This is a genomic window from Exiguobacterium sp. s101 (assembly GCF_018617835.1).
Classification (GTDB): Bacteria; Bacillota; Bacilli; order Exiguobacteriales; family Exiguobacteriaceae; genus Exiguobacterium; species Exiguobacterium marinum.
On the sequence record NZ_JACSKX010000006.1, the window covers coordinates 1 to 57,269 of the forward strand.

Consider the following 57,269-nt stretch of genomic DNA (forward strand, 5'->3'; position numbering starts at 1 on the left):
CCCAAGTCGCGATGCGGCTCCGGGATTGCCTGCGGAAAGCGTGGGCGCCGGAAAGGCGAGCGATATGATTCATGTTAGTCAACAGCCTGCCGGTCATGATTTCATGACCGGTTTAATATGCGAGCGTTCCCGTTTTGACGGACGTATAGCGATGTAACTCTTTCGGATTCGTAATACTTGTCTTTTGCATCATATCACGCATGAGTAGGGCGCATACGCGAGCATCTTCCGCGGCATCATGGTGAAGAAATGGTACATTCAAATACTCGGCCATCGTGTTCAACTTATGGTTTGGTAACCCGGGATATAGTTTGCGTGACAGTTTGACGGTGCAGCCGTACTCGATTGTAGGGAAATCGAATAAATCATATTTCACAATCGCCTTTCTCAAGGCACCCATATCAAATGAGGCGTTATGTGCGATGACGAGGTCCACTTCCCGTAAAATCGGGTAAAGAGAGGAAAGTACTTCCGGTAATGCCGGCGCATCCCAGACGTCACTCGGACGAATACCATGAACGCGGACGTTGCGCATATCGAATTCTTCTTCCGGGTTGACGAGTCGTTGATCGGTTTCGACGACTTCTCCATTCTCAAGAATGCTCCATCCGACAGAACAGATGCTGCGACTGTCGCGGTTCGCGGTTTCGACATCGAGAGCGAAAATTGAATATTGCATGGTCCACCTTCTTTCTAAGCAATAAAAAAAGTCTAACAGAAAGTTAGACGAATGTCGTGTTTAGGCAGCGACGAGTGTACGGCAAGCTTCCGAACAACGCTCACACGCTTTCGCACAAGCCTGACAATGGTCATGCAGGTGGCGGCCACATTCGACGGCACATGTGTCGCATATTTGGGCACATAGAGAGAGAATTGGTTTAGAAAATGCGGAGTCTGATTCTAAGGCGTTTAAAGCTAGCGTACAAATGTCAGAACATTCCCTAGTTAGTCGGATGCATTCGGTGAACATGTGTAAATCCTCTTCTTGTAAACTTTTTGAGAAACAGTGGTTGCAAGCCCGTAAGCATTCGATCACGCTCGTCAATGTTTCTTCTACAGATGTGCGTTCCATCGGAAGTCCCCCTTGTATGAAAAGTCTATCTACCATTACCCGTTCACTAAGTGGTTGAATCGCACCAGGTCAATAAAAAAGTCACACCTCATCCGAGATGTGACAAATTAATGGAGCATAGGGGGCTCGAACCCCTGACCTCTACGCTGCCAGCGTAGCGCTCTCCCAGCTGAGCTAATGCCCCGTTCGAAATCATTATATCATCCTAGTATTCGCTATGGCAATTCTCTTTTTCATTTTAGGTTTATAAAATTAAAAGCCTGGGAATTTCATGTTAGACGTTATATTAAGAAAGCAGGTGTGCTCTATGGAAATGATTCTCTTGGCACTCTTACCCGCACTCATGTGGGGAAGTATTCCGCTCATCGTGTCGAAAGTGGGAGGCAAACCAATTCAGCAATTGATCGGAACGACCATCGGGGCGATGATCATGGCGGCAGTGATTGCCCTCGTCTTCCGACCGGAGTTCACGACACTCGCCATCGTGACCGGGTTTATCTCAGGGGCGTTTTGGGCGCTCGGTCAATACTTACAGTTTCAATCATTCCAAATCTTAAGTGTCTCGAAGGCGATGCCAATCAGTACGGGCATGCAGCTCGTCGGGACGTCTCTCTTTGGAGTCATCGTTCTCGGAGACTGGCAGACGACGACGGAGCTATGGTTAGGGTTTTCAGCGCTCGTCTTGATCATCATCGGGGCGACGATGACTTCGTATCAACAGAAAAAAGACAAAGATAGTGCCGGCGCCTTGAAAAAGGGACTACTCGTCCTCTTCGTTTCAAGTATCGGTTACGTCACGTATGCCGTTTTGACGAACTACTTTGAAGTAGAGGGAATCACGGCAATCCTTCCACAATCCGTCGGGATGTTCATCACAGCACTTTTCTTCAGTCTTCGTGAGAAAGACGTCAAGAAACTGGATCCGCGTACGTTCAAAAACATCTTGGCGGGTCTTGCCTGGGGGATCGGGAACTTCGGACTTTTCGTTTCAAGCGGAGAAGTCGGGATCGCGACCTCGTTCGCCTTGTCCCAATTGAACGTCGTCGTGGCGACACTCGGTGGTATTTATTTATTGAAAGAAGAGAAGACGACAAAAGAACGCGTCTATGTATTTATGGGAATCGGTTTGATTGTCGTCGCTGGATTTATGCTTGGGATTGCCAAGAGTTAAATCGGGTTTGAAGGAACAAGTTAGTCAGAGGAATTGAAAATCTTCCGTTCCATCCGAGATTGAACAAAAATAAGGACGATTCGACCGACGTTTTCGGGACAATCGTCCTTTTTCCTTCGCTCGTCGTCTTAAATCTAGGAGATCAGGTGAGAGAACTACCGATAGGGATTGCTGAAGGTACATATGTAGCGAAAACGGCAAGTGCGATTGTTAGAAAGGAGAGAGGACACGTTGGAACAATATGAAGCGATTGTAATAGGGGGCGGAGCTGCTGGCTTAAGTTCAGCCCTTGTGTTTGGACGATCAAAGCGGAAGGTTCTCGTATTGGATGCTAATACCGCACGGAACCGTGTGACGCATGCATCGCACGGGTATTTGACACGGGACGGTGTGAAGCCCGAACTATTCAAGTCGATCGGTTTAGTCGAAATCAAGGCATATCCGACAGTAACCTATGTTGAAACCAAGGTTACGGTACTGGAAAAAAGAGATGGCATTTTTACCGTTCAGACCGATAATGGGGATAGCTTTGCCAGCCCGCGTGTCATTGTAGCAGCGGGGATAAAAGAAAAACTGCCGGCAATCAAAGGACTACAGAACGTATACGGCTCAACGGTTTTTCCGTGTCCTTATTGTGATGGTTGGGAGCGAAAAGATGAACCTTTGACGATTTTTGGGAACGAGCCTTGGCTTATTCACTACGTTAAATTGATTTATAACTGGAGTCAGGATCTAATCGTGTTTACAAACGGTGCTGCAACGCTTTCGGAAGAAGATCGGAAAGATTTACTAGGGCACGGTGTGGAGCTTGTAGAAGAGGTGATTGATAAACTTATTTCAACCGAGGGTCAGCTACAAAAGGTCGTTATGACGTCAGGGGAGACGTACCATCGAACTGTTGGGTTTATCATGGATACAGGCGAATATCAGGCGTTTTCTCTAGACCACTTTGGCATCGATTATACAGACATGGGGGGAGTCAAAACTGAAGAAGGAGCGAAAACGACCGTGAGGGGACTATATGTGATCGGAGACACAAAGAATGTGTTCCCTGGATTGCTAAAGGCTTCGAGTGATGGGTATGAAGTCGCAGCTGAAATTAACCATGAACTGGCGATGGAAGATTGGGAACGAGGTGAGGTAACATGACGGAACGAATCTACGATACACATTATCAAGAACAACATTATTTCGGGAATCCATACCCTGAACTCATGGCGTTCTTTAAGGCGTATGAACCGAAAGGGCATGTCTTAGATTTAGGATGCGGACAAGGAAGAGACTCTTTATTTTTAGGAAGGTTAAGGTACACGGTGACAGGCGTCGATATCTCCACTGTCGGGCTCGAACAAATGAATCAAGTCGCCCGTGACGAGCAGTTGAGAGTGACCGGAAAAATAGGAGATGTTTACACTTATCCGATAGATGAGGAATACGATATTGTCCTGTTAGATTCAATGCTACATTTTTATAAAAGGGAGATTGAGGACGAAACAAAACTGCTCCAACGTATTGCTGCGGAGCTGAAGAACGGTGAGGTGTTGGCCATTTTTATGCAACAGTGCCAAAAAAGGGAAACATACTTGAAGCGCGTGCTCGATGAGTTGGAAATCGATTGGGAAATACTTGCTGATAGCTATACAGACTATCCGGAATTCAATGCGCGCTACCATATGTATATCTTGAAAAAGAGCAGTTGAGGGAGTAGGTAAACTATTATTTGAACGCCCCCCGCCTAAGCTTTGCTTTAAGGTGGGGGATCCCCGTATGATCCGACCTATTGATTGAAATCTCGTCAGGCTACCCCGTCTTCTCAACGGTTGAACAAGCAGTGATTCGTTCAGCCTTATACTAAGTTCCGCACTTTACCATATCGATTACTTTTTTCATTTGTATTGTTTGATCCGCCACATCATCGACGACATAAATGCCGCCCATCCACCGAGTACAAGGATATAAATTGCCAAGAAAAACACAAATGCTCCATAGTCTTCGAGCTCTTCGAATGGATTCTGAATAATCATCGGTTCGGATAGTATGCCGACCACCATCAATGGAATGAAAAATAGAAAGAAACGTTTCCAAAAGTAGTGTTTGTATAGTTGTGGCAATGTCTGCTCCATGATCGACCCTCCTCATTGAAATTACACTTATTTACATATATGATAGCATATACACAATTGATGTTGGATGATTGGTCTTTATTTTTTAGCCGATTTCAAATGAAAAGAGGGTGGCCGATTCATTCAGCCGCCCTGCAGTCAATTCATTCATTTGCTATAGTCAGTTCTCCCGTCCCGAACGTCGCGCTGAACGCACGGCACCAGATGACAACTGTGTTGTACTCCTCTAGATTCACATCCGCAGGGACCAAATAGTTTTGATTCCCGATATTCCCTTTTAGCGCCCCTAAACTGACGCCTTCGGTCGTCTCTTGCCCTGGTTTTGTCAAATAGACGAATAAGTCTGGACCGTTCGTCGTCTCGAACTCTTCAAATCGGAGATATGTCCCGTCTTCTGCCTCGACCGAGCGAATCGTCCCGGTCGTCTCATAATTTTTTTCCCCGTCCATGAACACACCCGCTACTTCGGTTGGACTCGGTTGTGCTTCCGGTGACTCGGACGTCTCTTTTCCCGATTCATGAGCTTATAAAAAGACGCGAATCATTCAATTCGCGTCCGTTGAATATCATACTGTCTCGGTCCACTTCTCCTCGATGAACTCGTCGCGTCCCGAGATGGCCCGGTCCTCCTTATAATGCTTCGGATTTTTTTTATGATAGTCCTGATGGTAGTCTTCTGCAGCAAAGAACGTCGTCGCTGGAATTATTTTCGTGACGATCGGGGCCGTGAAGCGCCCGCTCGCCGCCAACACATCGCGACTCATCTCAGCAGCGACTCGTTGTTCTTCCGTATGGTAGAAGATGGCTGGGGCATACTGAGGTCCCCGGTCTTGGAATTGACCACCGTCATCGGTCGGATCGGTCTGAATCCAATACAGTTCAAGGAGACGTTCATACGAGAATAATGCTGTATCATATGTGATTTGAACGACTTCTAAATGACCAGTCGTTCCTGTTTTGACTTGTTCATATGTCGGATTGTCGACTTGTCCACCCATATAGCCGGATACGATGCCTTCAATCCCTGGTAATTCCTCAAATGGTGTCACCATGCACCAAAAACAGCCGCCTGCGAATGTTGCTTTTTTCATTCTGTCGTTCCCTCCAAATCGTCATTCAACAAAAAAGCGCTCACGTCGGATGACATGAGCGCTTTCGTCATATCGTTCAAGGTTTCCCTTGCTGGTCGTAGCACCTTGCCTAAGGCAGGTTGCTGTGAAGTCGCGGAGCCAGATCTCTCGTTCACTCTTGATATCGATATGTAGTTGGTGAGAGCATCATATCATCCTCAAAATACATTCGTCAATGATTCGGTTTTCGTTTCAACTGAAAAACAGTCAAGACGATGATGAATCCAATTAAAGCGATGGAAATGGGTGTACCATAAGGCACATTTTCACCGTATAGTTGTAAGAAAAATAGACCGAACACAGCTAGCAACACGAATATGTAGGATCGTGTCATAGGAACCTCCTGTTTTTTCTTAAGTGTAACAAGAACACATCGACTTGGCGATACGAAAAGGAAATCAGACATAGAGCACGAATAAAAGGGGAGAGATAAAGGAGGAATGTATGATGGAACAAATCCAATTACATGAACTGACGATTGAACGTGCGCATCGTGGGTATAAAGAAGGACAATTCACGGCGAGAGACGTGACCGCCTATTATTTAGGACGGATTGCGACATATAATGAACGGCTTCACGCCGTCATTCAAGTCAATCCAGACGCCCTGTTCGAGGCAGAGGCGGCAGACCGAGCCTACCGAAAAGGGGTACGCAAACCGCTACTCGGCATTCCCCTCTTAATCAAAGACAATATCGAGACGAACGGTCTGATGCGAACGACTGCAGGTGCTGCCGCAATGCGACATCATTTCGCCGGTCGAGATGCCGAGCTCGTCAAACGCTTGCGGGCTGACGGGGCCATCATCCTCGGGAAGGCGAACCTGTCCGAGTGGGCGAACTTTTTAACGGAAGATATGCCGAACGGTTGGAGTGCCGTCGGTGGACAGACGATGAACCCATATGGCGACGGGTTGGATGTCGGGGGATCAAGCTCAGGGTCGGCTTCTGCTGTCGCGGCAAACCTCACGCTTCTAGCAGTCGGATCTGAGACGAGCGGTTCAATCGTCCATCCGAGTGTCCATAACAGCATCGTCGGGATCAAGCCGACCGTCGGATTGATCAGCCGCTCCGGAATCATTCCGATCTCACGTTCTCAAGATACGGCAGGACCGATGGCGCGTACGCTTCGTGATGCGGTCATCGCCTTACAATCGATGTGTGGTGAGGATGAATCGGATCCGGCGACTCTTGAGACACCGGTCGGCCCCCCTTACGTGACATGTCTCGACGTGAGGCAGGCGGTCGGGATGCGCGTCGGGTTCGTCAAACCAGACATTTCAGACGAAGAAGTCGGATTATATGAACAGGCAATCCGATTGTTACGGCAAGCAGAAATCGAACTCGTCGAGGTCACACTGCCGAAGCATACGGCGCTAGAGCAGGCGGACATCCTGTTCGACGAATTCAAGCTCGGGGTCGAGGCGTATCTCGCGAACACGACAGTGCCATTTAAGACGCTTTCTGATTTAATCGAGTGGAACGCGGAACATCCTGAATCGATTCCGCACGGTCAGAGCCTCTTTGAAGAGGCGAACGCCCGATCTGGAAAACTGATTGAATCGAGCTATCTCGACCGTCGCATCGAGGACGTCCGTCTTTCGAAAACAGAAGGGATTGACGCATTGCTTCAAACTCATAAACTGGATGCAATCGTCCTCCCACATGACATGAACTACGACATGGCTGCGAAAGCAGGGCATCCGACGATTACAATCCCTTATCAACTGAAAGAGAGCGGTGCCCCATTCGGCCTCTCGTTCACGGGGACGAGCTATGCGGAGCGTGATTTGATTCGGGTCGCTTATGCGTTCGAACAGTTCATCACACGACCGACACCTCCAGATTATTCGTAAGTTGCACCCGTCTCTCACGTCCGCTACAATGATACGTATGCGGATTAGAGAAAGGACAGATTACAATGAAATCATCTATATACGGGTTGACGTTCGATCAACTCACAAATGAGTGTACGGAAGCGGGATACGGTGCCTTCCACGCACGTCAAGTTTGGGATTCGCTCTACATCGATCGGGTCAAATCGATGGACGACCTCAACGTACGAGACGAGGTGCGCGAGTACTTAACAGAGAAATACGTCATCTCGACTCAAGACCTGTTCGTCAAACAGGAAGCGGGCGACGGAACGGTCAAATTCTTACTTAAATTACATGATGGGCATTACATTGAGACGGTGCTCATGCGTCACAAATACGGACGTTCGGTCTGTGTGACGACTCAGGTAGGTTGCAACATCGGCTGTAGCTTCTGCGCGAGCGGATTGTTGAAGAAGACACGGGACTTGACGGCTGGTGAGGTCGTCGAGCAAATCATGACCGTCCAACACTTCCTCGATGAAGAAGGAGATGGTGATCGCGTCAGCCATATCGTCGTCATGGGAATCGGCGAACCGTTCGATAACTTCGACAACTTGGTCGACTTCTTGCGTGTCGTCAAAGATGAGCGTGGTCTTGCGATCGCTCCGCGTAAGATCAACGTGTCGACGAGTGGGCTTGCGGACAAGATCTACAAGTTCGCAGACCTTGACTTACGCATCAACTTGGCGCTCTCGCTTCATGCGCCGAATGATGAGCTTCGGACACGCATCATGAAAATCAACCGGGCGTTCCCGCTTGATCAACTCATGCCATCGATTCGTTACTACGTCGAGAAGACGAACAAACGAATCACTTTCGAGTATATCCTACTCTCGAAAGTGAACGATTTACCGGAACATGCGGAAGAACTCGCCGATTTGATTGAAGACATCAAAGACAAGTCATACATCAACTTGATTCCATACAACCCGGTCAATGAGCACATCCAATATGAGCGAAGCACGCCTGAGGACATCATGGCGTTCTACGACATCTTGAAAAAACGTGGCGTCAACACAGGTGTCCGTCTCGAGCACGGGACAGACATCGATGCGGCATGTGGACAACTCCGCAGTAAGCATATGAACGTCGAAGGCGCGAAATGAAAAATGGCCTCTCCGAACCTCGGGGAGGCCATTTGCTTATCGTTTTTGTCCGATATATTGAATCACAGCGGATTCACCGTGATGGAGCGTGCCTTCTTCTCGCCATACGACGTTCTCGTTTAAAACGAGAGGGATGAAATCGTCTTCGAGTTGGTGAAACATCTCTTCGGTGTACAGAAGTGAGGCGTCTTTTGGTCCGCCTGTCCCGTAAGCGAGTTGGGTTGTAGAGTAAACTTCTGTTATGAATAGGCCACCAGGTCGAAGCATTTGTCGAATACCGGCGAACACTTTTTCTCTGACATGCGGAGGAAAGTGGCCGAAGATACAGACGACTACGTCATACGCATCTTGCGACCAGTCCGCTTCATTCAAATCGATCTGTTTCGTCTGAAGGGAGACGTTTCGCGAAGCCGCTAATCGCTTCGCTTTCTCGAGCCCTACTTTCGAAGCGTCCCACATCTCGACGTCGAGTCCGAGTGTGGCGAGCCATACTGCGTTTCGACCTTCTCCTTCAGCGATGGCTAACACATGTTTTCCTTCAAGCCGATGTGTTGTGATGAAGTCGAGTAAAAATTGATTTGGTTCCGTTCCGTACACATATTCATCGGTATTATAACGTTCGTTCCATTTAGACAAATGATCCACTCCTCTCACCTTTCCATAAATATATCAAAATGATGTGACTAGGGTGGAAATCCTCTACGATTTTTCGAATTCATGCATAGTCCAGATGGGAGAAGGGAATAGATTTCTGAACTAATGGATAGAGTGGAGGCTAAGTAATGGAAAGAATAGATGCGTCGTTGTGGATTCGGGTACGAAATACGCTTGGTGAAGGTCCTTGTTGGGATGCTGAGTTGAAGCGTTTCTATTGGGTGGATATCGAAGGTCATACGTTATGGTGGTATGACGAGCGAGAAGACGAGATTTCTTCTTTCGAAGTCGGAAAACAGGTCGGTTTCGTCATTCCAAAAGTGACGGATGGTGTCGTCCTTGGTCTTAAAGACGGGATTTATGAATGGGATGAAATCAACCGGGAGTTAATTAAAATTGTCGAATTGGATGACCCTGAAGGTCGATTACGTTTTAATGATGGGAAAGCCGATCCGTACGGTCGTATTTTTGCCGGGACGCTCCACTTGGACGATAAAGAGAATCAGGCATCTCTCTATCGGGTGGACCGCGATGGAACGACGACAACACTTATGGATGAGTTGACACTTTCAAACGGGTTGACGTGGTCTCCTGACCATTCCGTTTTTTATCATATTGATACACCGACCGAAAAAATTCGACAATATGATTTTGACATGAAGACCGGCACATTGTCGAACGGAAAGGTCGTCATCGACTTTTCGGAAGAGGACGGCTTCCCGGATGGCATGACATCGGATACGGAAGGTTTTTTATGGATCGCACATTATGCAGGAAGTAAAGTATCTCGCTGGGATCCATCGACCGGTGAAAAAGTGTTAGAAGTTCACGTCCCTGCCCCGAATGTCACATCATGCGCCTTCATCGGGGATGGTCTCAATCGATTAGCCATCACAACAGCACGTGAAGGGATGGACGAGGAGGCGTTAACCGAACATCCGGACGCTGGATCGGTATTTATTATCGAGACAGATGTGAAAGGGATGCCGCTTTATCGCTTTGGGCGTTGAGGAGGACATACGATGGTGAAACGACTGTTAGTGCGAGCAGGTATTGGATTGGCAGTTGCGGCAGCGGTCAAGGTGGGAATTCAAAAATTACAAGAAAGTCGAGCGCGGGAAGAGGATCATTCTTATCTCGATCCGAAGTGGGACGAGGTCCCGAGTGTCGATTCGGACAAGGACGAGGATGAAGTCGGATTGACGCAGCTCGACTCCATTTATCGAGCCGAGTGGCAAGCAAACGCCTATCCGCGTTCAGAAGCAGAACGGAAAGCGTTGGAAGAATAATTGAATGTTCATGAAAATACGTCGATGAGGCGTGTTTTTTTATTGACAAAAGGGTGGAACCGTTACATTATACAAAGAGTAATGATTACTATTTAACGGAGGTCCATCATGAAACGAATTCCAATTACGGTACTCTCAGGTTATCTTGGTAGCGGGAAGACGACACTGCTCAACCACATTTTACATAACCGTGATCACAAAAAATATGCGGTCATCGTAAACGATATGAGTGAGTTGAACATCGATGAGAAGTTGATTGAACAGGGCGGATTCTCCCGTACCGATGAAAAGTTAGTCGAGCTCTCGAACGGGTGCATTTGCTGTACGTTACGTGAAGATTTGCTCACGGCTGTCGATGAGCTGACAAAGGATCGTGACCTCGATGGGATTATCATCGAGTCATCAGGGATTTCCGAGCCAATTCCCGTCGCACAGACGTTCACGTATGCCGACGACGCCCTTGGGATCGATTTGACGAGCCGTGTCTATATCGATGCGATGGTCACTGTCGTCGATGCGTACCGTTTCTTCAAAGATTTCAATTCTGGTGAATCGCTCATGGAACGTCAACAAGCCGTCGATACAAGAGATGTCCGTGAAGTTGTGGACCTACTTGTCGACCAAGTCGAGTTTGCGGATATCATCGTCTTGAACAAGATGGACCGGGTGTCTGAAGCGGAACTGCAGGAGATGGAAGGTCTGCTCAAGACGCTCAACCCGAGCGCACGATTGTTGACTTCGACCTACTCGGACGTGGCGTTAGACGATCTACTTGACGTCCGGTTGTTCGATTTCGATCAGGCGATGTATGCGGCGGGATGGATTCAAGAGCTCGAGGCAGAAGAACATACGCCGGCAACGGAAGAGTATGGGATTAGTTCGTTCGTTTACCGTCGTCGTCGACCGTTCCATCCTGAGCGTTTGATGAATTGGATGGAGCATTATCCAGAAGAAATCGTTCGCGCCAAAGGGTTCTTATGGATTGCGTCACGGAACGACCTAGCCTGTCTCTTCTCTCAAGCCGGATACGCGTCAACGCTCTAACACGCGGGCCGTTGGCTAGCGACACTTCCGGAGAATGAACGAGAGGCGATGTTTGCCTCAGAACCTGAACTACGCGAGGACTACATCGAGCCGTACGGAGATCGACAAAACGAATTGGTCCTCATCGGTCAACGGATGGACCGGGAGACGGTCGAGCGGTCACTTGATACTTGCTTGTTGATGGATGAGGAGATAGTGGAGCCGTGGAATGCCTTCCATGACCCACTTCCTGGTAATGGCCAACTCGTCACTTATTCAGATTGACCGTTTACAAAGTGACGAAACATCGCTATACTGTGACTGCATAAGTAACCGCATATCAATGACTGCACTAGGGGTGCTTCGGCTGAGATGTGAGCATGGCTCCAATCCCTTATAACTCGATCCAGGTAATACTGGCGTGAGGAAGTGCGGCACTTTCTCTATGCAAGTTTGTATAGATTTTGTTGCTGCATTCTCATGAATGCGGCTTTTTCTATGCAAACACATATAGAGGGGGAAACAAGATGAATGAATCATGTGGCACGAGTCCGATTGTCGGATTTCGCTTCACGCTTAGCCCGATGACAGATGACTTTGTCGGGACGATTAAAGGGGCATTGAAAAGAACAAATATGACAGGTGTGTGGCGACATACGGATGACGTATCGACCGTGATCCGAGGGCGCGTCGAGCACGTGTTCGACGTCGCACGGACAGTCTTGAGTCTGGCTTCTGAAGAAGGACGCCATGTCTCGATGAGCGGAACCTTCTCCGTCGGATGTCCGGGAGATTCGGCTGAGGATGAGGCGCTCGATGCACCGCCACAACCATTGAATGGAATGTCAAGAGAACAGTATGTCTCTTCACAGTTCGCGCTTTATCCGATGGGTGCAGATAACTATATGGATCTCATCTATGATGAAATCGAACAAGCGAAACAGGCTGGTGTGTATAATGACTCCATGCATTATGCGTCAGGCATCCATGGGAATTTGGATGATGTGTTCTCATATTATGAGGCGACGTTCAACCGGACGCGCGACAAGAATCGACATGTCGTCATGACGGTGACGTTCAGCGTGAACAGTCCGTCACATGGAGGTCAACATGCTTAAGTCGTGGAAATTGAAAGAGGTCGTCCTCGTCTCCGTATTGTCTGTCGTCTTTGCCGTCGTCTATTTATTGTTCGTCCATATCGGGAACTTGTGGGCAGGATTGATTGGACCAATCGCCTATGAGTGGATCTTCGGTATCTGGTTCATCGTGTCAATCATCTCGGCGTATATCATTCGAAAACCGGGTGCTGCCTTCATCTCGGAAGTGATGGCTGCGACGATTGAAATGTTGATTGGGAATGCGATCGGACCGCGCATCATCCTGGTCGGCATCGTTCAAGGTCTTGGTGCTGAAGCCGTCTTTGCAATGACGGGTTATCGTCGATATGAGCTATGGGTTCTCATGCTTGCTGGATTTGGCTCGGCCGTCACGAGTTTCGTGTACACCTACTTCATGAGCGGATTTGCGATGCTTGAACCGGGATATGTAGCGACGATGTTCGGGCTCCGTGCGGTCAGTGGCATGGTCATCGCAGGAATCGGTGGGAAGTTGCTCAGTGATTTGTTATTGAAGACAGGGTCACTTCGCGGCTATGCAATCGCTCGGAGTGGGAACGTCCATGGTTGAGACAGAATCGCTTTCATTCCGGTTTCCAGAAAGTCAGGACACCATTTTAAAAGAGGTGACACTTTCCATACGACCTGGACGTACCGTATTGAGCGGAGCGAGCGGAAGTGGGAAATCGACGCTTCTTGCGCTATTCAACCGTCTCTATCCAGAGAATTGTGATGGGATCCTTGAAGGCAGGCTCGAACTGTTCGGACGATCATACGACGACTATGCACCGGGCGAGATCAATCAGCGGGTCGGGACCGTGTTCCAAGACCCGGACACACAGTTCGTGATGGAACGGGTGGAAGAGGAACTCATCTTCACACTCGAAAATTTGGAGACACAAGTCGAGGTAATCGATCAGCGCGTGACAGAGATTCTCGAGTCACTCCAACTGACCGATTATCGAAATCGACTCATCGATTCCTTGTCAGGCGGGGAGAAACAGCGGATTGCCGTCGCCTGCGCCATGGTTGGACAACCGGAATGGTTGCTTCTCGATGAGCCGTTGACGCACCTTGACCCGGTGACCGCGTATCGATTCGTCGAATGGCTCGATCAAATGGATGACGTGAACGTCATCGTTGTCGAACATCGGACGCATATGTGGGGAGACTTTTTTGATTGGCAGATCGAACTTGAAGAAGGACGGATTGTACGTAACGAACCGTTTCGATCGGTCGATGATTTTACATTCACACCGTCGTCAACACCACAACAAGAAGTCGAGCACTATGAGGTCGACGAGGTGGTGCGTGACACATTCCAATTAAAAAGTGTGACACTTCAAGCTCGCATTGGGGAAGTGATCGCCATATTGGGTCCGAATGGGAGCGGAAAATCGACGTTTTTACGAAGTTTGACGGAATGTAATCGCCGTGTCGGACTCGTCCCTCAATCTCCGGAACACTTATTTTTCATGAATTCGGTCGAGCAAGAACTGCAGTTTGGCCATGAGGAATCGATTGATATCGTGTTGGAGGATCTATCACTCGAGAATAAACGATCTCTCCATCCACTTTCGCTCAGTCATGGGCAGAAGCGACGACTCGCCGTCGGGATCCAGTTACTCTCAAACAAACAGTTGCTTGCCTTTGATGAACCGACGGCAGGACAGGACGAGCCGTCACTCCATGCACTCGAGATATTAATGAAGCGACATGCGAAAAAGGGACAGACGATCCTGTTCGTGACTCATGACTTGTCGTTCGCCAACATCGCCAATACGTTCTATCTGATGAAGGATGGGGTACTCTCAGGACCGTTCGGAGATGAACTTTGGCAGGACACGGAGAGACTTCATCATTATCGGTTAGTGGGAGGGAGGCAACGATGTCACTCCATGATATGAATCCGACGTTCAAGTTTATGACGTTCACGATTATGATGTTCGGACTGGCCTTGTTTTATAACCCGTGGACCCCACTCGTCATCATCGTCGGTACGTTAATGATCCAAACCTTGGCGACGGACGTGTCATGGAAAAGGTGGGGCCTGTTCTTGATCCCGTTTCTCATCACGGCGCTCGGAACATTTTGGACGACGCTCGTGTTTGGGAAAGAGCTCGGGGGAGAAACGTGGGTGACCCTTCTCGGTCAGGACATTTCGAAAGAAGAGACGCGCGTCGCCATCTCTCTTAGTCTACGTGTTTTGGCGTTCACCGTGTTGTCGCTTCTCTTTATGTTGACGACCGATTCGAAACGATTCGTCATGAGTCTGATGCAACAGGCGAAGCTGTCGCCGACGATTGCCTATAGTGCACTCGTTGGATTCCGTTTCCTACCGTTAATGCAACAGGAAATGTATCAGCTTCAATACGCACATCGTCTTCGTGGCGTTCCTCTTGATACAAAATGGGAACGCGTTCGGCATGTGCCGAAACTACTTCTCCCGCTATTAGCAGGCTCGATCCGACGGGCGGAACGTGTCGCCTTCTCGATGGAGGCGAGAGGATTCACGAGTGGGAAACGGACCGTCTATGAGCGGATTGACGTCAAACCGTCCGATTACATGTGGTCAGGTGTGTTCTTCACACTGTTCGGTCTTTCAATTTGGATAGGGATATAAAAAGACGACTCACTCGGAGTCGTCTTTCTTCGTTTCTTTCACGATACGGAACTTCGGTTTTACTGATTCATTGTTGAACGCCTCGAGGACCGTATTCTCATTTGCCATTCGGATTTGTTGTGGTTCGCCTTTTGCTGTCGTACCGATGCAATACATATTCGCCTCATAATCGGCAAACAGTGATTTATAAGATGTCGCGTGGTGCATCAATCGACCCGGCGATCCCCAGCCGACGATGATCATCCCGCTGCTCGCATCTACCTCTTGTAACGTCTCTTCGACGTAATGGTAGTTCGTCTCATCAAGTTGAGATTCCACGTAAGGGAGGTTGTCATTGATGGCGAGTGTCGGGACGAGACTGATGACACGCATTTCTCGAATCGGTTGTGACAAATGATTTTGCATCAACATATAAGCACGCTGTGTCGTCGTGCCGGACAAAAAGGCATCGCTCATCCGCGGCGAGTAAATGATGACGGCACAGATGACGCCATCCTCCACATCGGTGAACTCATACGTTCGCATATAGCGTTTCGTTTTATCTTCGTTGAAGATTGATTTTACGCGGATGGTAACTTCTTCTACATGCGTGTTCATTTCCATTCCTCACTTTTTCATGTAAGCATCAGCCGAGCGCTTTGAACCACTCGACATATCGAATCGTGTAATAAGCGACTTGTTGACTGAACGTATCACGCTCATCAGGCATGAACGTCACGCTTGACTCATAGTTTTCAAAATACGTCATGACATCGTTGACATACTGCTCACTTCGATTATATTCGAAGATGGCGTTTCGGACGGATGCCACCGAATCTGTCTTTTTTCCACCGTGTTCACTTAAATAATACGCCGCCGTGTGCGCAGAATCAACTAGACTGTGTGGGTCTGCTTTTCCATCACCGTTCCCGTCACGACCGAGACCCCCATACTGTTCAATCAAGGCAAGGTTCGTCAAGTCCACTTCGTCTTCCGGAACATCGCCTTTTTGGTCATCGGTGTCATATTCCCAACCGAGCCATGTGCGAGGCATGAATTGAAACGGTCCAATCGCGCCGACAGACGAGCGCATCGAAGAACTGTGGGAGAAGATCGTCTCTACACGGTGAACGGCGGCAAGTAGACGCCAGTCCACGTCATACGTTTCGGCTGCGTCTTGATACACAGCGAGATGCGTGTTCGGGACGCCGTTCTCTCCATAATAGGTTCGATACAATCCATTGTTCACTTTATCATGTTGACCGAGCCAGCCGACTGCCCCGAGCAAAAGCACGAGCACAATGATGAAACCGGTCAGTCGCAGCATCATACGTTTCAAGATACCGCCTCCTAGCTTTTAGACAATACCCGAATAGTGTAGCATATAGCTAACAGGAAGGACAGGAGTGGATATGAATGCTCGAACGTTTGATTTTTACAGCAATCATCGGCTACATGCTGATTGTTCAAATCTTCAATGCCAAATTGATTCGTCCGTTGATTGAAACGAGAGGACGGGCATGGGTGTACGAACAGACCGTGAAATCGGCATGGGGATTGACCTTGTTGATTGTCGCTCTCGTATTTTTATTTCAAGTACCGCTATCTGAAATTGGTTTAAGATTTATTCCAGAACCGGGAGATGAAGAAGCGTGGCAAATCTTTTTAATATCATGTGTCCTTGTTACTTTGATATTCGTCTTCTATTTGTTTGTAAAAATTTCATCTCGACTCAGGAATGCTTTACGTCCTTACTATGAACTGGATTTAGAGAAATTACTTCTACCACGTACGAAGACTGAAGAACAGGCATGGAGCGCCGTTTCGATCACTGCGGGAGTGACAGAGGAGTTCATCTTCAGAGGAGTCCTCCTGTACACGATTTCCCTCTATATAGAGGTACCGAATATGACACTCGCCTTAATTGGTGGTGCCTTATTCGGCATCGCTCATGGTTATCAGGGGGTAAAAGGTGTCCTTACGACAGGAACCGTCGGCTTCGGACTTGGCATCTTATACTTAGGGATGGGCGTCCTGTGGCCGGTCATGGTTTTGCATATACTGCTTGATTTGATTGCTGGTCCAATTCATGTCGATGCAAAAAGCGATTGACTGCCTCTTCATAGGCGGGGGCATCCTTGATTATACAATTCGTATGTTCTGCCCCGTCGATCAATGTCAGGTCATTGTGACGATTGAGGGCATTCATCTCGACCGACATCCAGGTCGGGACAAAATCATCTTTTGAGCCGTGCACAAATAAAATCGGGGTCGTCGTTTCGGTGACGGCCTTTTTAGGTTGAACTTGTTTCATCGTGAAGCCGGCACGGGACCACAGAAAATAATCGATTCCAGGAAGAATGAACTCTGCCGGGATACGATGCAATTCCTTTAACTGATACCGCATCAACTGCCTCATGTCATCAAACGGACATTCTGCGATGACGAAATCGACGTCAGTGAGCGGTGTCGTCTGTAAGACGGTCGCTGCTCCCATCGAGACACCGTGAAGACCGACTTGCTCGACTTGTTCATTTGTTTTCAACCAGTCGACCCAGTCAATCATATCGTATTTTTCATGATAGCCGTATGAGGCATATATTCCTTCGGATTCACCATGTGATCGTAAGTCAACGGCGAGCAGGTTGTAACCGAGACGATGGAACATGGCGAGGTGAGGAGCCATGAAACTATGTGAAGCGGTGTATCCATGCACAAAGACAATCCATTTCGTCGAGGAATCGTTCCGATAGATTCGTCCATAGAGTCGATAATCGTCTTTGGACTGAATCGAGACGTGTTCAAATGGAACGTCGTGATAAAATGCGCGGTCCTCTTCCGTATATGGAGCGAGTAACATCTCTGGTGTCTTGCGCTTGCCTCTCGTCATCCGTTTGAAGGCATAGTAGCTGACCGCATAGTATCCTGTGAATAGTGAGGCTAATCCAATTTTCCATTTTCGTTGCATTAATACCGACTCCTTTCAACGTTATTGTACCCGAAACGAATCGATACGGTCCTGTTTTCTTACATAAGGAGAGGGCATACAGAACATAATCGTGTGAATAACAGGAATCAAGGCACATGGAAAGACATGATCTTGAACGATAAGATGGAGTGACAACAGCAGGAGGGTGGGGACATCTATATGGAGAGGTCAGAGATCTATCGAATGATACAAATGGTGTTGAGCGATAGAGAGGGGATGCTTGAACGGGGAGTAACGTTCTCGTGGGCGATTGAAGGAGATGAACGAATCATCGGACTCGTATTTGATGTTATTCTCGACCGTTATTTTCTATATAACCAAACAAGCCTCCTCACCGAGGTACAAGAGATTGCGCGTCTAGTCGAATGTCGACCAGAGGAAATCGTTCGCGCACTCTCCTGTCTTTCGGGGATTCGACTCGAATCGAATCATATCATCGAACGATTGATGAACATCGAAGAGGCGACCATTTCGGAGAACGGATCAATCTTTGTTGCCATTCGCCTTGGAGGATGGCTCACTCATCAATTGCATCAAATTGGTCGTGATGCCCTTCTTCCTTGTTGAGCTCGGTCAAGGTACCATCAATCACGCGAAGGACGCGATCACACACATCGAGCATGCGTTCATCATGTGTGATGACGACGACACGTCTCCCTTCTTCATGCGCTTGTTTGGCCAATAACTCCATAACACGGCGTCCATTCTCATAATCAAGACTCGCCGTCGGTTCATCTGCTAAAATGAGTTGCGGGGAGTTAATCAAGGCACGTGCGACGGCGACACGTTGCTTTTCACCTCCCGACAATGTCGACGGGAGATGATGCAGGCGGTGTCCTAAGCCGAGGTCGGTCAATAATTGTTTCGCATCTATCTGTCTCTTCTCCTGAATCAGCTCAAGTTGCTCGAGCACCGTCAAGTAGGGTATCAGGTGGGCCTGCTGAAACACGAAACCGACTTCATGTAGGCGTAACTGACGACGTTGTTCCTCATCTAATTCGAATACGTCGCGTTCGTTCATCAAAAATGTTCCTTGATCTGGTTTTCGCAATAGACCGAGGATGTATAACAATGTACTCTTCCCGCTACCACTCGGACCGACGATGGCAACGCATTCCCCTGGCGATACATGTAACTCGATGTCATTCAATACGAGCTGACCGTCAAACTGATGTGATACATGGCTTAACCTCATGATGCTTTTCCTCCTATGATTTCAATTGCGTCGACTTGACGTAGTTTCCATAACGGTAACAACGCGCCAAGAACAGATAAGAAAATGAACATGGACCCGAATAGCGCGACATGACCGAAGTCGACGAGAAATGGTAACGATGATGGAATCAACGCATCGACGACGTACATGAACCCGATCGATGTGGCCACTGCGGCAGATACGATGACGATGACCTGAAAGAGCAGTGCCCGTCCGATGATTCGAGGAGAGAGACCGATTGCCTTCAGAATTCCGAGTTCAGGTAACTTTTGAAGCGTGAACAAATAAAAGAATGCGGTCAAAATAAACGTTCCGATCACGAGCAGAAAAGCACGCATCATCGTGAATGTGCTTTGCTCGGCACTATATCCAGGAACCGACTCAATCAAATCTTGTTGACTCATGACGAGCGGATTGGACATCGTGGATTCCGTTCCAATCTCAGCCGATACATATGGACGTTGTTCGGAGTAATCCAAATAATCGAACCACGTCTCGTTCGTCGTGTAAATCACCGGTCCATGACTGTAGCGCCCAGGGGCCTCACCGGCGATCGTAAAACGATATTCGGACGCAAAGTCGTTCAACGTGTCACCTGTTCCAAGCTGTTCAGAAAGACTTGGGTCAAACAAGACTTCACCTGTTTCTAGATAAGTACCTGGGCCAATATTACTTCCACTCGGAAGGGCGAACAGCGTGACCTCTTCTTTTTTTCCATCAATCGTGACCGTGAGCTGTCGGACGCTCATCGTTTCGTTTGAAGTATCCGCTGTGACGTCTATAAACGATCGTGTCAATTGACCTTCTGAGTCCGGATCAAGCTGGTACGTTGAAGCATTCAATTCGTGCAAGGCAGAACCGTTATCATATGCGAGACCGTCTGCTAGCCCTGTAATGAGTGTCGTCAACATGACAATCAATAATGTGATCACAAATAGCATCGAGAATTTTCTTTTTTGTCTCCACATCTCTTTCCAACCTAACTGCATAAAAAAACCTCCTTCAAGTGCTGATGAAGGAAGTGTACTTCAGTAATATGAACAGAATATGAACAGAATCAGAAATGTAGATGAATCGTGGTGCCAATTCCTTCACTCGATTCAAGTGTGATCTGACCGCCATGTAAGTCAAGGATATCTGAGGTGATGGCGAGACCGAGACCGGTTCCTCTGCTTGTCCGAGCCGTGTCGCCACGATAAAAACGGTCGAAGAGATGTTGTTTCGTTTCCTCGTTCATGCCAATCCCTTCATCAGTGAAGGATATAGTGACATGTGGTTCTAAAGTACATATGATTTGAATCGTACCCCCTTCGTGAGAAGCATGTATGGCGTTCACCAATACGTTATTCCATATTTGAGCGAGAAGGACCGGGTCGCTCGTCAATTCGACATCATTCGGAATATCTATGATGACAGCAATCCCTTTTTGATCGAGCAAGAAGGCGTTTATTTGAATGACTTCAGATACCGATTGGAGCACATTGACTTTCGTCTCAAGGATTGGTGGATTTTCATCCAGACGTGACAAAAGAAGGAGCTGTTTCGTCAATTGGGATAGGCGTCTCGTCTCCTGTTCGATGACACGCGCATATTCGTTTGATACACCGTCCGTTCCGTCAACTAATTTTTCAGCATAGCCGACAAGGGATGTCAGTGGGGACTGGAACTCATGAGAAACGTTCGATACAAAACGCCGTTGTCTCGCTTCGGTCTGATTGATTGTGTTGGACATGTCTTGAAACTGTCGTGCTAGCGTCCCAATCTCATCTTGTCGTTCTATAGGTAGATCTTCAGGCTCTTTACGCATAGCGACAGAAGTGGTCGCTTTTGTGAGTGTCTTTAACGGACGAACGAGTGAGCGTGTCGAAATAGCAATCAAGCCGAACGCTAGGAGCGTGACGAGGGCGAAAAACATTCCGACGAAAAGATGTAACTCCCGGATTTGGGCACTTAAGTCCGGGCGGATAAAGATAATGTCTCCGTTATCGAGTGCAAATCCATACGTGTTAGTCAATTCGTTATCAAATAAACCTAACAAGAAGAGGTGAAACGGAAAGTCTCGCATTCCTTGATAAGGAGTACCTTCTCGTACTGCTTCGATTACATTGTCAGAAATAGTTTCGTCACGAAACGCACCACCATAGCGCCGGAGTCCATCTGTCGAATCAATGACGACCAATTGATAACCTGCCGCTGCTAAAAACATATAAAATGCATCAGCATCCTCATCAGTGTGTTGTTCAAAATAGATTGACGCTCCATTAGCAACCGCTTCAGTCTTCTCGCTATAGGAGGGTTGCCACCATCTATAATAGGCTACGTTACTAAATAATAGTGAAACGGCTCCTGATAGGAGTAAAATCAAAAACATGGTGAGGATGATTCGTGTATAGAGTGTCTTCATGCGTTCACCTCGAGTGAATATCCAACGCCTCGAATCGTACGAATAAACAGTTCAGGATGGTTGAATCGGTGACGAAGTCGTTTAATATGAACATCAACGGTCCTCTTATCCCCCTCGAAATCGAATCCCCAAACAAGGTCAATCAACTCCTCGCGACGATATACCCTCCCAGGGAAGGAGGCTAGTTGAAATAATAGTTCGAATTCTTTTTTAGGAAGGTAAAACAATTGGTCGTCAAGTTTCACCTCATATTCTCTTATATCCAAATGCAGTGGTCCTGTTTGAATCTTTGACGCGGACGAACGTTGATATCTCCGCGAAACGGCCTGTAAGCGGAATAGTAATTCCTCGGGGATGAACGGTTTTGTCACATAATCATCTGCCCCATGCTCGAAACCTTGGCGTTTATCTTCCCATTCATCGAGAGCCGTCAATAGGATAACTGGAATATCGAGTGTCCCCTTTAAGCGCTGACAAAGCTCTCGACCGTCCAATCCAGGAAGCATGACGTCTAGAATTGCTGCATCAATCGGACGGGTCGTGAATAGATGCTCACCTATTGTGCCATTTGTTGCGATTAAAACCTCGTGCCCTGCATTTTCAAACGTCTCCTTCACAAGTCGTAAAATAGCGGGATCGTCTTCGACGATGAGTATACGCATGTCAATCGTTCCTTTCAAAAAGTTACTACAGGAAACGGGGTGACCTTTTTGGGGTCACTTCGAGTCGGATCAGCTCAACTGTTTCGTCATTTCTTGATGCAAGGAACGAAGCGCCCGGATGAATGCATCTTTGAAGTATTTGTCTTCTTGTGTCTCTAATGTTTGGATTGCTTTTTGGTCACCATTACTCGCCTTGACGAGTAGATTGACGACAGTTCCCCAACGTTTCACATGTTCTGGGCGGGGATGATTCAATGCGGTCGTAAGTGTGAACCAATACGGCTGATCACGTCTTTGAAGTGTGGCAATCATCCGTTTTGCGAGGAGCGTATCTTCTTCAGAAGGAATTGTTGCTGTAGCGAACCAACCGAGCATCGAGGCGCTCATGGATTCGAATTCCTGTTTCATAGATGGTTCGATTGCTAAACGACCGAAGTCTGTCACGTTGACGAACACCAATCGGTCTTTGAGATCGACATGTGTGACCCAACCGGATATAGATTTCAGCTTCTCTCGCTCTTTTGACTGTGCTTTACACGTATAGCCCTGCTGTTTCCCGATGTAGATTCGGAATTGCCCCCGATCGATATGCTTGTCTACCTTGAATTCAATATCTTGTCCCACTTGAAACGGTTGATTTCGTTTATTCAATGTTTGTCCCTTTTTCAATTCTGGTCGTTTTGAGATATGCCGTAGCGCTTCTTGCTCAGTCCGGTCATCCAACGTCCATAGGTTGTGAGGGGTCACATTTTTAAACCGATGTCGTCGTACATAAATGTACTGGTCGAGCGCTTCAATCGCATCTGCAGAAGTGAGCTTTCCAGTCAAATAGTCATCAGCGATGTCACGTAAGGTGAGTGATTCGAGACGATCGATATGTCCGGCATATGAGACGGTTCCAACAACGAATAACGCGGTCGCGACCAACTCACTTTCACGAGGGGTCAACGGTCGTTTGGCCATGGTGCACTTCCTCTCTAGATTCATATGATTAGTATAACAAAAACACATTAGCCGTTGCGAATTCAACTATGATTTGGGAAAAAATGAGGAATGGAAAGGATTCCACTTACTTATCTCGAATAGTGACTTGTAAAGAATCAGACGAAGGATTGAAAGAGTGAGGTGAGACGATGAAGCTCTCTATCGAGCCAGGGGATTACGTTGTGTTGATTGAAATCAATAAAGAAGTATTGAAGTGTTCCTCCTTTGAGGAAGTCGATCAGGCGGATCGCATTAGATATGAACTTGTTAGTCGGATGAGTGAACGTTTACCAGCTGAGGTCATCGTCCCATCCATCATCGATTATATTCGCTTTGGTAGCGGATACATTGGAGACTACATCATCTGGGATGCTGAAACAGAGTCTTTTTTTTGTCAGCAGTTTGAAACCATTGATGGTTCTCCACTTGGAGAGGACTTAGAAGGATTTCGTCCTGACCCGAGTCGGGTTGAATTGGCGCGATATTATACGTACTTGACGATTGGACGAATTATTGAATTCGACATGCTACATCCGGATGAATCAAATTATTGGTAAGTTTTTCGGCAACTTTTTATTCAAAAAAAGGGAAATCTAATCCAAAGTTTGAGATAATGAAATCACTTTATCAGTTTGGAATGGAGCGGAAGGAATGAAGAAGATTGCCCTTTTGACAGCAGTTGCGCTTTTACTGCCTACGACGGTAGGTGCAGCCAAACCTGTCATCCTTGAGAAGCATGGTTATGTCGTCTCAGAACCTCGTATATCGAGTCAGTATTATGTTCATCAAATCGGAACCGATTTGGCCTGGAGTAAAACGAGAGGAGCCTCCGACATCGTCGTGGCACTGATCGACTCATCTGCCGACCGGAATCATATGGATTTGAAAAATGTTCCTCGTGTCGTCAACTCAATGAAAGGACCCTACAGCGCTGACATTCACGGGACGCACACTGCAGGTATTTTGGCCGGTAAACATAATCAGTTCGGTATTGCCGGACTCGCACCGAACGTACGATATCACTTTTACAATGTGTTCTACGGAAAGAATTCAAAGTACACTGATTCATGGACTGTCGCTAAAGCTGTGGATACGGCAGTCGCGAAAGGTGCAAATCTAATCAACCTGTCTCTTGGGGGGGATGATTTTGATAGCCGATTGGCCACATCAATCAAGCGGGCAAGGGCGAAGGGTGTGATCATTGTCGCATCTTCTGGAAATGATGGGCAACGCAAATCGACCTTTCCAGCAAATATGAAAGAAGTGATTGCGGTCGGTGCGATCGATTCCCGGCATCGTATCGCCGACTTTAGTAATATGGATGCAAACGTCAAAATCGTTGCGCCAGGCGTCAACGTCTTGTCTTTAGGGGTCAACAATCGTTTTGTCTATATGGATGGAACGTCCATGGCAGCACCGATGGTCACTGCTAGCCTAGCTCTTGTCAAATCAATCAATCCTTATTTAACTCCGGGAGAGATCGAAGCTTTGATTGCAAAAATGCCTCGAGTGTCCGGAACAACACATACCGAACTAAATACGATGAAATTGCTTGAAGCGACAAGCCGTCCGATTCATATTTCTACACCTTCTGTTTGGAAAAGTCGATACGTCAAAGACGTGAAATTGAGTGTCATGAATCACTCGAATCTCAAATCATCTTTCACACTCTATCAAGGAAGTAAAAAAATTAAAAAGTTTTCACCGAATCGTACGTTCACAATGTATTCGAGCGGAGACTGGTTACCGAGTGGACAATATCGGATTGTCGGACAAGTGACAGATGGGAAATATAAGCGCTACACGAGTCGAACAATTGACTATGTCAACACGTTAAAAACATCTGTTTCGGTCGAAGCGACAGATGAAAAGACCTTTACGTTACGGACGTCACGAAAAGGGATGGTCACGGTTCTTGATTTAGATGGGAATGTACTATATGAAGCCCTTCATATTGCCGGAACGTTCCCAGTACGAGGGGATACGACACGAGGCTTGACTGTCATCCTGAAACCGACCGATGTACGAGAAAAAGTTGTGACAACCACTTACGATGCTCCTGAGATTGAGGAGGAGCAGCCCGTCGTCGAAACACTGTAAAATTAAAAGCCGCCTACTCCTGAAGAGAGGCGGCTAATCTTATTTAGTCAATGGTGATGGCTTCTCCACACCAACGGATACTCGCTTCTAAGACATTTCCCTGGTCGTCGATATGCTCAAAACTAAGTTTACCATCTCGGATGATCTCACATAAACCGACTCGAACACGGTCACTCCATGTACGACGCGTTTCATGCGTTTCATCGAACACTGGGATCGCGTCCGGAAAACGCTCTTCCAAGTGTGTTAAATTGTGATGGTCAAAATGATATGATCGTTTCGAGAGTTCGTTCGGTGCTTTAATGTCGAACGGTTCAAACCCTCGAACGAGACGATTATTCCGGTAGAAGGCGAACACGCCGTTGTTCGGGTGGAGCACTTTAATGTCATCGATTTCTATTACATAGGTTAGACGTTGAATCCAACCGTTTTTTGCATCCTGATGCATCAAAATCCCTCCTTATTCAATGAACACGCCTTATTTTATCGCTGACTGTTCGTAAAATCAAGTTTCGAATTTCAGTTGTCAAGCATTGAAATATCCGCTACAATAGTTGAAGTGACTATGAAGTCTAGACAATCGCGGGACGCAAGTCTTGAGGAAAGTCCATGCTCGCACAGCCTGTGATGGCTGTAGTGATCGTGCTACACGAAAAGATAAGTGTAGGCAACGCAAGTTGACGGCAGAAGAAACACCTAAGTCCTAGGATACGGTGTACGCTTCTTGAAAGTGCCACAGTGACGGAGTCTGATCGGAAACGTTCAGAGTGGAACGAGGTAAACCCCACGAGCGAGAAACCCAAACTATGGTAGGGGAACTTCCGAACCGGAATCGAACGGGACGGAGGGCGCACTTGTGCGCAGATAGATGATTGTCACTCCATCGTGCCAGGGAGACCGTTATGAGCACCGGAGTACAGAACATGGCTTACAGGACAACATAGTCTCAACTTACAACGACAAGGAGTTCAAGCACATATACTTGAACTCCTTTTTTCATGAACTTTTTATAACTTACAGATTAATGAATGATACCTTGTAGAAAGAAGGCGATAGGTAATGGCAAAACGTAAACTGATTGCGACAGCAGCGATGGGGATTGAGGCGCTCGTAGCAAAAGAAGTGAGAGATTTAGGGTACACGTGTGAAGTGGAAAATGGACGAATCTATATCGATGCGGAGATGGAAGACATCCCACGCCTCAATATGTGGTTGCGGACAGCGGACCGAGTCAAACTCGTCGTTGCAGAATTCAAAGCGACGACGTTCACCGAATTGTTTGACGGGGTCGTGGCATTACCATGGACGGAACTCATGCCATGGGATGCGGCGTTCACGGTTGACGGACGTTCTGTCAAGTCGAAACTGTTCTCGATTCGTGACTGCCAGAAGATCACGGAGAAGGCAATCGTCGAGGCGATGCAACGTGGTTACCACAAGGAAGGCGAGTGGTTGCCGAAATCAGGCGCAAAATTCCCGATTGAAGTCGCACTATTAAAAGATGTGGCGACCATCACAATCGATACATCCGGTCCGCTTCACCGTCGTGGTTATCGAGAGCTTCATTCGCAAGCTCCACTCAAAGAGACGATGGCAGCGGCGATGATTCAATTGACGAACTGGCGTCCGGACATGCCGTTTTATGATGTATTCACCGGTTCAGGGACGCTTGCGATCGAAGCGGCAATGATCGGACGTAACATTGCTCCGGGTATCAATCGTGAATACTTCGCTCAGGACTGGGCATGTATCCCGAAGAAAGCCTGGTATGCGGCAATCAATGAAGCGAACGAGAAGGCAGAGTGGGATAAACCCCTAAAAATTTACGGGATCGATCTCGACCCACGGATGGTGAAACTCGCGAAAGATAATGCTGAACTCGCAGACGTTCGTGATGCGATCACGTTCGTCCATAGTGACGCGGCCGCGTTGAAGCCGAAGGAAGAGTACGGGGTCATCATCGGCAACCCACCATATGGTGAGCGACTCCAATCTGAAGAAGAAATCATCGACTTGTACGAGCGAATCGGGGCACAATATGCGAAATACCCTGGATATAGTGTTTATATGTTGACGAGCTATGAAGACTTCGAGAAAGCGTACGGTCGCCCGGCGACGAAGCGTCGTAAATTGTACAACGGAAACATTGAGACACAATATTATCAATTCTTCGGTAAACGTCGTCCACGTCCGGATCGTGATACGAATCAAAAATCTGACTAATGTAGAGAATGACCGTTCCATCGAGCGGTCATTTTTCTAATTTCCTTCACTTACTCAATTGTTTCAACATTCGATGAACAGGTTATACATATCATATGTATAATAAAAAGGGGGACATGTGATGCAGACGTATACTGTCGAATATCAGTTACATGCGAAAGAACAGACCACCCGGACGGTAGATGTGAAAATGAACCGTGCGCCAAACTTGAATAATCAAGAAGAGCTAAATGCTGCCTACCAAATTGTTTCGGACGCGATTCGTGAGCCGATCACTAGTTTTGAGATTGTATCCATTACGTGAGCCCGAGGCAATCGCTTCGGGCTTTCTACATATGACTGAAGGAGTGAACAAATTGAATATTTTAGTAGTCGGAATTGGTGATGTGGCCCAAAAAGCATATCTGCCAGTGTATGCCGGATTGAAAGACGTCAACGTATACCTCGTTTCAAGGGATAAACAGAAGCTCGACGCTATGCTGTCGACTTATCGTTTCCAAGGTGGATACACTGACCTTAAGGAGGTGACGATGTCAGAGATGGATGCTGTCATGATTCATTCGACGACATCAGCACACTTTGAACAAGCCGAGTACTGTCTTCTTCAAAAGAAACATGTCTTCATTGATAAGCCGATCACGTTCATGCTTGAAGAGACGGAACGGCTTGTCATGTTAGCCAAAGAGAACGATGTTCATCTCGTCACCGGCTTCAATCGTCGATTTGCGACTGCGACACAAGCGTTGAAACAGATCGGACAAAAGAACATGGTGTTCATTCAAAAAAACCGAACTTATAAACCGGCGACGCTTCGTGAATTCGTCATCGAGGATTTTGTTCACGTCGTTGATACACTCCGCTATTTAACCGACCTTCGTCCGGTCGAACGGTTGCGTGTCACTCCGCGTTATGACGGAGACGTTTTGAAACAAGTGGTGATTCACTTCACTGCAGGTGGGGTTGAAGCAATCGGTTGGATGAACCGTGATAACGGTTGCACCGAGGAAGTGATGGAGGTCATGTCTCCGAATGTGAAGCGTGTCAGCCGTGACGTCGAGCGGATTTTGGATTATGGACCTGACGGGGTGAGAGGATGGGCACTCGACCCGTGGGAGTCGAGCTTGAAACGTCGCGGATTCATCCACATGGTCGAAGAGTTCATTCGGTTAGTAAACGGGGAACCGAATACGTCGGTCATTGCCGAGGATAGTCTTGAGACGCATCGACTGTGTGAAGAGATACTCACAAATGTGCAGTGAACCGTCTGTTTCTGTCAGATTCAGAGCGGATAAAAACTCGATAACCCGATAAAAGGAGGCGATTTTGTTGGATGTTCGTGAACTGATTATGCAAATCAATGACTATTTATAGTCGTACCTACTCATCTTTGTCTTGATTGCCGGAGGACTTTATTTTACGATTCGGATGGGATTCGTTCAATTTCGAATGCTACCTGAAATGTTTAAACTGCTATTTGTGAAAGGACTCAAGCATGAGAAAGGTCAGGTATCTTCCTTCCAGGCGTTCGCAATCGGGACGGCAGCACGTGTCGGTACGGGGAACATCGCCGGTGTGTCGACCGCCATCGCATTAGGAGGTCCTGGCGCCGTGTTTTGGATGTGGCTCATCGCATTGATTGGAGCGGCATCGGCATTCGTCGAGAGTACTCTCGCCCAAGTATATAAAGTGCATAATGGCAAAGCTTGGCGTGGCGGACCAGCATATTACATCGAGCGGGCATTAGGGGAGCGCTGGTTAGGGATCGTCTTTGCCATTTTGATTACCTTTGCATTTGGATTTGCTTTCAACTCAGTACAGGCGAATACGATTGCGCTCTCTGTGAACAATGTATTTGAGATTGATACGATATGGGTCGGGCTGATTTTAGCCGCCCTCACTGCAATTGTCATTTTTCGGCGGAATTCGTTCGATCTCGACTTTGTCGGGAATTATTGTGCCAATCATGGCGGGTGGTTATATCCTACTAGCGATTTGGGTCGTCTTCACGAATCTTGATGTAGTGCCACAAGTATTCTCGGCCATCTTCTCAGAAGGTATCTTCAGTTTCCAACAACTGTTCGGTGGAGCGGTCGGAGCAGCTGTCCTTCAAGGGATTCGCCGTGGATTGTTCTCGAACGAGTTCAGCACCGAATGCCGCCGCAACGGCTGAAGTTAGCCTTCCTGTCAAACAAGGATTGATTCAATCGCTCAGTGTTTTTGTCGATACATTATTCATCTGTACGGCGACGGCGATGATTGTCCTCATCTCAGGTGTCGAAGGCTCTGAAGCATTCCAAGGGATTGAGCTTGCCCAAGTGGCGCTCCTCGTTGAGATCGGTCCGATAGCAACGACACTCATGACAGTTGCGATTCTTCTTTTTGCTTTTAGCTCGATCTTGGCCAACTACTACTATGGAGAGATGAATATTGAATTTATTTCTGAAAAAACGATATCTCATCACTTACCGGATTGCTGTTGTCGGTATGTTCATGTTTGGTTCGGTACGCTCGGCAGGACTTGTCTGGTCGATTGCGGACACCTTCATGGGGTTGATGGCACTTGTCGATATGTACGCGATTTTCCGATTAAGTACAGTTGCTAAGACGCTCCTCGATGATTATATACTCCAGAAGAAAGATGGCAAAGACCCAGAATTCTTAAAAGATGATGTAGATTTACCTGGCAAGGAGCATATTGAAGCGTGGGAAGCAAAAAAAGAAGAAATCAGTTGAACGATATATGGGAGTGCTTCCGATTCAGGGAGCATTTCCTCCATTCATTTATTATTATTTCAGATACCGTATTTATTTTAAAAAAAGAAAGTAGAGAATAATTATGAAACAAGTAATCTTGACAATCGTCAAGCGATTTTTTGTAGAACGATTTTTTGATCAAGCTGCTATGTTAGCCTATTACTTCATTCTTTCTACATTCCCGTTCTTGTTGTTCGTGTTGGGGATTGTTGGGCTTTTACCTTTTTCAAGTGGCGATGTGATTCAAGCATTGTCGCTCATTATGCCAGAAGCAAGTTATCGTCTATTAGAAGGGAACATCGAGGCGATTTTTGATAATTCAAAATTGAAATTGGCATCATTCAGTATCTTACCCGCACTTTGGATTTCATCGATTGCTGTCCAGTCATTAGTCCGGGCCTTGAACGATGCCTATCGGGCTGTCCGAAACAAGGCGTTTTGGAGAGGAATCTTACAGGATATTGCCATCACGTTAGCACTCATGTTTGTGCTTCCGTTTTCTTTGCTCGTACCGGTGATTGAGACGGCGCTACGCGAGGTATCTTCGTATATCCTATTCATCGATGAGATTGTCACAACCTATGCTCAAATTTGGTTTTACTTTAGATGGATCATCGGAACGAGTCTTCTATTCATAGTATTCGTATTCGTCTATAAGTGGTTGCCAAGTGTTGTTGGTACTTTCAAGAATAGTTGGGCTGGAGCAGCATTTGCGACTCTCGGAATACTAGTTGTGTCAAATGTGTTCAGTTACTATTCACAGTTTGCGAACTACGAACAGTTTTATGGACAACTTGGAGCGTTCATCGTCTTATTGATTTGGTTTTATCTAGCAGCCTCTGTGATCTTACTCGGAGGCCTCTTAAATGCGACACTGATCGAGAGGGAAGAAAAACTTCGTTAGACTTGTAATTATTAGTTATCATTCAAAAGAATAGGGAATCGTAACGTAAGGTCACATCATCTAAGCGGAGGTGGGAAACATGAATATGCAACGGCTCGTTCACAATCGTCGTTTCATCGATCAATCATTGTTTTACCTCGCCTTACATCTGTGGAAGTGGATTTTACTATTACCTGTTTTATTCTATTCGAACGTATCGTTTCAGCAATCACCATTTTCGGAGTACTTGATGGTCAGTATCATCCTGTATCTCATGTTTCGAGTCATTCAATATGTCGTCGCCAGTCGAGCTTCTTTCATGGAGTTAGTGGAATTCGGATATGCGATCTTGTCACTCTTACTCGCCTTTTCGTTCTTGATGGAGATTGGGTCGCCGCCAGTCGCCATTGCATTGATTGGCATAGTATACTTGAGCCATCCTATGCTAGCGCTTCATCACTATCAGAATTTCTCAGAACGGAAATGGCTGAACAAGCAGTTCCAACTATTTAGCCCGATGTTACGGCAAGGAGAAGTGCCAGTTCACGTTCTAGTATTGACGGAAGATGAGATTGTAATTACTGTAGAGAGTGGTAAAGAGTTTACGTACCGTCATATATATTGGGGCGGTTTTTATGTAGAAAATCCTTCCTAAAAGGTGGTTACACAGTTGTTTAGCGGATTCGATAATGTGATTGTCATTCTATTTTGGATTGCGACATTCATTGCGTTCTTTAAAGGAGCGTATGATATGTGGCGTGAGTATCGATCAACGAAAGAAAAATCAGTGCTCTATTATTTGATCGCATTGATCATTACTTGGTTTTGGTTCAACCAATACGAACTGGTCGCGCTTCATCCGTTCGTATTGATGGCGTACTATTGGAATCGGAACAAATGGATGCGTAACGCGATGCTCGTATTAGTGCTCGTTCCATTCGTGATTCGTGTATGGTTAATAGCCGCTTCCATGTAAAAAACTCGGTTCCTTTAAAGGAACCGAGTTTTTGTTTGTGGTATTATTCTTTTTTCGCAGCTGCCAATTCAGCTTCCATTTCGCCGAATTCACGAGTGATGCGTTTTTGTTCTTTCTGGCTTGTAAAGTTACTGACAAGTACGATTGCCAACATACTTAAGAAGAAGCCAGGGACCATTTCGTAAAGGACAGTTGAGAGTCCAGTCACGATCCAAAGAATAACTGTGATGGCACCGACGAGGATACCAGCGAGGGCACCTTGACGTGTCATCTTCGTCCAATATAGTGACAAGAGAATTGCTGGTCCGAAAGCTGAGCCGAATCCAGCCCATGCATATCCAACGAGTGTCAAGATTGTGCTAGATGGGTTGAGAGACATGAGTGTTGCTACGAACCCGACGACCAAGACACCGATACGACCGGCGCGTACCATTGTTTTTTCACTTGCTTCTTTGTTGAAGAACTTACGATAAAAGTCTTCTGTCAAAGCAGACGACGTAACGAGCAATTGTGACGATACGGTCGACATGACCGCTGCAAGAATCGCAGCTAATAAGAATCCAGTGATGAACGGGTGGAACAAGACTTCAGAGAATTGAATAAAGACTGTTTCTGGGTCACCAAGCGGATTTCCTTGACCGCGGAAGTATGCGATTCCGACGAAACCTGTCATGACGGCACCAATAATTGATACAGTCATCCAGCTCATTCCGATACGACGAGCTGTTTTCAAAGATTTTACATCACGAATGGCCATAAAGCGGACGATGATGTGCGGCTGACCAAAGTAACCGAGTCCCCAGGCGAGGAGACCGATAATCCCCAGTGTTGTCGTACCTTTGAAGACATCAAACAAATCAGCGTTAATTGTCGATGCAGAGTTGACAGCAGTGTCTACTCCACCAATATCTGTTAAAGCGACAAGTGGTACAAGTACGAGTGCCAAGAACATGATAACGCCTTGGGCGAAATCCGTCCAACTCACTGCTGTGAACCCACCGAAAAGGGTGTACAAGATGACGACACTGATTGTGACGATGACACCTGTCTGATAGTTTAATCCGAATGAGCTTTCAAACAACTTCCCGCCAGAAACGAGTCCGGCTGACGTGTAGAACGTGAAGAAGATGATGATGACGGATGCGGATAGGATCCGTAGCCAGTTCGAGTGATCTCGGAACCGATTCTCTAAAAAGTCTGGAATCGTAATCGAATCGTTCGCCATCTCTGTGAAGACGCGAAGTCGTGGAGCAACTAACAAGTAGTTCAAGTAAGCTCCGATGACCAATCCAACGGCTAACCAAATTGCTGATAGTCCAGTTGCATACATTGCACCTGGTAGTCCCATTAACATCCAACCACTCATATCCGAAGCCCCGGCTGACATGGCTGTAACTCCTGGCCCCATTTTACGGCCACCTAACATATAATCTGATGAATCGGTCGTTCGCTTATACGCGACGTATCCGATAAGAAGCATCATCACGAGATAAAGCGCGATTGATACCCATTCTTGCCATAGCATTGAATTACCTCCTATTAAGTTAAAAAAAATCTATCTCACCAACTCGTTCGCGATTGTGTGAAGTCGTCACACAGTCAAATACAAAAGTTGAAAAGGCGAACTTGTGGTTTACCTTATAGAACGTTTGGAATGATTGCAAACTGTCATCTTTTCATAAAAACGGCTCTAAAGCCTATCATATCAACGGATAAGAGCAAATTTCTTTCGTTAAAAAGTTTAAATATTCCGAATATTTGAAACGCTGCAGACTTGTTGTTGTAACATTAATGTAATATTAAATGATGTCTTTTCAGAAAAAACAAAAAAAGAGCATAGATTACATGCTCTTTCTCATCATTATTGAAATGCTGTCTCTTCAACGAGTCGCATCGTCGGGAATGTCTGCCCAGATTTTGCCCGCATTGTGACCAAGATATACGTCTCTTCTTCATGTTGCATGATGAACACCATCGTATAACCGGATTCGTCGGTGTAACCTGTTTTAGTAGCCGTCACGTATTTCGAATAGTTAATGCTTCTTTCATTAACAGCGGATCCGAGGTGATACCACCAACGTCGTTTGCCGTTTCCGTCAATGTCGTCAAACTCAGCTTTGTATTCATAAGTCCCGGCAATTTCAACAAGTTCAGGGTATGTACTGAATGCGAAGGCGATTTTAGCCATGTCGTTCGCCGTTGTATAATGATTTGGATCTGAGTATCCGTGTGCATTCATAAAGTGAGTGCCAGCTAATCCTAAAACTTTCGCACGGTTGTTCATTAATTTAACAAATGCTTCGGTAGACCCACTCGTATATTCCGCTAGACTATTCGCAGCATCATTACCCGATTCGAGAAGAGTGGCATATAAAGCCTGGCGTACCGTCAATTTATCACCAATTGTGAGATGGGCGATGTGACTATCCCATGGAATGTCGAGTGTAGATGCTTGGATGGTGATAACTGATTGATCAAGCTCGTCTGCGTCGGATGCTTTTTCGTAGGCGAGCAGTGCCGTCATCAGTTTGGTTGTGCTCGCTGGGAACACGCGATCGTCTGCGTTCTTATCGATTAAAATTTCCTGATTCGTCACATTGATGAAGGTCAAAGCTCCAACGGAAATGTCATCGTTTGATAATATAGTTGATTCACTGGGATCCCATGAGCCCATCTCAATATTCGGAAAGACCGGACCTTGTTTCATCGGTTCCATTTTAGGAGCGGCTGCCTCTGCAGGTGTTGGTGATTCCTTGTCTTGTTTAAATCCGACTAAGGTCGGGATCATTGCTATGATGCTGAGCAACACAACCGCTGCAATCATTCGTCGCATGATGTACGTTCTTCTTCGGTGTCTCCTTTTACGGGTCAACAAAAGTCCCTCCTTTTATCATTACTCATTAAACATAATAGAAAACGCTCTCTTTTTTCGCTATTAAAATAAAGAACTAGGTCAATGATTGATGAGGAAACAATGAAGATTTGGGTAAAGACGTAGAGATACTACTTTGAGAGGAGAATTTTCCATGCATCGTTATCCGTTCACGAATTCTATTTGGCGACAGCATGACACGGGGCCCTTGTATCCCTCGTTAAATGTTTCAGAATCAGCTGACGTCGTAGTCATTGGAGCCGGGATTGCCGGACTTGTCTGTGCTTATGAGTTGCAGAAGCGAGGGAAGCAAGTGACGCTTTTAGAAGCGTTAGAGATTGGTCATGGTACCACTGGTCATACGACGGCCAAATGTTCTGTTCAACACGGGTCGATTTATCAAAAATTGATACAACACTTCGGTGAAACGGTTGCGCGTCTTTACTACGAATTCAATGCTGAAGCACTTGTCTATTTACAGAATCAAGTAAACGAAGGATTCGATTGCGATTTTTCTTTGGAACATTCGTACTTATATGCGACGGAACCAAATGACGAACTCGTAAAAGAACTCGATGCTTACCGCCGTCTAAAGATTGATGGGGGAGAAGCGACAGAGGAAGTGAATCATGCACTTCCATTTACAATCGAACAAGCTTTAGTAATTCGCAATCAAGCACAGTTTCATCCCGTCAAGTACTTACGTGAATTAGCTGAACGCTTTGTCCGACTCGGCGGAAATATCTATGAACAGACGAGGGCGATGGAAGTGAGTCAAGGTCCACGACCGATTGTCACGACTGCTACAGGAAGACGGGTTCAGGCAAATCAGGTCGTGATTGCGACCCATTATCCGTTCAATGACCTACGTGGGCTATACGTGTCTAAATTTTCAGTAGAGCGCTCCTATATCGTTGCTTGTGAAACGGATACAGATCCGCTGAAAGGGATGTATTTAAGTGTCGATCACAACAGTCGATCGTATCGGTCATATGTTGATAATGGAAAAACATATTTACTAATTGGTGGAGAAGGACATTTAGCGGGACAGGCGACGGACACCCGAAGTCGTTATGATCGTCTGGAGAGCGATGCCCAACATCATTTTGGAACGAATCGGGCGACGTATCGTTGGTCTTCTCAAGATCTCATCACATTAGATTCCCTCCCGTATGTAGGACAGATGTTTAAGCGGGAACCAGATATCTTCGTGGCGACAGGATTTTTAAAATGGGGGATGACTAATGGAATTGCTGCCGGAATATTGTTAGCTGATCAACTCACGAATCGTCCAAACCGTTTTTCAGAGTTGGTGTCACCACTCCGGACAACTGTCAAACCAACAGACCTCCCTGCATTTTTAAAGACAAACCTCGACACCGCCACACAATTCACGAAAGGAACGGTCGAACGGGTGCTCGAACAACAAGATGTTCAAGATCTTCAGCTAGATGAAGGTGGAATTGTGCAAGTGGGTCATCGCACAAAAGGGGTATACCGAGATTTAGAAAACCGCTGCCATATTGTCAACCTGACCTGCACACACCTCGGTTGTACAGTGAAATGGAACAATGCGGAAAGGACATGGGATTGTCCTTGTCATGGATCGCGGTTCGATACAAAAGGAGCCGTTCTAGAAGGACCTGCTACAAAACCACTCACCTATAGCAAGCGAGAAGATTTGTAAACTGGTGTAGGCGAAGGTTGATAGCTATAATAAAGTAGAAAGAGAAAAGAATAATACAGAGGGGTGACTGACAGATGGAAGTAACAAAAGAATGGCGTGATCATTTTAAACAACTCCGGGCATTTGATGAAGCAATTTCTCTCTTATATTGGGATATGCGTACACAAATGCCGGAACATTCGGCACCGTTACGGGCAGAAACGATAGGATATTTGTCGACCGAGGCGTTCAAACGACAAACGAGTGAGTCTTTCGCTTCTTTATTGGGACGGATGACTGAGGAAGAGTGGCTATCTGATATCGAAGTGCGTTCACTTGAAGTTGCAAAAACGCAATATGAACGAAACGCAAAGATTCCTCATGATGAGTATCAAGCTTACGTGACGCTTGTCTCTGAGGCGGAAACGGCATGGGAGAAAGCAAAAGACCAAGACGACTGGTACATGTTCGCTCCTTATTTAAAGAAAATCATCGGATTCCAACAAAAATTTGCGGAATATTTCGGTTATGAGAAGCATCCGTACGATGCACTGCTTTATGACTTCGAACCCGGTATGACGGTTGAACTCTTAGACGAATTGTTCGCCTCGCTCCGAGATGAACTAGTTCCCCTCATTCAGCAACTCCCGAATGAATCGTTCTCCATGGACTGGTCGATGCCGGCAGACGTTCAAGAGAAAATTTGTCACGACTGGATGAATGTTGTCGCCTACGACTTGTCGCGCGGGCGTCTCGATGCGACCGTGCATCCATTTGAGATCACAATCAACCGTCGTGACGTCCGAATCACGACGAAATATGATGAAGCCGATTTTCGGAATGCGTTGTTCGGTACGATGCACGAAGCGGGGCACGCGACGTATGAACAGCAAATCGACCCAGCCCTCGATGAACTCGGTTTAGGAGGGGGTGCATCAATGGGAATCCATGAATCGCAGTCGCTCTTCTTTGAGAACTTCATTGGACGCAGCGAGGCCTTTTTACGGCGTGTCTATCCGCAACTCAAACAACTGCATCCAACATATGCTGATATCGACTTCGATACATTCTATCGTGGGGTGAATGAAGCCAAGCCATCCCTCGTTCGAATCGAGGCAGACGAGTTGACGTACAGTCTCCACATCATCATCCGTTACGAGCTTGAGAAAGCGCTCATTCAAGGAACATTATCCGTCGATGAGCTGCCAGGGGCGTGGAACGAAAAATATAAAGAGTATCTTGGTCTCGATGTGCCGTCGAATGCCAAAGGGGTCCTTCAAGACGTCCATTGGGCAGGTGGTTCATTCGGTTACTTCCCGAGCTATGCCCTCGGGTTGATTTATGCGGCGCAATTGACGGAGGCTTTGAAGTCTGACCTTTCTCAATTCGAGACACTGATTCAAGATGGTGAGATTGAGCCGATAAAAGCATGGCTACAGGAGAATGTCCATCAATATGGAAAACGTCTAACGCCGAATGAACTTATTCGACAAGTGACCGGTCAAGAAATCTCGGTGCAACCTCTTGTTCGCTATTTGACGGACAAGTATCAGACTGTTTCCAAATGAGGCGATTCGCGCATCGGGGTGTGATGGCACTTAGACCTGAGAATACGATGTCGGCGTTCAGACTCGCGCTGGATACGGGGGCAGATGGAATCGAAACAGATGTTCATTTGACCAAAGATGGTGAGCTCGTTCTCATTCATGATGAGACACTGGAGCGAACGACGGACGGGAGCGGTATGGTGTCTTCATACACACTCAACGAACTGAGAAGATTTAACGCCGGAGTTCAATATTCTCAACAAGAGGTCATCCCGACACTACAAGAACTTCTCGAACTTGTGAGGGATGAATCAATCCGATTAAATCTTGAGGTGAAGACCGATGTGCTTCGCTACGAAGGGATTGAATCCCGCATCATCGATACAATCGAAATGGCAGGAATCGACCCGTCGCGTATCCTTTTCTCTTCATTTAACCATGAGACGATTCATCGGTTGAAGCAAATGCGTCCAGATATCGAGTGTGCGATTTTATTGGCACAACCCTTATATGACCTTGTCGGATATCTTAAATTTGTGGGAGCCGACTCGGTCCATCCACATATCAATCGCATCACAGATCAAGAAATCGAATGCTTAAAACAACATGATATTCCTGTAAGACCTTATACAATCAAGACAGCTAGTGAAATGAAGCGCTGCCTAGCTCTTCAAGTCGATGCCATTTTTGTGAATGATATCGAATGGGCAAATCAAACCTCTTAGTCGCAGACTAAGGGGTTTTACTTTATCGAGATTGGGAATCTAAAATAGTGTAGCGTTTGCGCTTTCATTCCATGACATATCTGAGCACATTCAGGACATAGTATCCCCTTTACGTCACTGTCGGATTGTCTTAAGTTTAAGATGTCACCGGGCTATATAGCAATCAGATTTAGCACACCATGTAGCACTGCATCACACTTATTGTATGCAAGTCGTAGTTTACCGTAGAAAAAAGGAGGATATTTCACATGAAGAAGTTGATGTCTTTACTTGGTACACTAGCACTGGCTTTCGCGTTCATCTTACCGGTTAGCGCCGATGGACATGAAAATGCGATGGTCCGTGTGCTACATGCTTCACCTGATGCACCGGCAGTTGACGTGTATGTGGATGGGGAAGTCGCGGTCGAGGGAGCAGAATTCAAAGACCTCACTGACTACTTGACTCTTCCTGCTGGAGATTACAACGTTGAGATCAAGCCAACAGGTGACGCTGAAACAGTCGTCGTTGCAGCAGACCTTTCAATCGAGGCAGGCAAATTCTACACAGCTGCTGCGATAGGACAACTTGAAAACATCGAAATCGCTGCAATGGAAGACGATGCGAACTTCGAAGACGGTAAATCAAAAGTTCGCGTTGCTCACTTCGCACCAGATGCTCCGGCAGTTGATGTAGCACCTAAAGGTGGAGACCCATTATTCTCAAACCTCGAGTTCAAAGCAGTAAGTGATTACGGCACACTCGATGCCGGCACGTATGACCTTGAAGTTCGTCCAGCGGGAGCGACTGATGTCGTCAAAGCTCTTGATGGTGTCGCACTCGAAAGTGGTATGAACTATACGGCATTCGCTATCGGACTCCTTGAAGGAGAACCAGCGTTTGAAGTACTCCTCGCTGCAGATGGCGGAGAAATGGCGATGGCTCCTGAGACTGGACAAGGTGGTCTCGCTCAAACAGCATCAATGAACTGGTTGCTCGCAGCAGCGGTAGTTGGAGCTGCAGCGGCAGGATTCTACGTCTTTCGTCGTCAGAAGCAAGACGCTTAAGCTCATCTTTTTAGGAACCATCACATTTTTCCTATTGAGTGCTCAGGCCGATGCACCTGATCAATCATTCGTCATGCCGATGGCTGACTTCTCTAAACCAATCGTCTTGACCTCGAAGCAGGTCGATCGTCAATCCTTTCATTCGAATAGTTTCGTCCCGTCCCGGCTTGTGATTCCATCAATCGATGTTGATGCATCGATTGAAGCAGTCGGGAAGGATGATGCTGGACGGATGGATACTCCGGCTGACGTAAATCAAGTTGGCTGGTATCAATACGGTGCGAAGGCAGGCGCCACAGGAAATGTTGTGTTATCCGGTCATCTCGATGACTTGAACGGTCCCGCCATCTTTTCGAACCTTGATCAACTTCCAATTGGAGAAGTGGTGACGCTCCAAAAAAAGGGTCAAATCGCAACATATGAAGTCGTCAGTGTAAAACAATATCGCCTTGAACAAGTTCCGCTCGCTTCGATTTTTGCGGCCACTCAGGCAAAACGGATTCAACTGATTACTTGTGCGGGACCATACGATGAGAAGCTAGGATATCGTGACCGGATCGTTGTCACAGCACACTTGATTGAAACGAAATAAACAAAGGAGATGCGAATCAAAGATTCGCATCTCCTTTTAAAGTAAAACAGACCCCACCCTGGACGGGTGGGGTCTGTTTATAGGTTAAGCATCCATACGATCTAATAATTTTGAGAGTAAAATGAGTTCGTCATCTGAAAAATCAGTAAACACTTCTAACAAATATTCGATTTTCATGCTCTCTAGCGTCTCAAACAACTCACGACCGGCATCGGTCGCCTGAAGTTCAACGACACGGCGGTCACGCTCGCTACGCTCGCGAGAGATTAAGCCCTTTTTCGTTAACTCATCAGCGAGTGCTGTAATCATTGAAGCCGAAAATTGAAACTCGTTTGACAGTGCAGAGGCGATTTGAGGACTCTGTTGACAAAGAGAACGTAGAATGAAGAATTCATTGCGGGTCAAGTATTGTGAGAACATCGAACGGAGATTTTTTTTAACTCCGCGATAGTTCATTCGGATTCCACGTTCAGCATCAGCGACGAGCTGACGACGTGAAGTGGTCTGTACAGGTGTGGTCATCCTCTAAACTACCTCCTAGTTTAATATTATTCATATATACTTCAGAACATAGAAACATTCTACATTAAAAAGGTGTTGTCTGTAAAGTTATAGCGGCTCGTCTTTCACTCTAATTTGTTGAATGATGTCTTCGTAATGCTTTAGGTCCGGGTAGAAACGTCTAAAGAAGAATTCGATTTGCGATTCATCTCCTTCTGCCAGAAGTTTTGCAAGCACGGCGTAAACAACTCCCATTCCTTGTCTTGGTAAAAGAGAAGAAGGAAGAAGCGTCGCACATTGGATGGCTTGCGTGAAATAAGTTGAGAGCGTATCACTTAAGTCTTTGAATGTCCGAATATCTGCGTAATGGAACATGCGTGTCAATTCGACGATGGCCGAGAGGTCGGTTTCGAGTAGCCACTCACTCTTAAAGATGGCGTTATCCAACTTTTCAACGACTTTGTCATTCGCGATATAATAATTCAAATTATCACGTGTAATCGCCACTTTCTCAGGAGACTCAAGAATCTGTTCCACCGTTTCTTGTTCGAATGTCCTTAATTGTTTCCGGATGTTCACGAACTCAGAATCAGCAATCTCCAACAGACCGGCGACACGGCTGAAGCTGCGTTTAATCTCAGGCGGGACAGCATTGGGATTTTTGTATCCAAGGTCATGCTCAATCTCAGCCCAAGCATGTTGCAAAATCGAGCGGACTTGAATCTCTGCCTCTTTTTCCGCAAAGCGACGATATTCGCCAAGTGCGAGTCGTTTGTCACTCAACTCCACGACGTAATGTACAGAAAGATAACCAAATTCATTGGAGTCAAGCAATGTCGATTTATCAATCGATTGTTCTCGATCGATGGTGAACTCATCTTCTAAAATTTGGGCAACAGTCCTCACATCATCATGAAAGTACGTAACAATACGAATTCCTGCCAAATCCTGTACATCACGTAAGGACCGATATTGGTAAGGTTTTCGGGATAGCTTCGCAAATAGACTATCTGCTTCTTTGGCACGGGCAACGATTGAATGAAACTGAATACCGGCTTCTGTCAATAGTTCGCTGAGGAGTGCTTTCAGCTTCGTCGCAAATGCTTCATAGTCCTCCTTTTCATTCAAATATTCGAGCATGATTGTATTTAAATCTTGTTTAGGCACGAAAATCACTCCTTTTCTCTATCAATAGTATATCATCTCAAACGAGAAACGATATGGTAGCATACGTATGATGAGAGGTTTGGAAGGAGATGAAATATATGCATGTCTTTCAATCGGCAGAGAAAGAGAAGATTGAAATCATCGCAGGCTTATTGCAACAGGCAGGATATTGGATATCCCGTATCCGAGAAGTCGAGAATCAGTTCACGGTAACCGCTCGATTAGAAGGACGAACAGGGATTGAGGATGAATGTGAGCGAATTCAGGGAATCGTACAACACTTTGATATCGAAGTGTGGGCAATCCACGAATAAACCATAAGGGTTCATGTTTATCACCTCACTTTTGGGGAATAGTAAAAATAGTAAAATTATGAGTGTGAACGTCTAGGAGGATGAGGCATGATAGAAACAAGAGTAGTGAATGATATGACGACAGTCGACCATGAAGTAAATGAAATGGTTTCAGGAGGTTGTGTGAACGAACACATCTATTTGTTCGCAAAAGACGAGGAATTGACAGTTCGATTGGCTGCAGAGGCGGGTGTTCAATCGTATCGTATCCCTGAGAAGGGAATGTTTGAGTCGCTTCTCTCCAAATTTACAAGCAATTCAGATGATCGAATGGAACAGATGGAGAGCCTAGGGTTAACAAAAGAGATGGTAGATTCCCTCGAACGTGAGATTCAGGACGGTAAAATTGTTTTAGTTTGCGATAAATGACGATGGACCGGTACCCCGGTCCATTTTTATTTTGTTTGGTAGTATGCATTCACAATGCGACGTAATGATTGATGATCGAGTCGAAGTGGTGAAAATCCTGCATCCCGAAGCAACTGCTTCGTATTTTCATCATAGAACTTAATATTGCGATTCAAGTACGGATTGAATACTTTGACCATATCGTTAAAAGACTGTTCAATGGAACTGAGTGTGGATGTCGGTGTCTCAGAAATCATCAAATGTGGGAAAGATAATGACTCTTTCATAAAATCGAGCATCGTCTCATTTCGTGGGGGCGTATCATTCGTCACGTTATAGATGGTACCCGCTTTCGCATGCTCAATGGCTGCTAAGAGCACATCTATCACATAATCTACCGGAACGAGGTTCGAAGTACCTGTTGCAGATCCAATCAGGCGAAGGGACTCAAAGTCGTGACCCCGGCGCTCAAGTTTGCGTTTGAATAGCTCAAGGGCGCGCATGTATCCATACATCGTAAATTTTGAATCAGCCTCACCTGTCTTTGAGTCGCCGACGATGATCGCCGGTCGGAAGATGGAAACCTCAAGCGCTTCACGCGAGTCCCAGACCGCCTGTTCGGCGTGCGCCTTGCTCTCTTCGTATGGGTTTAAAAATGATTGCGACACATCGTATAAAGTCTCACCACCGATTTCTTTTGCGCCGAGCGTATAGGCCGTACTCACATGGAAGAAGCGGCGGCAATTGAGCGCCTTGGCCAATCGCAGGGCCTCTTTCGTCCCGGTCAAATTGGTTTCAAACAGAGCTTCACGTAGTTCTTCATCAAATTTGACGAGTGCCGCCATGTGTAGAAATAAATCAACCTTTCCTCTGTGAGAGTCGATGAAGCGTTCATCAGCACCGAGTGCATGTGCCGTCAAATCCCCTTGCAATACATCTATCATCTCACGTTCCTCAGTCGTGAACTGAGCGTTTACCTTTTCTGGCGTTCGTGCGAGCATACAGATGCGATGCCCACGACCAATCAACTCTTTGGCGAGACGTCCTCCTAAAAATCCAGTTCCACCAGTCATAAATATATACAATCGGGTTCTCCCTTTCTGTGACATTCTGCATCCATCATATCAAGTCTCGGCTGATGTAGCCACTTTGCCTCTTTTGAAATTTCATGTTTAGAAAAAAACGAAGTCGGTTATGAACTATAGAGAAGCGTACGAACGGTGCGTAAAGACAGCTTGCCTGTCAAATCCATTGAAGTGAGGTTTTTTTGAATCATGGCAAATCTATTCGGAACAGACAAGGATGACGCAAAGAAGAAGCAACAAGACATTGAGAAAACGGTACAAGAGAAAAATGTTACCCAAATCCATCTATACTTTTCAGATGTAGTCGGTGATTTGAAACTCTTGACGCTTTCGGCAAAATTGTTGCCAGAAGTATTTGAAGGAAAAACGATGTTTGATGGCTCCTCCATCAATGGGTTCTCTTCCATCAAAAACTCTGACTTATTCTTGAGACCGGATTTAGATCGTCCACGGTATGAACAAGATGGTGATGAGAATATTTTGGCATTCTTCTGCGATGTTTGCACACCAGAAGGCGAACGATACGAATATGATCCCCGGAACGTATTGAAAGATGCGCTCGAACGTGCCGCCAAAGACGGCTATTCGGTATTCGTTGGTGCAGAGCCAGAATTCTTTATTTTTGAAGAAAACGGCGAGTTTTATGATGAAGCTGGTTACTTCTCGACACGTTCAGAAGACAAAGGCTATGAAGTACGTCAACATATTGCGAATCGGTTGAGTGAAGTCGGATTTAATATTGAAGCGGTACACCATGAAGTCGCTCCGGCGCAACATGAGATTGGCATCAAATATGACGATGCACTCCATACTGCGGACAATATCCAGTTCTTCAAAGAAATCGTCAAGATTGCTGCGAAAGAAAAAGGGGCATCTGTTTCGTTCTTACCAAAACCGTTACGTGACGTGAACGGTTCGGGAATGCATCTTAATATCTCGGTATGGAAGAATGATGAATCCGGTAACCCGACAAACAATGCGTTCGACGAAGTTGATGCGGACTACGGCCTCTCAAAAACAGCTCGTCATTTTATCGAGGGAATTTTAAAGCACGCCCGCGCCACTGCCATTTTTACAAACCCGCTCCCTGAGTCGTACGAGCGTCTCGTTCCTGGATTTGAGGCTCCAGTCAATATTTGCTGGAGTCCATCGAACCGCAGTTCGATGATTCGTATTCCGGCTTCTCGTGGAAGTGCGACACGTGTCGAAGTGCGTAATCCTGACCCGAGTGCAAACCCATACTTGGCACTTGCTGCGCTCATTTATGCTGGACTCGAGGGAATCGAACAGCAACTTGTTCCGTCTTCTCCGAATGAAGACGACTTGTTCGAATATTCAGCAAAACAGATTGAAAGCCAAGGAATCGCATCACTTCCGGCGACGTTCCATGAATCGATTCAATCCCTGAAGCAAGACAACTTTCATGACTACTTTAATCACAATATGGTCGATCGTTACTTGTCACTCATTCAAGTACGAAAATAAAAACAAGCCAGCCGCTCTTCAGCGGCTGGCTTGTTTCATGATTAATGAATACCACGCATGTACACTTTGATTTTTGGTGCGAGCGCGAATAGGGTCAAACTTAAGACGATGGCAGCACCGCCGATGATTCCGAAGTATAGCATTTCATTCTCTGGTGAGTAAAATTTGACGAGCTGTGCGTTAATTCCTTGTGCAGCAGCATTTGACAAGAACCAGAGTGACATCGTTTGAGCAGAAAATGCGGCTGGTGCGAGTTTTGTCGTAGCTGACAAACCGACCGGTGATAAACTGAGTTCACCCAAGACGACGATGAAGTAACTCAAGACGAGCCAGAGCGGGTTGACGAGGGCATCTGGACCGCTGAAATAAGCAGGAAGTAAGATGACCAAGAAACTGATTCCTGCAAACAAAATCCCAAATGCGAACTTCGTCGGGATGCTCGGCTCGCGATCTCCTAGACGTACCCATAACCAAGCGAAGATCGGTGCGAGTAAGATGATGAAGAGCGGGTTCAATGATTGGAACCAAGCCGGTGACAATGTGAAACCGAAGAACTCAAGGTCAGTCCGTGTGTCCGCATAACTTGCGAGGATTGTTGCCCCCTGCTCTTGAATTGCCCAGAACATGACGGAAGCGATAAAGAGCGGGATATAAGCAATAATCCGAGACCGCTCGACTTCTGTTGTTTTTGGACTGCGATACATCATAATGAAATACAATGTCGGAATCGCGATTCCGAATACTCCGACAAGCGAGATGAACGTATTGATCGTGAACCAACCAAGTGGAATCAAAATCGCAAGTAGGATAGCGATTGCGATAGTGGCGATACTGACGATTCGAATCGTTTTCTTCTTCTCTTCAGGCGTCAACGGGTTTGGAACATACGACCCGGCTAGACCGAGATTTGTCTTACGGGTCAGGACGAAGACGACAAGACCGACGAACATTCCAATCGCGGCAAGGGCGAAGCCCCAATGGAAACCGTAGTCTTTTTGTACTTGTCCGACGATGAGTGGTGAAATAAACGCCCCTAAGTTAATTCCCATGTAGAAGATACTAAATCCAGCGTCACGGCGGCGGTCCGTCTCGCTATACATATCTCCAACAATGCTTGATACGTTTGGTTTTAATAAACCAGTACCGATGACAATTAACGCCATCGAAATGAACAAGAAGACGACACTTCCCGGAATTGAGAGGACGATGTGTCCGAGCATGATGAACACACCACCGTAAAAGACTGCACGTGACGTCCCAAATATACGGTCTGCGAGCCATCCCCCGATGACTCCTGACATATAGACGAGCGCACCATAGACGGACATAATCGATAGCGCGACGTTACGGTCGAGCCCGAGTCCTCCTTCAGAAACCTCATAGTACATATAGAATACGAGGATGGCACGCATTCCATAGTATGAGAAACGTTCCCAAAATTCTGTGAAAAACAATGTGAACAATCCTTTCGGTTGTCCTAAAAAACCTTTTTGTGGAACGCTATCCACAATTGTCTGTTTATCGATCCTTTCCATGAAAGATCCCTCCTTAACCGTTTTATCATAAAAAGGATTATTATGATTGTAAAGTGGAATTGAAAGATAATTTCAAATTTTAATAAATATGAAAAGAAACAAAAGACCACATCTCATAAAAATAGAGAGTGGTCAATGAGTGATTAAGCAGTCTTTTGTTTTGATTCGGTCGATTGGACGTAGCGTCCGAGTTGCCAGTAAATAATGCCTGATAAGCAACTCGCACCACCAATCAAGATTAGAGCGATGTGTCCGGCACGATTATCAAAAAAGACACTTGCGATGATCGGTGCCGTGACTCCACCGATCAGCCACTGAACACTGGCAGCGCCGTTGTAGGCGCCGCGCATATTCTCCGGAGCAATCAAGGCGATGAAAGTTTGTTGAACAGGGGACATGATCATCTCACCTAACGTGTAAAAGGCATAAACGGCGAGTAAGATACCTACGAGAGAAACATATGGCGTATCAAGTGCGAACAAAGTTCTTGGCACAATCGCCAATAAGATCATGCCGATACCAAATACGGTCGCTCCGGCCAACATGACTTTACCAAACGGTCTATTCCCAAGTTTTGATGCGATCGGGAACTGGAAGAGTACGACCATGATTCCGTTCAATGCTAAAAGATAAGGGAACGGATTTTGTTGCGCGGTATACGTCGGAAGCGATTCTTTTAAAAAGAGTGGCAACATGCTCTCGACGACTGAAAATCCCATCGATATGAATATACCTGCAAAGATGAAAATTAGAAAAACGCGATCGTTGTAAAATACGCGCAACACTTCTCGGTTACTCGGGGTTTCATCTTCTGTAAATCCCGGCAACGATTCTCTGATAAAGTATCCGAGTGTGAGCGCATATAAGGCAAAGACGAACGCTGCTGTAAAGAAGATGAGCTCACGGTCGATGAACAGCACCGCGCTCCCGAGAAGGGGTCCGAATGCAGCACCGATATTATGCCCCATCCGTAAGAGTCCGAATGCTTCGTTCATATGCTCAGGCTCCGTGACGTCAGCGACCATAGCGCTTGCCGCAGGGTGGAAGAGTGAGTTCGTCAACCCGAGCATTGCGTTCAATAAAAGGAGTGGCCAAAACGAGTCAGCGAAGGCGAACCCGACGAGAGCGAGTGCGTCCCCTATGATGGCGATCATCATGATTGGTTTTCGACCATATAGGTCAGCAAGCCGTCCCCCAATCATCGAACCGAGTAGGGCCATGATGGGACCCGTCGCCATGATGATTCCGACTTGAAGGTAGCTGTCTAACTGATCACTATAATAAAGGACTAAGAATGGAGCGATCATGAACATCATGATTCCCGTGATCGTCTCCCCTAAGAAACGAATCCAAATGTTGCGGTCGAGCCGCTTGAGTGTTTGAAACATACAGGTCACCTGCTTTATTTAATTTATGATACACAAAAGGGACGTCATATGCATAAAGGCATACGACGTCCCACATTGTTTATGCATGCCTAGATAGGCAGGCATCTTAAGATATAAATCAATCGAAGAGGTGCCTGCCAATCAGTATGAACTTGAGTGAATGTTTTCGAAGATACTACTGACATAGGAACCTCTCCTTTCTTTTAGGTATTAATCTTCTTTCCAACTGTATGACACATTTGTTTAATATGTCAACAATTTCATGGGGAGAATCAAAGTAACTCGTTCAAATTCTTCCGATTCAGTCGATAATCGATGAGTCGGGACAAGACGACTTGAATCATAGCCGTGATTGGGACACTCACGAACATTCCGATCAGTCCGAATAGACTGCCTCCGATGATGATTGACGTGATGACCCAAAACGAGGTGATGCCGACACTATCCCCGAGAATCTTCGGTCCGAGCCACAACCCATCAAACTGTTGCAACAAGAAGATGAACAGGAGCACGAGCAGTGCCGTGAACGGATCATAGAAATAGGTGATGATGAACGCAGGAATCATCCCGAGGAGCGGTCCGACGTAGGGAATAAAGTTTAAGACGCCGACGATGATCCCGAGGAGTAGCGCATATGGTGCCCCGATGATCAAGAGCCCGATGACTGCCAATACTCCAATGATCAGACAGTCGAGCGACTTGCCGATAATGTATCGTTTAAAGATGTAATCCATCTCTTGAAAGATATCGATTGTCGTCTTCGCAGTACCAACGGGTAATAGCGCGTAGAGAAGACGCTTGAACATCCGGGCAAAGACTTCTTTGTCCTTCAAGAGATAGATGGAGATCACAATCCCGATTAAGAAGTTAATCAGTGTCATCGTGAAGCTTGATACATAACTGACGGACGAGAGGACGGCCAATTCAACCCATCCTGAATAACGTTCCTCGAAGCGGGCAAAATCAATCGCCTGAGCAATTGTCGCGTTATAATCTCTCAAGTAATTGTTCACTTCACCTAAAAACACGTCGATTTGACGAATATATACCGGTAACTCATCAATGAGTGATGACAGACTCGAGTAAATCCGCGGGAACAACGTGACGACCGAAATCGCCAAGATGCCGATGAACGTGATATAGACGATAAGTAGTCCCTGATACCGCTTCAAGTGGAACCGTTCTTCAATATAGGAGAGAACGGTGTTGAGTAACAAGGCGATGGCAATCCCCATGATGATTGGGGTCAGTAACTGGAACGTGTACTGTAAGACACGTGAGATGGTATCCGGTTCACTGATGACACGCCATAAGACGAGTAAAATCAGCCCGATTACACTCAGTTTCCAAATAAGTTGACGATTAAGCTCCAATGCTCTATCCCCTCATACAAATATAATTTTTCTACTCTTTTACTATGAATGTTTTTTGAAAAGGATTCAATAGATGTTAACCTTGAAAATTTTACAACATAGGAAGTACACTGACGAGACAGAACGGGTTTGTATATGGTGAAATGTCCAGCGTCATCAACTTCATCCACTCGATTCTATTCATCCATTACAGTCATTCGGAATCCAATTGGCAGCCAAGTTAAAACGTGCCTAAAAAATAATCGTGTCGCCTTGGCGACACGATTTATGCGTTGTGGAGCAAGCGTTTCAGTTCAGCGATGCGGTCATTCCGAGGAATAAACGTTCGAATTTCCTTTTCACTGAAGCCGACCTGGATCCGATGATGATCGAAGACGATCGGACTTTTTAAGATTTGGGGATTCGAGGCGACAAAACTGTATAGTTCCCGTATCGACATCTCGTCGAGCTTCTCTGCAGCTTGTTTATAGACACTCTTTTGGACCGACAACAAGTCGGTCGTCCCATTCTCGGTCAGGCTTAACATCTCTTTAAATTCGCCAAAGGACAAACCTTGGTCGGTCAATTTCTTTTCGATGAAGGGGATGTTTTGTTCCCGCAACCAATCAATCGTTTTTCTAGAAGAACTACAGCTCGTATGCGTGAATACCGTGACCGTCACGACAACCACTTCTCCTTTACATCAGTTTGGTTCTAACTATTATCTCTTTTTATACGTTGTGTTTCAGGATTATGTTTCAAATCACATACAGTTTCTTTTTGATTGAAGAAGACTTCGTACGGGTACAGTTCTCAAGCGATTGAAGGAAAGTATCGCATCTTAGAGGTATGTAATCCGAAAGCGGCAAAAGAAGTACTATCCGAACGATTAGAGGGAGGTTATTTCCTTCCATGTAAGATTGCGGTGTACGAAAAAGACGACCATACACGAATCGGCATGCCGAAACCGACAGCATTGATTCGACTCATCGATGACGAATCGTTACAAGCCGTTGCAGCAGACGTCGAATCTAGATTGCAACGTGCAATCGACCAAAGCAAGTAATAATTCTACCTTCCGCTCAAGAAACATGGGCGGAATTTTTTTCGTATAGAACAGTTAGATAATGGTAAAATTAGATAGTACGATGACTGGAGGGAATTTTGTGTCCAAGCGAGGTATTGCGATGCTTGTAGGAGCATCACTATTAAGCGCATGCGGAACATCTGACATAGAAGTGATTCAATTAGACTACATAGAAGACCAATGGAATGTCGAAAGTTATTCAAAAGAAGGGGAAATCGTTCCGATTTACGAAACGAAAGAAGTGCTTGCGGCATGTGAAGGAGAACGAACGACCGAGCTTAAGGGAAACGTCACCGTATATCAAACGGTGATTGCAGGAAGAGAAGAACTCGTGTCTAGCCTTAATCCTTATATGATGAAAGTGGTCACATATTTAGAAGGGGACGAGCGCTATGTCGTTTGTCGAGAGAGCTATACGAATCAATTGATGGCTGAAACGGTTGACGCATTCCCATCTTTTGTGGAGATATCTGAAGGCAACAGAGTTCCTCGATTACCTAGCATTGATCAAACGCCGTCATCTTTAAAGGACAAGTTAGCGGAAGTAGACGTGCTAGACTTTGATGGGAAACAGATTACCCCGCTCCCGCATACGTTACTAGAGGTCACCCCGGCACTATACGGCAATCTTGAAATTGAACTTGATGGTAAAGTGATCAGACATCCAATCGCCCAATTTGAACCGATTGGAATCGAGATGCCGAATCAACAGATTGCCATTGGATATGATAAAAAATCGTTTCGTCCATACATTCTCTACTCATATGACGGTCATTATTTTATGCCACATCCTATTGAGTTTGTAGAGCTAAAGGACCCCGAGTCAAAAGAAAATACTGTCTTTTCTGAATTAAGTATCCAGTCCATCGCGGAATCTCGGGAACTTAATGAGAAAGAGTCTATTCCCTTATATGAATTTACGTATATTAAAAAAGGACAGCAAGTGACTGAAACAATGTCGGCACGTTTCGTGCCCGGCACGTTGCTAAAGGAAGATGAAGAGCCTACCCCGATGTTCGAGGATTGGATGCCTGAATATGAAGAAGGACCAAGAGTCATTGCACATCGTGAAACGTTTGACGGAAAAACACTAAGTCATCCTGACTTTCTCGAGGCATCGAAGAAAGAATCCAAAGAAGTCGTGAAGATACTAGAGGAAGCCGTATCGGTCAATCGTTCAGGAGAGTCTTTAGACTTTCGATACTTGACGTTAATCGATGGATTGAAAGGTCAAGAATTCGAAATCAGTTATACACAACGTTCCAAAAAAGTCGATATTTATCTGACAGATCCGCTTCGTGATCAAACGTTTAAACTATCAAGCGAAGGGGCGGAAGCGTTCTTAGACATCTTTCCGCGGATGAGGGAGTCGTTATGAAACGAATCGTATTCATATTGTGTATGGTTGGCTTATTAGTAGGTTGTGGTACTCGAGAAACCGATGTCGTGCAGCTAGACTATATGCCAGAGCAATGGGTTGTGAGAGATTTGTATTCGGGTCGGATGGATGCCAAGTCGGAGACGTGGGCGAGTCATATCCTCGGTGCATGCACAGGCAAGCCGATCACACAAATTGAAGGGGATGTGACGGTTTTCAATTCATATGCTTTGAATCGGAAAGTAATGGTATCAGATTATGATCCAAACAACTATAAATTAGTGACCTTCCTAAAAGGAAAAGAGAATTTTACCATTTGCTATGATGGAGATTATACAAGAATGAAGTTAGGAAAGATTGATGAGTTCCCGGATTTTCTTGATTTGACATCCGGTGTGGAGGTTCCGCACGTCCCTTTGATCAAAGTGGGTACGAAAGAGGAGGAAAAAGTCGCAGAGCAGAGTGATCCTTCAGAATATCTTGGAATGCCGATTAACCTATTCGAAGAGACCATGGTTCACGTGACCACCCCATTGAATGGAACAATCGGATTAACAATCGGAGAACAACAAGGCCTCTTTCCAATCTCATTCATTGAGCCGTATAATGCTCAAATGGGAACCGCGAAGATTGCGCTTGGCTATAATGACAAATTGAAACAAGCCTATTTTTATTTCGAGGCAACAAACGGAGCGACATCACTCCAACCGTTTGTTGTTTGGGATGAGGATGAATTTGGACATGAACCCATCCAGTTCGAAGGATTACAAGTCGAGCGGGTACTTCAAGCAGACACACTTGATTCAGGTGTAAAGACACCTCTTTACACATTCTCATACATGAAAAATGGGAAGCGTGTGAAAGCCGATGTCAGCTTGACGTACACGAAAGGCGAGTTTGCCACAAAAGAAACCATTGAGGAAGATATCACTGCAAATATCATTGTTAACCCTTCCATACCGCACGGCCCCTTCTTCCTTCTCCATAAAACACCGTTGGATGGGGCGGCTACGTTGGAGTATCCAGACACATTGCGTGCGGCAGGCATCGACATGTCTGATTTGGTGAACGCATTTGAGGAGGCAGAACCTGTTGATCGAGCTGGGGAAGTGGGAGACTATCCGCTTCTCACCATCATCGAAGGATGGAAAGGACAAGAGTTTCAGTTAAGCTTCAAGAAACGGTCTAAAAAAGTGGATGTCTATGTAACAGATGAAACACGAGACCAGACGTTCAAACTGACAAGTGCCGGTGCAGAAACCTTTTTCTCTTACTTTCCCGATTCAAAGAAATAAAGGCGCCTTTTGGCGTCTTTATAAATGGTAAATACTTCAAAACCAAGATATTGACCATATGTATAAAAAGTGTGAGATGGGACGCCATTCGTTACGTTACAATGTAATTCATGATTTCGTACGAATATCCTATTGAAAAGAAAGGTCGGTATTGAGAATGAGTGCTTTGAACCAGAAAGATGTGACTTCAGTCGATGTGCTTCGGTCCATCGAGACGAACATGGCAATGATCCGATTCGATCGCCAACGCCGTGTTGTCGATGTGAATGATACGTTCGCGAAAGCGATGAAATATAGACGTGAAGAGATGATCGGGATGCAACACCATCTGTTCTGTCCTCCATCCTTTGTGAATAGCCCGGACTATCCTGAATTTTGGGAGAAATTATGGAACGGATTCAGTTTCTCGGATAAGGTGGAGCGCGAGAATGCGAAAGGGGAGACGATTTGGCTCGAGGCGACATATATGCCAATCCTTGATGGGGACGAGGTCATTGGTGTCGTCAAGATTGCATCAGATATCACCAAACGTCAACAGGTGATTGAAGAGTATGCGTATCGTTTCAAATCGATGACCGATGTGCTCGATGATCGGGCGAAGACGGGGTTGAACGATACGAGCGAATTGAATGAAACGATTGAAAAGCTTGCGAAAGATGCTACTGACAATCTCAACGCCCTGCAAAATTTAAGACGTCAAGCAGATGATATCGCCAAGATTGCTTTGTCTATAAAAGAAATTGCGGCTCAAACGAATCTATTATCCCTTAATGCCGCCATTGAGGCAGCACGGGCCGGGGAGCATGGTCTCGGGTTCAATGTCGTGGCAACGGAGGTGCGGAATCTTTCCCGTATGGTCGAACGTGCCGTCGTAGATGTCAATTCGAATACGGAAGGGATGAACCTTGAACTTCAAAAGATTGTAGAAGGTGTCACTGCGTCTAATCGAGAAATTCAATCGAGTGCCAAAACGATGGAACAGACGATGGAGCGCTTCCAGTCGTTCGAACAGGCCGCTGCCGAGTTACATGACACGGCCGACACGTTCACTTCCAACCTGTAAACCGATTGACCCTAGGACGGGTCGGTCGGCTTTTTTAGTTGTAACGTATGTCCGTATTGTTTCAACCATGCTTTCGCACCATTCATTTCTGGATAAACGGTACGCAACGTCTTCCAAAATGAAGCGGAGTGGTCGAAGTGCACGAGATGTGTCCATTCATGTGCGATGACGTAGTCCATAATCTCTATCGGCGCCAACATGAGTCGGACGTTGATGGAGATGGTCCCGTTCGAGCTACAAGATCCCCAACGTGTCTTTTGATGGGCAATTCGTACGTTCGTTGCTCGGACATCTAGACGTTCTTCATATAATGGTGCCCGTTCACTCACATAATGTAAGGCGCGTTCGCGTAACCATGTCTCATACTTCTGCCAGAGCGTGGTTTCGTCCCATGCGTTCGGCACCAAAAATGAAGTACCGTCATGTCTGATTGTCTTCTTATCATCTTTTCTAGTCGGATAGACCTTCCCATGGAGGATGAGTCCTTCATCGAGAACGGACGTTTGTTTCGGGAGATTCTGCAATGTATCACGAATCCATGAATCATGCTCTTCTAATATGTGGTCGACGAGATGTTTCGGCAAACGTTCCGGGATGCGGAGCTCGATACCGTCCGGAGTGATGTGAAATGCGGCTCTTTTCCTTCGTTTGTTTCGAATGATGTTGACGTGCATAGGCGATCTCCTTTCATTTCTCGATTGAGTATAACGAAGTCGACGACAATCCGCCATGCTTTTTTACTACGTAGTCCAATCAACTTTGATACAGTAAGAGAAGGAGGGATGAACATGAAATCGATTTTACAACAACAACTCGTACGTAAAGGCACAAATTCAGTGAAGTGGGATGGCTTAGAGCGATGGTTCCATCTGTCGGAAGATGTCTTGCCATTATGGGTAGCGGATATCGATATCCGTACTGCACCATCTATTTCAGAGGCGCTTGCTTCAACAGCTGCTCAAGGAGAATTTGGTTATACTTTATTCGCGAGAGAGGCACAAGAAGCCGTCCGCTCTTGGTATGATCGTCGCCACGATTTGAATGTTGACCCGAAACACATCATGTTTTCAAGCGGGGTCGTTCCGGCGTTGACGCACATCGTCGAGGCGTTGACAGAAGTGGGGGACGGGGTCGTCATCCAGTCACCTGTCTATCCACCGTTCCATGAGCTCGTCGTCGGTTCGAAACGTCAAGTGTTCGATGCGCCTTTGACGGAGAAAAACGGTCGTTACGAGATGGATTTTTTCGCGCTCGAGGAGGCGATGAAACAAGCGTCTCTCTTCTTGCTTTGTTCTCCGCATAATCCGGTCGGACGTGTGTGGACAAAAGCAGAATTGACGAAAGTGGTAGAACTGGCGAATCAGTACGATGTCATCGTCGTTGCGGATGAGATTCATGCTGATTTGACATTTCCATCTCACAAACATACTGCCATCGGCTCGCTCGACCCACGTGTCATCACGGTGAGTGCACCATCGAAAGCATTTAATATTGCCGGGCTCTTCGCATCCTATATCATCTGTACAGTCGATGATTGGCGTAAACAGATTATCAAAGTACAAAACAAACATCATGTCCTACCTACACCGTTTGCGAACACAGCTATTATCGCGGCGTATACTGATAGACGTGCGGAACGCTGGCTCGATCAGTTACGGGAAGAGCTCGAGCAACAAATGAATGAGGTGATTGATTCGATTGAAACGAATCTACCAATGCTCCACACAACACGTCCCGAGGCGAGTTATTTACTTTGGATCGACTTCTCGGAGCTCCCGATGACCGCAGAAGAGCGAAAGTCTTGGCTCCACGGAGATGTCCGCGTTTTCTTGTCACCAGGCGGTCCGTTCGGTCCTCACGGAGAAATGTTCGAGCGGATGAATATTGGTACACGTCGTGAACTTTTAGATGAAGCGATTGCACGGCTACACGTACAAATGAAACGAAAAGCGTTTGTCTAAAACGAGAATCGGGAAAAATTCACAATGAGATGATGAGAGAAAGTGAGTGGATAGCATGGAGAAAATCAATTGGAAGAAAAAGATGGAAGAGCAGTTAAGGCGTAGTGGATTCACCTTGGAAGTCGAAAATATGTCCAATATCCGCTTAACTGAGATTCATGCGAGTTCTTCTCCCCTAATCTCCTATCCCCTACGCATTCGTCTATATGAACGGATGGGATGGCTCATGTGTACGGTTGACTCGCCAACGCTTGACCGGAATGTAGATCACCCACTTTTCGAGCGGATGGTAACTGCCGTTTTCGAACGGATTGTCCGACATTTATATAACGGGTATGGGTTTCATGTATTGACATTCATCGGTGATACAGGAAATTACATCGCACCGAAAGATTCAGAGACGGGAGAAGTCGTCCGACTCGTCGCTCACCTTTGGAATGACCGCTCGTATATTCATCTCGACACGTTCGAG

At 46.3% G+C, this 57,269-nt stretch carries 61 protein-coding genes, 1 tRNA gene, 1 other RNA gene, 2 pseudogenes and 2 riboswitches (1 of these 67 running past the window's edge); of the genes and pseudogenes, 38 read left to right on the forward strand and 27 right to left on the reverse strand.

The window, feature by feature from the left end; genetic code table 11:
• Nucleotides 1-112: 112 nt before the first annotated feature.
• The 3 genes from KNO76_RS06540 to KNO76_RS06550 all read right to left on the reverse strand — a co-directional run bounded on the left by KNO76_RS06540 (nt 113) and on the right by KNO76_RS06550 (nt 1,256).
• Nucleotides 113-679 (reverse strand): 3'-5' exonuclease, encoded by a 567-nt coding sequence (locus tag KNO76_RS06540; protein ID WP_214883825.1) that lies wholly within the window; start codon nt 677-679, stop codon nt 113-115.
• 60 nt (nt 680-739) lie between these two features.
• Complete coding sequence (locus tag KNO76_RS06545; RefSeq protein WP_084483592.1) at nt 740-1,072, reverse strand: four-helix bundle copper-binding protein; 333 nt, start codon at nt 1,070-1,072, stop codon at nt 740-742.
• A gap of 111 nt (nt 1,073-1,183) precedes the next feature.
• Nucleotides 1,184-1,256 (reverse strand) — tRNA-Ala (locus KNO76_RS06550).
• Nucleotides 1,257-1,379: 123 nt separating this feature from the next.
• Between KNO76_RS06550 and KNO76_RS06555 the strand changes: the two genes are divergently transcribed.
• The 3 genes from KNO76_RS06555 to KNO76_RS06565 all read left to right on the forward strand — a co-directional run bounded on the left by KNO76_RS06555 (nt 1,380) and on the right by KNO76_RS06565 (nt 3,943).
• Entirely contained in the window at nt 1,380-2,243 is an 864-nt protein-coding gene (locus tag KNO76_RS06555; protein WP_214883828.1) for a GRP family sugar transporter, read from the forward strand.
• 231 nt (nt 2,244-2,474) lie between these two features.
• The gene (locus KNO76_RS06560) at nt 2,475-3,392 is read left to right on the forward strand and encodes an NAD(P)/FAD-dependent oxidoreductase (protein WP_214883831.1); all 918 of its coding nucleotides are present in this window, start codon (nt 2,475-2,477) and stop codon (nt 3,390-3,392) included.
• A complete protein-coding gene (locus tag KNO76_RS06565; RefSeq protein WP_214883834.1) occupies nt 3,389-3,943 on the forward strand; it encodes a class I SAM-dependent methyltransferase in 555 nt (184 codons plus the stop codon). The genes KNO76_RS06560 and KNO76_RS06565 overlap by 4 nt, the downstream gene beginning before the upstream one ends.
• Before the next feature lie 186 nt (nt 3,944-4,129).
• On the opposite strand, the gene KNO76_RS06570 is transcribed toward KNO76_RS06565, so the two are convergent.
• The 4 genes from KNO76_RS06570 to KNO76_RS06585 all read right to left on the reverse strand — a co-directional run bounded on the left by KNO76_RS06570 (nt 4,130) and on the right by KNO76_RS06585 (nt 5,830).
• The gene (locus tag KNO76_RS06570; protein ID WP_214883837.1) at nt 4,130-4,366 is read right to left on the reverse strand and encodes a hypothetical protein; all 237 of its coding nucleotides are present in this window, start codon (nt 4,364-4,366) and stop codon (nt 4,130-4,132) included.
• A gap of 143 nt (nt 4,367-4,509) precedes the next feature.
• Entirely contained in the window at nt 4,510-4,815 is a 306-nt protein-coding gene (locus tag KNO76_RS06575) for a DM13 domain-containing protein (RefSeq protein WP_251127933.1), read from the reverse strand.
• A gap of 117 nt (nt 4,816-4,932) precedes the next feature.
• Nucleotides 4,933-5,457, reverse strand: coding sequence for a peptide-methionine (S)-S-oxide reductase MsrA (gene msrA, locus KNO76_RS06580; protein WP_214883840.1), 525 nt, complete (start codon nt 5,455-5,457; stop codon nt 4,933-4,935).
• 67 nt (nt 5,458-5,524) lie between these two features.
• Nucleotides 5,525-5,624: riboswitch (SAM riboswitch) on the reverse strand.
• 44 nt (nt 5,625-5,668) lie between these two features.
• Entirely contained in the window at nt 5,669-5,830 is a 162-nt protein-coding gene (locus KNO76_RS06585) for a hypothetical protein (RefSeq protein WP_214883842.1), read from the reverse strand.
• A 113-nt stretch (nt 5,831-5,943) separates the two neighbouring features.
• On the opposite strand from KNO76_RS06585, the gene KNO76_RS06590 reads away from it, so the two are divergent.
• Together KNO76_RS06590 and rlmN are read left to right on the forward strand one after the other, a co-directional pair.
• The gene (locus KNO76_RS06590; protein ID WP_251127932.1) at nt 5,944-7,350 is read left to right on the forward strand and encodes an amidase family protein; all 1,407 of its coding nucleotides are present in this window, start codon (nt 5,944-5,946) and stop codon (nt 7,348-7,350) included.
• Between the two features lie 65 nt (nt 7,351-7,415).
• The gene (gene rlmN / locus KNO76_RS06595) at nt 7,416-8,477 is read left to right on the forward strand and encodes a dual-specificity RNA methyltransferase RlmN (protein ID WP_214883848.1); all 1,062 of its coding nucleotides are present in this window, start codon (nt 7,416-7,418) and stop codon (nt 8,475-8,477) included.
• Between the two features lie 36 nt (nt 8,478-8,513).
• On the opposite strand, the gene KNO76_RS06600 is transcribed toward rlmN, so the two are convergent.
• Entirely contained in the window at nt 8,514-9,113 is a 600-nt protein-coding gene (locus tag KNO76_RS06600) for a class I SAM-dependent methyltransferase (RefSeq protein WP_214883851.1), read from the reverse strand.
• A 146-nt stretch (nt 9,114-9,259) separates the two neighbouring features.
• On the opposite strand from KNO76_RS06600, the gene KNO76_RS06605 reads away from it, so the two are divergent.
• The 7 genes and pseudogenes from KNO76_RS06605 to KNO76_RS06635 all read left to right on the forward strand — a co-directional run bounded on the left by KNO76_RS06605 (nt 9,260) and on the right by KNO76_RS06635 (nt 15,181).
• Nucleotides 9,260-10,141: an SMP-30/gluconolactonase/LRE family protein gene (locus KNO76_RS06605; RefSeq protein WP_026825909.1), complete on the forward strand. Its 882-nt coding sequence runs from the start codon at nt 9,260-9,262 to the stop codon at nt 10,139-10,141.
• Between the two features lie 12 nt (nt 10,142-10,153).
• Nucleotides 10,154-10,420, forward strand: a complete 267-nt coding sequence (locus KNO76_RS06610) for a hypothetical protein (RefSeq protein WP_026825910.1) — start codon at nt 10,154-10,156, stop codon at nt 10,418-10,420.
• A gap of 108 nt (nt 10,421-10,528) precedes the next feature.
• Nucleotides 10,529-11,728, forward strand: a pseudogene (locus KNO76_RS06615) (GTP-binding protein).
• Between the two features lie 59 nt (nt 11,729-11,787).
• A riboswitch (TPP riboswitch) is annotated at nt 11,788-11,888 on the forward strand.
• Nucleotides 11,889-11,970: 82 nt separating this feature from the next.
• The gene (locus tag KNO76_RS06620) at nt 11,971-12,561 is read left to right on the forward strand and encodes a YkoF family thiamine/hydroxymethylpyrimidine-binding protein (protein ID WP_214883867.1); all 591 of its coding nucleotides are present in this window, start codon (nt 11,971-11,973) and stop codon (nt 12,559-12,561) included.
• On the forward strand, nt 12,554-13,129 hold the full coding sequence (locus KNO76_RS06625; protein ID WP_012726387.1) for an ECF transporter S component: 576 nt from the start codon (nt 12,554-12,556) through the stop codon (nt 13,127-13,129). Before KNO76_RS06620 ends, KNO76_RS06625 begins: the two co-directional genes overlap by 8 nt.
• A complete protein-coding gene (locus KNO76_RS06630; RefSeq protein WP_214883870.1) occupies nt 13,122-14,465 on the forward strand; it encodes an ABC transporter ATP-binding protein in 1,344 nt (447 codons plus the stop codon). Before KNO76_RS06625 ends, KNO76_RS06630 begins: the two co-directional genes overlap by 8 nt.
• Nucleotides 14,447-15,181 (forward strand): energy-coupling factor transporter transmembrane component T family protein, encoded by a 735-nt coding sequence (locus KNO76_RS06635; protein WP_214883880.1) that lies wholly within the window; start codon nt 14,447-14,449, stop codon nt 15,179-15,181. Before KNO76_RS06630 ends, KNO76_RS06635 begins: the two co-directional genes overlap by 19 nt.
• A gap of 9 nt (nt 15,182-15,190) precedes the next feature.
• On the opposite strand, the gene KNO76_RS06640 is transcribed toward KNO76_RS06635, so the two are convergent.
• Nucleotides 15,191-15,778: a DUF1643 domain-containing protein gene (locus KNO76_RS06640; protein WP_026825913.1), complete on the reverse strand. Its 588-nt coding sequence runs from the start codon at nt 15,776-15,778 to the stop codon at nt 15,191-15,193.
• A gap of 28 nt (nt 15,779-15,806) precedes the next feature.
• Nucleotides 15,807-16,490, reverse strand: coding sequence for a lytic transglycosylase domain-containing protein (locus KNO76_RS06645; protein ID WP_034771456.1), 684 nt, complete (start codon nt 16,488-16,490; stop codon nt 15,807-15,809).
• A gap of 86 nt (nt 16,491-16,576) precedes the next feature.
• Here KNO76_RS06645 and KNO76_RS06650 point away from each other — a divergent pair, with 86 nt between their 5' ends.
• Nucleotides 16,577-17,272 carry a CPBP family intramembrane glutamic endopeptidase gene (locus tag KNO76_RS06650; protein WP_214883882.1) on the forward strand — a complete coding sequence of 232 codons (696 nt, stop codon included), beginning with the start codon at nt 16,577-16,579 and terminating at the stop codon, nt 17,270-17,272.
• Here the strand turns inward: KNO76_RS06650 and KNO76_RS06655 are convergent.
• Nucleotides 17,205-18,128, reverse strand: coding sequence for an alpha/beta hydrolase (locus KNO76_RS06655; protein ID WP_214883885.1), 924 nt, complete (start codon nt 18,126-18,128; stop codon nt 17,205-17,207). The genes KNO76_RS06650 and KNO76_RS06655 overlap by 68 nt on opposite strands.
• Before the next feature lie 180 nt (nt 18,129-18,308).
• Between KNO76_RS06655 and KNO76_RS06660 the strand changes: the two genes are divergently transcribed.
• Entirely contained in the window at nt 18,309-18,716 is a 408-nt protein-coding gene (locus tag KNO76_RS06660) for a hypothetical protein (protein ID WP_214883888.1), read from the forward strand.
• On the opposite strand, the gene KNO76_RS06665 is transcribed toward KNO76_RS06660, so the two are convergent.
• From KNO76_RS06665 to KNO76_RS06685, 5 genes are all read right to left on the reverse strand, one after another.
• Nucleotides 18,667-19,344, reverse strand: coding sequence for an ABC transporter ATP-binding protein (locus tag KNO76_RS06665; RefSeq protein ID WP_214883891.1), 678 nt, complete (start codon nt 19,342-19,344; stop codon nt 18,667-18,669). The genes KNO76_RS06660 and KNO76_RS06665 overlap by 50 nt on opposite strands.
• Entirely contained in the window at nt 19,341-20,354 is a 1,014-nt protein-coding gene (locus KNO76_RS06670; RefSeq protein ID WP_214883894.1) for an ABC transporter permease, read from the reverse strand. Before KNO76_RS06670 ends, KNO76_RS06665 begins: the two co-directional genes overlap by 4 nt.
• A 68-nt stretch (nt 20,355-20,422) precedes the next feature.
• Nucleotides 20,423-21,769, reverse strand: a complete 1,347-nt coding sequence (locus KNO76_RS06675) for a sensor histidine kinase (RefSeq protein WP_214883896.1) — start codon at nt 21,767-21,769, stop codon at nt 20,423-20,425.
• Nucleotides 21,766-22,431: a response regulator transcription factor gene (locus tag KNO76_RS06680; protein ID WP_214883911.1), complete on the reverse strand. Its 666-nt coding sequence runs from the start codon at nt 22,429-22,431 to the stop codon at nt 21,766-21,768. The genes KNO76_RS06675 and KNO76_RS06680 overlap by 4 nt, the downstream gene beginning before the upstream one ends.
• Nucleotides 22,432-22,500: 69 nt before the next feature.
• Nucleotides 22,501-23,394, reverse strand: a complete 894-nt coding sequence (locus tag KNO76_RS06685) for a hypothetical protein (protein WP_214883914.1) — start codon at nt 23,392-23,394, stop codon at nt 22,501-22,503.
• A 170-nt stretch (nt 23,395-23,564) separates the two neighbouring features.
• Between KNO76_RS06685 and KNO76_RS06690 the strand changes: the two genes are divergently transcribed.
• Together KNO76_RS06690 and KNO76_RS06695 are read left to right on the forward strand one after the other, a co-directional pair.
• Entirely contained in the window at nt 23,565-23,972 is a 408-nt protein-coding gene (locus KNO76_RS06690; RefSeq protein ID WP_214883916.1) for a type III PLP-dependent enzyme domain-containing protein, read from the forward strand.
• 94 nt (nt 23,973-24,066) lie between these two features.
• Complete coding sequence (locus tag KNO76_RS06695; protein ID WP_214883919.1) at nt 24,067-25,515, forward strand: S8 family peptidase; 1,449 nt, start codon at nt 24,067-24,069, stop codon at nt 25,513-25,515.
• Nucleotides 25,516-25,558: 43 nt separating this feature from the next.
• On the opposite strand, the gene KNO76_RS06700 is transcribed toward KNO76_RS06695, so the two are convergent.
• A complete protein-coding gene (locus KNO76_RS06700; protein ID WP_214698660.1) occupies nt 25,559-25,963 on the reverse strand; it encodes a hypothetical protein in 405 nt (134 codons plus the stop codon).
• Between the two features lie 120 nt (nt 25,964-26,083).
• On the opposite strand from KNO76_RS06700, the gene rnpB reads away from it, so the two are divergent.
• From rnpB to KNO76_RS06740, 8 genes and pseudogenes are all read left to right on the forward strand, one after another.
• Nucleotides 26,084-26,451: RNase P RNA component class B (gene rnpB, locus KNO76_RS06705), an RNA gene on the forward strand.
• Nucleotides 26,452-26,574: 123 nt separating this feature from the next.
• Entirely contained in the window at nt 26,575-27,738 is a 1,164-nt protein-coding gene (locus KNO76_RS06710) for a THUMP domain-containing class I SAM-dependent RNA methyltransferase (protein WP_214698658.1), read from the forward strand.
• 121 nt (nt 27,739-27,859) lie between these two features.
• Nucleotides 27,860-28,042 carry a hypothetical protein gene (locus KNO76_RS06715; RefSeq protein ID WP_034771048.1) on the forward strand — a complete coding sequence of 61 codons (183 nt, stop codon included), beginning with the start codon at nt 27,860-27,862 and terminating at the stop codon, nt 28,040-28,042.
• 43 nt (nt 28,043-28,085) lie between these two features.
• Nucleotides 28,086-28,997, forward strand: coding sequence for a Gfo/Idh/MocA family protein (locus KNO76_RS06720; protein ID WP_353047879.1), 912 nt, complete (start codon nt 28,086-28,088; stop codon nt 28,995-28,997).
• A gap of 124 nt (nt 28,998-29,121) precedes the next feature.
• Nucleotides 29,122-30,471 (forward strand): annotated as a pseudogene (locus tag KNO76_RS06725) (alanine/glycine:cation symporter family protein).
• 103 nt (nt 30,472-30,574) lie between these two features.
• The gene (locus tag KNO76_RS06730) at nt 30,575-31,396 is read left to right on the forward strand and encodes a YihY/virulence factor BrkB family protein (protein ID WP_214698655.1); all 822 of its coding nucleotides are present in this window, start codon (nt 30,575-30,577) and stop codon (nt 31,394-31,396) included.
• A 79-nt stretch (nt 31,397-31,475) separates the two neighbouring features.
• Nucleotides 31,476-32,030 (forward strand): hypothetical protein, encoded by a 555-nt coding sequence (locus KNO76_RS06735; RefSeq protein WP_214883926.1) that lies wholly within the window; start codon nt 31,476-31,478, stop codon nt 32,028-32,030.
• Nucleotides 32,031-32,045: 15 nt separating this feature from the next.
• On the forward strand, nt 32,046-32,351 hold the full coding sequence (locus KNO76_RS06740; RefSeq protein ID WP_214883929.1) for a hypothetical protein: 306 nt from the start codon (nt 32,046-32,048) through the stop codon (nt 32,349-32,351).
• A 43-nt stretch (nt 32,352-32,394) separates the two neighbouring features.
• On the opposite strand, the gene putP is transcribed toward KNO76_RS06740, so the two are convergent.
• Together putP and KNO76_RS06750 are read right to left on the reverse strand one after the other, a co-directional pair.
• Nucleotides 32,395-33,876, reverse strand: a complete 1,482-nt coding sequence (gene putP / locus KNO76_RS06745) for a sodium/proline symporter PutP (RefSeq protein WP_214883932.1) — start codon at nt 33,874-33,876, stop codon at nt 32,395-32,397.
• Nucleotides 33,877-34,212: 336 nt separating this feature from the next.
• On the reverse strand, nt 34,213-35,184 hold the full coding sequence (locus tag KNO76_RS06750) for a D-alanyl-D-alanine carboxypeptidase family protein (RefSeq protein ID WP_251127931.1): 972 nt from the start codon (nt 35,182-35,184) through the stop codon (nt 34,213-34,215).
• Nucleotides 35,185-35,377: 193 nt separating this feature from the next.
• Here KNO76_RS06750 and KNO76_RS06755 point away from each other — a divergent pair, with 193 nt between their 5' ends.
• The 5 genes from KNO76_RS06755 to KNO76_RS06775 all read left to right on the forward strand — a co-directional run bounded on the left by KNO76_RS06755 (nt 35,378) and on the right by KNO76_RS06775 (nt 40,799).
• Entirely contained in the window at nt 35,378-36,910 is a 1,533-nt protein-coding gene (locus KNO76_RS06755; RefSeq protein WP_214883937.1) for an FAD-dependent oxidoreductase, read from the forward strand.
• A 74-nt stretch (nt 36,911-36,984) separates the two neighbouring features.
• The gene (locus tag KNO76_RS06760; protein WP_214883940.1) at nt 36,985-38,457 is read left to right on the forward strand and encodes a carboxypeptidase M32; all 1,473 of its coding nucleotides are present in this window, start codon (nt 36,985-36,987) and stop codon (nt 38,455-38,457) included.
• Between the two features lie 23 nt (nt 38,458-38,480).
• Complete coding sequence (locus KNO76_RS06765) at nt 38,481-39,161, forward strand: glycerophosphodiester phosphodiesterase (protein ID WP_251127930.1); 681 nt, start codon at nt 38,481-38,483, stop codon at nt 39,159-39,161.
• A gap of 248 nt (nt 39,162-39,409) precedes the next feature.
• Nucleotides 39,410-40,207, forward strand: coding sequence for a DUF4397 domain-containing protein (locus tag KNO76_RS06770; RefSeq protein ID WP_214883946.1), 798 nt, complete (start codon nt 39,410-39,412; stop codon nt 40,205-40,207).
• Nucleotides 40,152-40,799, forward strand: coding sequence for a class F sortase (locus KNO76_RS06775; protein ID WP_251127929.1), 648 nt, complete (start codon nt 40,152-40,154; stop codon nt 40,797-40,799). Before KNO76_RS06770 ends, KNO76_RS06775 begins: the two co-directional genes overlap by 56 nt.
• An 84-nt stretch (nt 40,800-40,883) precedes the next feature.
• Here KNO76_RS06775 and KNO76_RS06780 read toward each other — a convergent pair whose 3' ends face one another.
• A complete protein-coding gene (locus tag KNO76_RS06780) occupies nt 40,884-41,321 on the reverse strand; it encodes a MarR family winged helix-turn-helix transcriptional regulator (RefSeq protein ID WP_026825940.1) in 438 nt (145 codons plus the stop codon).
• An 87-nt stretch (nt 41,322-41,408) separates the two neighbouring features.
• Entirely contained in the window at nt 41,409-42,467 is a 1,059-nt protein-coding gene (locus tag KNO76_RS06785) for a GTP pyrophosphokinase (protein ID WP_026825941.1), read from the reverse strand.
• A 98-nt stretch (nt 42,468-42,565) separates the two neighbouring features.
• On the opposite strand from KNO76_RS06785, the gene KNO76_RS06790 reads away from it, so the two are divergent.
• Together KNO76_RS06790 and KNO76_RS06795 are read left to right on the forward strand one after the other, a co-directional pair.
• A complete protein-coding gene (locus KNO76_RS06790; protein ID WP_214883949.1) occupies nt 42,566-42,781 on the forward strand; it encodes a hypothetical protein in 216 nt (71 codons plus the stop codon).
• Nucleotides 42,782-42,868: 87 nt separating this feature from the next.
• Nucleotides 42,869-43,189, forward strand: a complete 321-nt coding sequence (locus KNO76_RS06795; RefSeq protein WP_026825943.1) for a YflT domain-containing protein — start codon at nt 42,869-42,871, stop codon at nt 43,187-43,189.
• Nucleotides 43,190-43,215: 26 nt separating this feature from the next.
• Here KNO76_RS06795 and KNO76_RS06800 read toward each other — a convergent pair whose 3' ends face one another.
• Complete coding sequence (locus KNO76_RS06800) at nt 43,216-44,253, reverse strand: SDR family oxidoreductase (protein ID WP_214883951.1); 1,038 nt, start codon at nt 44,251-44,253, stop codon at nt 43,216-43,218.
• A gap of 189 nt (nt 44,254-44,442) precedes the next feature.
• Between KNO76_RS06800 and KNO76_RS06805 the strand changes: the two genes are divergently transcribed.
• The gene (locus tag KNO76_RS06805; RefSeq protein WP_214883965.1) at nt 44,443-45,738 is read left to right on the forward strand and encodes a glutamine synthetase family protein; all 1,296 of its coding nucleotides are present in this window, start codon (nt 44,443-44,445) and stop codon (nt 45,736-45,738) included.
• 41 nt (nt 45,739-45,779) lie between these two features.
• Here KNO76_RS06805 and KNO76_RS06810 read toward each other — a convergent pair whose 3' ends face one another.
• The 4 genes from KNO76_RS06810 to KNO76_RS06825 all read right to left on the reverse strand — a co-directional run bounded on the left by KNO76_RS06810 (nt 45,780) and on the right by KNO76_RS06825 (nt 50,695).
• Nucleotides 45,780-47,273 carry a peptide MFS transporter gene (locus KNO76_RS06810; RefSeq protein ID WP_214883969.1) on the reverse strand — a complete coding sequence of 498 codons (1,494 nt, stop codon included), beginning with the start codon at nt 47,271-47,273 and terminating at the stop codon, nt 45,780-45,782.
• A gap of 143 nt (nt 47,274-47,416) precedes the next feature.
• Complete coding sequence (locus KNO76_RS06815; protein ID WP_214883972.1) at nt 47,417-48,661, reverse strand: MDR family MFS transporter; 1,245 nt, start codon at nt 48,659-48,661, stop codon at nt 47,417-47,419.
• A gap of 272 nt (nt 48,662-48,933) precedes the next feature.
• Nucleotides 48,934-50,034, reverse strand: a complete 1,101-nt coding sequence (locus tag KNO76_RS06820; RefSeq protein ID WP_214883975.1) for an AI-2E family transporter — start codon at nt 50,032-50,034, stop codon at nt 48,934-48,936.
• A gap of 265 nt (nt 50,035-50,299) precedes the next feature.
• Nucleotides 50,300-50,695, reverse strand: coding sequence for a Spx/MgsR family RNA polymerase-binding regulatory protein (locus KNO76_RS06825; protein ID WP_026825949.1), 396 nt, complete (start codon nt 50,693-50,695; stop codon nt 50,300-50,302).
• Nucleotides 50,696-50,797: 102 nt separating this feature from the next.
• Between KNO76_RS06825 and KNO76_RS06830 the strand changes: the two genes are divergently transcribed.
• From KNO76_RS06830 to KNO76_RS06845, 4 genes are all read left to right on the forward strand, one after another.
• Complete coding sequence (locus KNO76_RS06830; RefSeq protein WP_251127928.1) at nt 50,798-51,079, forward strand: DUF302 domain-containing protein; 282 nt, start codon at nt 50,798-50,800, stop codon at nt 51,077-51,079.
• 100 nt (nt 51,080-51,179) lie between these two features.
• Entirely contained in the window at nt 51,180-52,478 is a 1,299-nt protein-coding gene (locus KNO76_RS06835) for a hypothetical protein (RefSeq protein ID WP_214883978.1), read from the forward strand.
• Nucleotides 52,475-53,773 (forward strand): hypothetical protein, encoded by a 1,299-nt coding sequence (locus KNO76_RS06840; protein ID WP_214883981.1) that lies wholly within the window; start codon nt 52,475-52,477, stop codon nt 53,771-53,773. Before KNO76_RS06835 ends, KNO76_RS06840 begins: the two co-directional genes overlap by 4 nt.
• A 157-nt stretch (nt 53,774-53,930) precedes the next feature.
• On the forward strand, nt 53,931-54,836 hold the full coding sequence (locus KNO76_RS06845) for a methyl-accepting chemotaxis protein (RefSeq protein ID WP_214883987.1): 906 nt from the start codon (nt 53,931-53,933) through the stop codon (nt 54,834-54,836).
• A gap of 11 nt (nt 54,837-54,847) precedes the next feature.
• Here the strand turns inward: KNO76_RS06845 and KNO76_RS06850 are convergent, their stop codons facing one another.
• Nucleotides 54,848-55,510, reverse strand: a complete 663-nt coding sequence (locus tag KNO76_RS06850) for a M48 family metallopeptidase (protein ID WP_214883990.1) — start codon at nt 55,508-55,510, stop codon at nt 54,848-54,850.
• Nucleotides 55,511-55,624: 114 nt separating this feature from the next.
• Between KNO76_RS06850 and KNO76_RS06855 the strand changes: the two genes are divergently transcribed.
• Both KNO76_RS06855 and KNO76_RS06860 read left to right on the forward strand, forming a co-directional pair.
• On the forward strand, nt 55,625-56,797 hold the full coding sequence (locus KNO76_RS06855; RefSeq protein ID WP_214883993.1) for a MalY/PatB family protein: 1,173 nt from the start codon (nt 55,625-55,627) through the stop codon (nt 56,795-56,797).
• 55 nt (nt 56,798-56,852) lie between these two features.
• Nucleotides 56,853-57,269 carry the 5' portion of a hypothetical protein gene (locus KNO76_RS06860; RefSeq protein ID WP_026825956.1) on the forward strand. 795 nt of this gene lie beyond the right edge of the window, so the window shows 417 of its 1,212 coding nt (coding positions 1-417); it begins with the start codon at nt 56,853-56,855; its stop codon lies beyond the right edge, outside the window.

Coding starts and splice junctions, on each gene's coding strand:
- KNO76_RS06845 (WP_214883987.1), top strand. CDS start 53,931: ATGAGTGCTTTGAACCAGAAAGATGTGACTTCAGTCGATGTGCTTCGG.
- KNO76_RS06840 (WP_214883981.1), top strand. CDS start 52,475: ATGAAACGAATCGTATTCATATTGTGTATGGTTGGCTTATTAGTAGGT.
- rlmN (WP_214883848.1), top strand. CDS start 7,416: ATGAAATCATCTATATACGGGTTGACGTTCGATCAACTCACAAATGAG.
- KNO76_RS06635 (WP_214883880.1), top strand. CDS start 14,447: ATGTCACTCCATGATATGAATCCGACGTTCAAGTTTATGACGTTCACG.
- KNO76_RS06565 (WP_214883834.1), top strand. CDS start 3,389: ATGACGGAACGAATCTACGATACACATTATCAAGAACAACATTATTTC.
- KNO76_RS06815 (WP_214883972.1), bottom strand. CDS start 48,661: ATGTTTCAAACACTCAAGCGGCTCGACCGCAACATTTGGATTCGTTTC.
- KNO76_RS06620 (WP_214883867.1), top strand. CDS start 11,971: ATGAATGAATCATGTGGCACGAGTCCGATTGTCGGATTTCGCTTCACG.
- KNO76_RS06675 (WP_214883896.1), bottom strand. CDS start 21,769: ATGAAGACACTCTATACACGAATCATCCTCACCATGTTTTTGATTTTA.
- KNO76_RS06610 (WP_026825910.1), top strand. CDS start 10,154: ATGGTGAAACGACTGTTAGTGCGAGCAGGTATTGGATTGGCAGTTGCG.
- KNO76_RS06750 (WP_251127931.1), bottom strand. CDS start 35,184: ATGCGACGAATGATTGCAGCGGTTGTGTTGCTCAGCATCATAGCAATG.
- KNO76_RS06765 (WP_251127930.1), top strand. CDS start 38,481: ATGGCACTTAGACCTGAGAATACGATGTCGGCGTTCAGACTCGCGCTG.
- msrA (WP_214883840.1), bottom strand. CDS start 5,457: ATGAAAAAAGCAACATTCGCAGGCGGCTGTTTTTGGTGCATGGTGACA.
- KNO76_RS06695 (WP_214883919.1), top strand. CDS start 24,067: ATGAAGAAGATTGCCCTTTTGACAGCAGTTGCGCTTTTACTGCCTACG.
- KNO76_RS06680 (WP_214883911.1), bottom strand. CDS start 22,431: ATGCGTATACTCATCGTCGAAGACGATCCCGCTATTTTACGACTTGTG.
- KNO76_RS06735 (WP_214883926.1), top strand. CDS start 31,476: ATGAATATGCAACGGCTCGTTCACAATCGTCGTTTCATCGATCAATCA.
- KNO76_RS06730 (WP_214698655.1), top strand. CDS start 30,575: ATGAAACAAGTAATCTTGACAATCGTCAAGCGATTTTTTGTAGAACGA.
- KNO76_RS06685 (WP_214883914.1), bottom strand. CDS start 23,394: ATGGCCAAACGACCGTTGACCCCTCGTGAAAGTGAGTTGGTCGCGACC.
- KNO76_RS06770 (WP_214883946.1), top strand. CDS start 39,410: ATGAAGAAGTTGATGTCTTTACTTGGTACACTAGCACTGGCTTTCGCG.
- KNO76_RS06655 (WP_214883885.1), bottom strand. CDS start 18,128: ATGCAACGAAAATGGAAAATTGGATTAGCCTCACTATTCACAGGATAC.
- KNO76_RS06660 (WP_214883888.1), top strand. CDS start 18,309: ATGGAGAGGTCAGAGATCTATCGAATGATACAAATGGTGTTGAGCGAT.
- KNO76_RS06810 (WP_214883969.1), bottom strand. CDS start 47,273: ATGGAAAGGATCGATAAACAGACAATTGTGGATAGCGTTCCACAAAAA.
- KNO76_RS06650 (WP_214883882.1), top strand. CDS start 16,577: ATGCTCGAACGTTTGATTTTTACAGCAATCATCGGCTACATGCTGATT.
- KNO76_RS06855 (WP_214883993.1), top strand. CDS start 55,625: ATGAAATCGATTTTACAACAACAACTCGTACGTAAAGGCACAAATTCA.
- KNO76_RS06555 (WP_214883828.1), top strand. CDS start 1,380: ATGGAAATGATTCTCTTGGCACTCTTACCCGCACTCATGTGGGGAAGT.
- KNO76_RS06585 (WP_214883842.1), bottom strand. CDS start 5,830: ATGACACGATCCTACATATTCGTGTTGCTAGCTGTGTTCGGTCTATTT.
- KNO76_RS06795 (WP_026825943.1), top strand. CDS start 42,869: ATGATAGAAACAAGAGTAGTGAATGATATGACGACAGTCGACCATGAA.
- KNO76_RS06755 (WP_214883937.1), top strand. CDS start 35,378: ATGCATCGTTATCCGTTCACGAATTCTATTTGGCGACAGCATGACACG.
- KNO76_RS06790 (WP_214883949.1), top strand. CDS start 42,566: ATGCATGTCTTTCAATCGGCAGAGAAAGAGAAGATTGAAATCATCGCA.
- KNO76_RS06545 (WP_084483592.1), bottom strand. CDS start 1,072: ATGGAACGCACATCTGTAGAAGAAACATTGACGAGCGTGATCGAATGC.
- KNO76_RS06760 (WP_214883940.1), top strand. CDS start 36,985: ATGGAAGTAACAAAAGAATGGCGTGATCATTTTAAACAACTCCGGGCA.
- KNO76_RS06850 (WP_214883990.1), bottom strand. CDS start 55,510: ATGCACGTCAACATCATTCGAAACAAACGAAGGAAAAGAGCCGCATTT.
- KNO76_RS06590 (WP_251127932.1), top strand. CDS start 5,944: ATGGAACAAATCCAATTACATGAACTGACGATTGAACGTGCGCATCGT.
- KNO76_RS06645 (WP_034771456.1), bottom strand. CDS start 16,490: ATGATGCTGCGACTGACCGGTTTCATCATTGTGCTCGTGCTTTTGCTC.
- putP (WP_214883932.1), bottom strand. CDS start 33,876: ATGCTATGGCAAGAATGGGTATCAATCGCGCTTTATCTCGTGATGATG.
- KNO76_RS06690 (WP_214883916.1), top strand. CDS start 23,565: ATGAAGCTCTCTATCGAGCCAGGGGATTACGTTGTGTTGATTGAAATC.
- KNO76_RS06700 (WP_214698660.1), bottom strand. CDS start 25,963: ATGCATCAGGATGCAAAAAACGGTTGGATTCAACGTCTAACCTATGTA.
- KNO76_RS06540 (WP_214883825.1), bottom strand. CDS start 679: ATGCAATATTCAATTTTCGCTCTCGATGTCGAAACCGCGAACCGCGAC.
- KNO76_RS06605 (WP_026825909.1), top strand. CDS start 9,260: ATGGAAAGAATAGATGCGTCGTTGTGGATTCGGGTACGAAATACGCTT.
- KNO76_RS06715 (WP_034771048.1), top strand. CDS start 27,860: ATGCAGACGTATACTGTCGAATATCAGTTACATGCGAAAGAACAGACC.
- KNO76_RS06665 (WP_214883891.1), bottom strand. CDS start 19,344: ATGAGGTTAAGCCATGTATCACATCAGTTTGACGGTCAGCTCGTATTG.
- KNO76_RS06625 (WP_012726387.1), top strand. CDS start 12,554: ATGCTTAAGTCGTGGAAATTGAAAGAGGTCGTCCTCGTCTCCGTATTG.
- KNO76_RS06805 (WP_214883965.1), top strand. CDS start 44,443: ATGGCAAATCTATTCGGAACAGACAAGGATGACGCAAAGAAGAAGCAA.
- KNO76_RS06710 (WP_214698658.1), top strand. CDS start 26,575: ATGGCAAAACGTAAACTGATTGCGACAGCAGCGATGGGGATTGAGGCG.
- KNO76_RS06570 (WP_214883837.1), bottom strand. CDS start 4,366: ATGGAGCAGACATTGCCACAACTATACAAACACTACTTTTGGAAACGT.
- KNO76_RS06670 (WP_214883894.1), bottom strand. CDS start 20,354: ATGCAGTTAGGTTGGAAAGAGATGTGGAGACAAAAAAGAAAATTCTCG.
- KNO76_RS06630 (WP_214883870.1), top strand. CDS start 13,122: ATGGTTGAGACAGAATCGCTTTCATTCCGGTTTCCAGAAAGTCAGGAC.
- KNO76_RS06575 (WP_251127933.1), bottom strand. CDS start 4,815: ATGGACGGGGAAAAAAATTATGAGACGACCGGGACGATTCGCTCGGTC.
- KNO76_RS06640 (WP_026825913.1), bottom strand. CDS start 15,778: ATGAACACGCATGTAGAAGAAGTTACCATCCGCGTAAAATCAATCTTC.
- KNO76_RS06780 (WP_026825940.1), bottom strand. CDS start 41,321: ATGACCACACCTGTACAGACCACTTCACGTCGTCAGCTCGTCGCTGAT.